Here is a 57,311-nt window from a genome sequence, read left to right as displayed (position 1 = left end):
CGGCTGCGGGCCGTCGTGGTGGCGGGCGCCCCCGTGCCGCCCTCGCTGATCCAGCAGTACGCCGACCGCGGCCTGCTGCTCCAGCAGGCGTGGGGCCTGACGGAGACCGCGCCGTTCGCCACACATCTCCCGGTCGAACGCACCCTCGACAAGATCGGCTCGGCAGGCATCCCCATGCCCTACACACAGGTGCGCGTCGTCGATGTTCTCACCAAGGAACCCGTGGAGGCCGGAATCCGGGGCGAGATCGTCGTCCGCGGACCGAACGTGGCCGCCGGCTACTGGGACAACGCCGAAGCCACCGCGGCCGCGTACGACGACGAGGGATGGTTCCACTCCGGGGACATCGGCTACCTCGACGACGAAGGCTACCTGTATGTCGTCGACCGCCTCAAAGACATGATCATCACCGGTGGGGAGAACGTATACCCCGCCGAGGTCGAGCACGCCCTCGCCACCATGCCGGGCGTCCTGGACGTCGCTGTGGTGGGCGTCCCCGACCCGCAGTGGGGCGAGACCGTGGCCGCGGTGATCTCCGTGGCACAAGATGTCCGGATCACCCTGGACGACGTGCGCGACCACGCGGCACAGTACCTGGCCCGCTACAAGCTGCCGCGGCGCCTGAAGGTCGTCGAGGCCGTGCCGCGCAACGGCTCCGGCAAGCTGAACAAACCCGCCATCCGGCAGGTCGCGGCCGAGGAGCAGTGACATGATTGCGGTCCCGGAACTTCCCGAGGTGTGTCTGCCCGCGCAGTGGAACGCCACGCCGGTGCGTCGCGGCCGCCACGCGCAGGAACTGCGGGGGGCGAAAGAGACCCGTGCTGCCGGCATCCGCCTGGAGCGCTGTGCGGCCGGGCGCCTGCGCGACGCCTACCCCGTGGGACGGCACGACATCGAGGTCCAGGCGGACGAATGCGCCGACGAGGCGCTCCCGCAGCTGCTGACCGCACTCACCGATGCGGTCGGCAGGGCCGACCCCAGGTGTCGGCGCCTTGTTCTGGCAACGTCCGCGGCCGATGGCACGCGTATCGCCGCGGCGGAATCCGCAGGCTTCCGGTACGTCGTCGACGTGGATCTCGGCTCCGCCGAATGCTCCCTGCTGGCCTGGGAGCCGTCCTGGGCGGCCCTGACCGATCCCGATCTGGACCGGGTTCCCGGGGCGTGAAGACCGCGCCAGGCGTCCGCCGAGGAGGCGTCCTGGCACGGGCCCCTTCTGCCGAAAGGACGTCCCATGCACCAGCACATCGCGCCCCTCGCCACACCGAAGCACCATGTCTCCTTGAGGAGGCCGACAGGAGACATGCGTCCATCGAACACCCTTCGTTTCCCGAAGGCTCGTTCAGCCGGTGTGCTCACGGTGGCCACCGGTCCCCATGCGGTGTCCGCTCCGAAACCGGAGCCGGGCCCTGGCCGAGACCGCTCGCAGCTCTGCGTGGCTGCGGCTGCTCGCCCGCCTCGGTCCGGGTTTCGCCTCTTGAGCGCGCGACGGGCGTCCCGCCTGACGGAACATCCGGTCGCGTTCGCGGTCGCACCCTTGCAGACTCGTCGGAACACGCCGCAAGACATCCCCATGGAGCAGTTACCCCTGCTCATGGACCGTCCCTGGGGCGTGTTCCGAAAGTAGCGTCGTCCGCCCGGAGGGCGGGGCCCGCGGTGTCTGGTGCGGTGCATCGCAAGGCGGAGGGTCGTCCGCGTACTGGACGTACGCGGACGATCCCGACAACGCGGCGTGGGGGCACCTCCCGGCCGAAGGCTGGGGGAGTGCCGTGCCAGGCGTCGCGGGCCAGACGGGACTTTCGAAACACGCCCTAGTTCTGCCGCTCCCCGAACGCGCTCAACCCTCCGCGCACGTGCGGCAGTTGAAGAACCCGGCCGTGAACACCCGACGACCTCAGGAGCCCTTATCAGCACCAGTTCCGTTGCCGTCTCGTCGGACCGCGGGGCGCGACTCGAGTTCGAGCGACAGGACCATCCCCAGCGCCAGGTTCCTCATGCCCGCTTGCCGAGAGGCCGGAAACGGCAAGCCGGTCAGGGACGAGTGCCCGAATGCCATACAGATGAGGGCATAGGCGAGTTGCAGGCTCTCGGCCGAGCCGTAGCCGGGAACGGAGTCGCGGACGACCTTGGCGATCTCGCGTTCCAGGCGGCTGTAACTGTCATAGATGCGGCCCCGCAGCCGAACGTCCGTCATCGAGCCGCTGATCAGCGCCTCGATCACGGCATCGTCCTCGCCGCGGGCCATCTGTGGCCCGAAGAGGAAGTCCACCAGCGCGGGCAACGCCGTACCGGGTTCCCGATCCGCCAGGACCTCGTGCATGGAGGTGAAGTACGGCGTCATGATGTGTTCCCACAGGGCGTCGATGAGCTGGTCGCGGTTGCCCACGTAGTGCCGGATATGTGAACGACTCATCCCGGCCACGGCCGCGATCCGCTCCAGCGTGGTCGCCGCCAGACCGTATGTGGCCACCGACTGAGCGGCGGCCTTCAAGATCTCTGCCCGCCGCTGGCCGGCCAGGCTGGGCCTTCCCACATGACCCCCTCAGGTCGTTTCTTTTTCACTATAGACAAAGAAACGAGGAACGGTCAGGGTAGGGAGACTGAGGCGTTTTTCCGGTGCCAGCACGGCCGAAGTGGGGCGGCTACAGAGCAATCGGTAGCCGCGCCTCCTCCTCTGCAACGCACTGAAACACCATTTTTTGTCGTCACCATTGACAAAGAATCAAGCCAGCACAGACGCTGGCACCCCGCACGTACGACCGCCCGTAACGAACATTTCGGCCAACCGCCACTTCACCGGGCGGTCAGCCCTCTGGCGCCTCATCGCCCTCCCGGCACCCGCATCCCCCGGCCCGCATCAGCGCATCGAAGGGTCCCCCTCATGAAAACGTCCTACAAGGCCTCAGTGGCCGCCACCCTCGTCGGTGCATGCGTCCTCACCGGGTGCGTAGGCAAGAACAACTCGGCCGCCCAGCAGACGCAGCTTCAAGCCGTCACCACATCCGTCCCGGCCGCGACCAAGAACGTCGACACCGTCAACTGGAACCTCGGCACCGGCGAACCCTCGACACTCGACCCCGCGCTGTCGGCCACCGAGGAGGTCAGCACCGTGGTCGGCAACATGTGTGAGTCCCTGTTCACCTTCGGCAAGGACTCCCAGCTCCAACCGGCGCTGGCCGAGAAGATCGACCACCCGGACTCCCTGACCTACGTGATCCACCTGCGCAACGGCGTCACATTCTGGGACGGCAAGCCGGTCACCGCCGAAGACGTCCTCTACAGCATCAATCGAGTGCTCGACCCCAAGACCGGCTCGTCGTGGATCACCTGGGCACCCAACCTGGACACCATCAAGATCACCGGCGGCAAAGAGATCACGATCAAGCTGAAGAAGGCCGACGCCCTCGCGTCCGACTACTTCGCCACGCCCGCCTTCGCGGTCGTGGAGAAGGCGTTCGCCGAGGCGGCCGGCAAGGATTTCGGAACGGCCAAGGGCGGGGTCATGTGCACCGGCCCCTACAAGCTGACCCGCTGGTCCCAAGGCCGCAACATTGTCCTGACGCGCAACGACGCATGGTGGAACACCTCGGTCGAACCGAAGGTGAAGACCCTGCGCTTCAAATTCATCTCCAGTTCCTCCGCCCAGGCCGCCGCCCTGGCCAGCGGCGACATCGACGGTGAGTACGCGGTACCGCGCGCCGCCCAGCACCAGTTGGCGAGCAAGGGCACCATGCTGTACGGCAAGAGCCTTTCCCCCACGTTCCTGTCGGTGCTCAACTCCAAGGGGGCCCTCTCCGACCCGGCCACCCGCCAGGCACTGCAGAACCTGATCGACTACCAGGGCATCGTCAGGTCCGTCTACGGGGGAACCGCACAGGCGCTGCGCGCCCTGGTCCCGCCGGCGGCATGGGGGTACGGCAAGGACGTCTACAAGACTGCCTATGACAAGCTGCCCGCGCCTGCCCAGAACCTGAAGAAGGCCAAGTCGCTGGTCAGTGGATCGGTCAAGGCCAAGCAGAAGATCGTCCTGGCGTATACGTCGGCGAGCGAGGAGGAGACCAAGATCGCCACGGCGATAGCCGACGCCGCCACGCAGGTGGGCATGAAGATCGAGCTGAAGCCGCTCACGGCCGAGCAGTACAGCGGCATCTTCTCCTCGGCCGAGGCGCGGGCCGGCTTGGACATCTTCCTGGTGACCGGCTACCTGGAATTCGCTGAGCCCGTGACGTACTACGCGTTCTTCACGACAGGGAACTTCTACAACTTCGTCGGCTACAAGAACGAGGGGTACGACGCCGCCATCAAGGCCGCGCGGTCGACCGAGGACGACACCCAGCGTGCCCAGCTGGTGAGCAAGGCGCAGGCGATCATGGCAAAGGACCTGATCAACGTTCCGATCGTCACGCAGTACGTAAACGTCTACTACCGCAAGGGCCTCGGTGGGCTGGTGCCGCGGCAGAGCTACTACTACACCCCGTGGGCCACCAGCCTGGGCGGTGTGTGAGTCATGCTGCGCGACATCGCTCCCTGGGTCGGCCGACGCGTCCTCGGCGCCGTGCTGACCCTGCTGGTCGCATCGGTGCTCATCTACAGCACGCTGCGGCTCGTCCCCGGTGACCCGGTACTGGCGCTGGCCGGTGGCCGCCGCCTGAACGAGGCGCAGATCGCGGCCCTGCGGCACGGCTACGGCCTCGACCAGGGATTCGCCCAGGGCTATCTGGCCTGGATGGCGGACGCGTTTCATTTCGACTTCGGCAGGTCGCTGGTCTACCAGACCTCCGTCACCTCGCTGATCACCAGCAGGCTCAGCGTGTCCGGCCTGCTCATCCTGTACGCAGCCCTCCTGGCCACCGTGTTCGGGCTCGGAGTGGGACTGTTGTCGGCGGTCAAGGGGGGAGTGGTGAACCGCGCCGCGTCCGTGCTGGCCTCCGTCACCACGGCGACGCCGACCTTCCTCGCGGCCATCGGGCTGCTGACGCTGTTCTCCGTCAACCTGGGCTGGTTCCCGGCGACCGGTGCGGGCACCGGCCTCAGCGACCGGTTGTGGCATCTGACCCTGCCCGCCGTCGCCATGGCGGTCGCGGTCTTCGGTGTCCTTGCCAGGCTGGCCAACGTGGCGTTCGCGGAGGAACTGTCCCGCGAACACGTCGAGGTGGCACGCAGCCGTGGGATCGGCGGGGGCGCGGTGATCGCACGCCACGTGGTGCGCAACGCCCTGCCTCCCCTCCTCACCGTCATCGGCCTGCTCGTGGCGACCCTCTTCGTCGGCACCGCCGTCGTCGAGACCGCGTTCGGGCTGGACGGGGTCGGTTCCCTGCTCGTCAAGGCGGTGAACCGGCGGGACTTCCCCGTGGTGCAGGGCATCGCCCTCATCGCGGTCGGTCTGTTCGTCGTCGTCAACACCCTGGTGGATCTGGTGACGCCCTTCGTCGATCCGCGTGTGACGAGCGGAGGTCCGCTCCGATGACGTTCACCGTCCCCGCTCTGCGAGCCAAGGCCGCACGCAAGCGTGCCCGTCAGCCGCTCAGCCTCGTTCTGGCGGCCGGCTTCCTCGTCCTCGCAGCCTTGACCGGCCTGCTCGCACCCGTGCTGGCGCCGCACTCACCCGATGCCACAAGCCTGCTGGACTCCCTGCTGCCACCGGGTAGCCCAGGCCATCTGCTCGGCACCGACTCCACCGGACGGGACGTGCTGTCCCGGCTCATGTACGGGGCCCGGCTGTCGCTGCTCGCACCGCTGGGCGTGGTGCTGCTGTCCATGCTGCTCGGCACCACGATCGGCCTGCTGGCCGCGCGGGCCGGCGGATGGGCCGACGCCGTGCTGTCGCGCGGTATGGACATCGTCTTCGCCTTCCCCAGCCTGCTGCTGGCCATGCTGGTCGTCGCGGTCTTCGGGCCAGGAGTCCTGGCGCCGGTCTGCGCCCTTGCCATCAGCTACACGCCCTTCATCGGGCGCATCGTACGCAGTGTGGCGCTTCAGGAGAGCGCCAAGCCGTACCTGGAGAGCTACCGCGTCATGGGCTTCGGGAAGATGTGGGTGACCCTGCGTCATCTGCTGCCCAACGTAATGCCCGTGGTGATCGCGCAGAGCGCCCTGTCCTTCGGGTACGCGCTGGTGGACCTCGCGTCGCTGTCGTACCTGGGCCTGGGCGTGCGCCCGCCGGCCTCGGACTGGGGCTCCATGATCAACGAGGCACAGAGCGCCATCCTGCAAGGCTCGGCCTGGGCCGGGTTGGTGCCCGGGGTGGCGGTACTCCTGACCGTGGTCAGTGTGAACGTCATCGGTGAGCACATCGGCGCCTCCATCGGCCGCAAAAGGAGTGAAGAGGCATGACGGTGCTCACCGAGGAGAAGGACACGGCACGGGAGACCGCACTCGACATCACGGGACTGAACCTGTCCCTCGGCACGACGCCCTTGCTGGCCGACGTCAGCGTGCGTGTGGCACGCGGCGAGACGGTGGGTCTGGTCGGCGAGTCCGGCTCGGGCAAGTCCCTCACCTCAAGGACAGCGCTGGGCATGCTGCCCCGTGGAGCGACCGCCACCGGTGACGTCAGGGTGGCCGGCCTCAACGTGCTCACGGCAAACCGAGGGGCACTTCGGGAACTCCGGCGCACCCGGGTGTCGATGATCTTCCAGGACCCGCGGTCCTCCATCAATCCCGTCCGCCGGGTCGGCGACTACCTCACCGAGGCTCTTCGCGCCCGCGGCACGTCCGCGGTCAAGGCGACCGACCGGGTACTGGAGTTGCTGGATCAGGTGGGTATCCGCGATCCGAAGGGGGCGATGCGGCGTTATCCGCACGAGTTCTCGGGCGGCATGCTACAGCGAGTCATGATCGCGGGCGCCCTGTCGGTCGAACCGCAGATGCTGCTGGCCGACGAGCCGACCACGGCACTCGACGTCACCACCCAGGCGGAGGTCGTCACACTGCTCAAACGCATGCAGCGGACGCACGGCACCGGGATGCTGTTCGTGACCCACGACCTCGATCTGGCCGCCGCCATCTGCGATCGCATCTATGTCATGTACGCGGGCCGCATCGTCGAAGAAGCCGCCAGCGACCGTCTATTCGAAGCAGCTTCACACCCGTACACAAAGGCTCTGCTGGAGGCGAGCCCCTCGGTGCACGGCGAGAAGGCCACGATCAAGGCCATCAAGGGACACCCGCGTGCACTGGCGGAAGTCCCGCGGGGCTGCGCCTTCCGCGATCGATGTCCCCTGGCGGACGACGACTGCGTCACGCAGGTTCCCGCTCTTCGCTCTCATGGGACGTCGCTCGCGGCGTGTCTGCGCCCGGAACAGGTGACACCATGACCACACCCGTACTGAGTGTGATGAACCTGGTGAAGAGGTTCAAGGACTTCACCGCCGTTCAGGACGTGAGCTTCGAGCTGGATCCCGGCGCCTCGCTCGGCATCGTCGGCGAGTCCGGCTCTGGCAAGACCACCACCGCCCGCATCCTCGCGGGTCTGGAGCAGGCCACCTCGGGGGCCGTCATGTTCGACGGGGAGAAGGTCGCGGCCCGGTCCCGCCAGGACCGGCTGAAGCACGCCCGCAGGCTTCAGATGATCTTCCAAGATCCGTACGCCTCCTTCGATCCCCGTCTGACCATCGCCGAGTCGATCACAGAACCGCTGCACCTGCACAAGACGGGCTCCGACCGCCCACAGGAGCGGGTCGCGGAGCTCTTGGACCAGGTCGGCCTGAGTACCCGGGCGGGGCAGTCCCGGCCACGGGACCTGTCGGGCGGTCAGCGACAGCGGGCCGCGATCGCACGTGCGCTGGCCGTCGAACCGCGTGTCCTGGTGCTCGACGAGGCCGTGGCCGCGCTCGACGTGTCGATCCAGGCCCAGATCCTGACCCTGCTCGACGAGCTGCGCCGCGAGACCGGCATCTCCTATGTGTTCGTCAGCCACGATCTGGCGGTGGTCCGCTACATCACCGACTCGGCCATCGTCATGCGCCACGGCCGCGTCGTCGAACACGGCCCGACGGAGCAACTGCTGCGAAGCCCCCAACACCCCTACACACGACTGCTGTTGGACTCCATACCGTCTCCCGGATGGGACCTCGACCGGGTGGCGGAAGATCGCCGTGCCCTGGACAGTTACGGAGAAAATGCATGTTGAGCGTCACCCACGTCGGCCCCGGCCCCGTGCCTCTCGACGCCGACCAGGTCAGGATCCCCATGCGGGACGGCGTCAGGCTGGCCGCCGACCTGTACCTGGCTGCCCCCGACCGCCCCGGGGCTGTCATCCTCGTACGGCTGCCGTACGACAAAGACGGCTCCTACTGCTTCATGCCAACCGTCAGCCGCTACTTCACTGCTCACGGGTACCACATCCTGGTGCAGGACGTGCGCGGCAAGTACCGGTCCGAGGGCGAGCCCGAGTTCGGTGTCAACGAGCCCGACGACGGCTATGACACCATCCAGTGGATCACCGAGCAGCCATGGTGCGACGGCAACGTGGTGATGTGGGGCGACTCCTACTACGGCTACACCGCGATCGCCGCCGCCATCAGCGGCCACCCCGCGCTCAAGGCGATCTCGCCGCGCGTCACCGGCTCGCAGCTCTCGATGACACTCCGGCACGGTGACGGCACCCGCGAGGTCGAACAGACCTCACGAAAGCACTACTTCACCACCCACTACGTGGACGCCGACCGCTACGAATGGCAGCCGGACTGGAGCGTCCGCCCGCTGCGCGACGCCCTTGAGCCCCTCTTCGACCAACTGGGCAAGCGCTCGGCGAACTTCGACGCCGAATTCACCGGCGACTCACGCTTCGTCCCGCCGCCGGTGAAGACTCTGGCCGACAGCACGCCCGTACCCGCCCTCTACACGATCGGCTGGTTCGACAACTGCGCCGTCTGGTCGTGGACTGATGTGCGCGCCCTGCGTCGTGAGCCGGCCTGGGCCGACCACCTCTACCTGCGCCTGGAAGCCATCGACCACGAGAACTACTGGCTCGGCCACGCGCCTGTCGGTCCTGAAAACGATCACGGCATCCAGGCGGCCGCCCTGGAACGCATGCTGCCCCGCTACCTGGATCCCTCGATCGAGTTCTTCGACGCCGTCCTGGGCCGGTCCGGCGATATGCCCCCGCAGGTGTGCTACGAGGTGTGCCACGGCGAGTGGCACACCAGCACGGCCTGGCCGCCGCCCCACGCCACGGACCTTCAGTACCACCTCGCACCGGGCGCCCTCGCCGAGGAGCCGGTGGTCGAGCAGAGCCGGCTGGTCTGGACGCACGACCCGTCCCGCCTCATTCCCTCCGCCGGCGCCAACCCGTTCGCCATGCTGCTCGACCGCGCCGATCTGGCCCCGATCGGGAAGCGGGACGACGTCCTGCGCTTCACCGGCCCGGTCGCCGACCAGGACACCGACCTGATCGGCGCCGTGACACTGACGCTACGGCTGAAAGCTCCCGCGGGTGCGACCATCCACACCCGCCTGCTGGATGTGGCCCCCGGCGGACAGGCGTACCTCATCGCCTACGGACAGGTGCGTCTCGACACCGAGGTGAACGGCGAGCTCGTCCCCATCGATCTGCAGAGCGTCGCCTACCGCCTGCGCGAGGGACACCGCATGGCCCTGGACATCATGAGCAGCAACTTCCCCGAATATGTCCCCGAAGCAGCCGCCGACGCCGACCCGTGGACGGCACTGCCGGGACAACCCGTCACACGAGAACTGTTCACCGGGGGGCCCGGCGCAGCCTCGTGCCTGCGGATCGGCAGCAGCGACATCGACGAACTGCGCCGTGACGCCGCCACCGCCCCCTGAACCTCACCACACGGAGAACCATGGACAGCGAGAAAAGCGGCGCCGCCCGCCGGGTCGGCTTCGTCAGCCATGAGCAGTACTACTGGCACCAATCCATCGTCGCCGTGGGCGGCGACATCGAGCCGGGGGCCGAACTGGAGACCCCTACGCCCCGCCGTCGTCTGCTGAACCTGCTGACGAAATCGGGCCTGTTGTCCCTGACACATCCCCTCCAGCCCCTCATGCTGGAGCGTGAGGATCTCCTCCGCGCGCACGGCGCCGACTACATCGATGCCTTCGAACGGCTCTCCGCGGCCGCGGGCGGCGAACTCGGGGACTTCGCCGGGTTCGGCCCCGGCTCCTTCGACATCGCCGTGCTGAGCGCGGGCGGAGCAGCCGAAGCGGTTCGCGCCGTCACGGCTGGGGAGGTGGACACCGCGTACGCCCTCGTACGGCCGCCGGGACACCACGCGGAGCGGGACCGCGCCCGTGGCTACTGCCTGCTCGCGAACCTGCCCATCGCCATCCTCAAGGCCCGCGCCGATCAGGGACTGGGGCGGGTTGCCGTGGTGGACTGGGACGTCCACCACGGCAACGGCACACAGAGCATCTTCTACGATGATCCCGACGTGCTCGCGGTGTCATTGCACCAGGAGCGGCTCTACCCGCACGACTCCGGCATGATCACGGAGACCGGCACCGGTGACGCCGTCGGTACGACGGTGAACCTGCCGCTCCCGGCCGGGAGCGGCCTGGGCGCATATGAGTATGCTTTTGCCAAGGTTGTGGAGCCGGCTCTGCGAGCCTTCCGACCGGACCTCATCGCGGTCGCCTGCGGCTTCGATGCCGGTGGTCTTGACCCGAACGGCCGCATGGCCTTGCCGGCCAAGGCGTTCGGCACACTGACCGGGCGTCTGCTGCAACTGGCCGACGAATTGTGCGACGGTCGGCTCGTCCTCGCACAGGAGGGGGGATACTCCGCGTTGCATGTGCCGTTCTGTGGTGCTCAGACCTTGAGTGCCCTGCTCGGTGTGAGCGATCTGGTCACCGACCCCTTCGCCGAAATGGAGAACTCACCGGAGCAACCACTCGCGGTCCACCAGAAGGCCGCTGTGGACGCCGCACGGCAAGCGGCATGCGACAGCGGCGCCGTAACAGAGGGCCGCTCGTAGCTCCTTCGTCACAGAAGCACATCCAGCCACCGCCCTGCGTCTGCCTTCGCCAGGAACTCTCCGGCCAGGAGGGTTGCGGGGGCTGGTGGCTGGGTCAGTTCGGCACACTCCCCGGCAAGGCGGTGCAGGACATCGTCGATCGTCATGCTTTACGGCGCGAGGAGGTCGAGATGGCCGCGCTGTGCCTGCGGTTCCTCCGGGCGTCCCTGGTGTTCATCTCGGCGCCGAGCTGCGCGAGCGGGGCATCGGGCTGCACGTCATCGAGCAGAGCATCGGCACCTGCACCATGGAAGGGCGGGCCATGTTCGGGATGCTGTTCGTACTGGCAGAGCTCCAGTGCGAGCTGATCGTGGCGAACACGGGCACCTCGACAAGACCCAAGACCGTCCCCCGCCGGCCCAAGAAGACCACGGTCGCGAAGTCCTGACCGCTACCTTGCGGCTGGTGTCTGAGCCAGGGCTCCAGGGCCGGACCCGCTGTCGCTTGGGGAGCGGACCCCGCTCACGTCGCCGAACTCGATCCAGTGTCACGTCAGATGGGTGTCCTGTACTCGGCTCACCGCGGTGACCAGCGCGGTTCACGGCCTCGTGCCGTCATCGTCGCCCTTCGCCGCGCCGCCCGTGCCGCAGCCGCTCGCGCTGATGCCCGTGTCCGGTGTTCGGTCAGCCGTCGTGGAAGGGCCGCCGACCATCGGGGTCCTGGTGTGCAAAGGGGGAGAAAGGCTCGGACAGTGCCGCATGGCGGAGGTGTTCGGCCAGCGCCGCGGTGGCCGGCGAGGTGCGGTCCTTGACGCCCCAGGCCAGCAGATGGTGGCGGCGGGCCCAGGGGTCCTGCAGTTCGCACACGTCGAGCGGCTGGTGGGGGTCGACGGCGCGACGCGGTACGACGGCGAGCCCGGCGCCGGCGGCGGCGAGGGTGACGAGGACGCCGAGGTTGGCGACGGTGGTGCGGTAGCGCACCACCGGAGCGTGGGGCCCGAGGTGCTTCTCGATCCAGCGGCGCAGCGAGGAATGGGCGTCGAGCCCGACGAGAGGGTGTTCGGCGACCTCGCTGTAGGTCAGCGCGGTCCGTCCGGCGAGGATCCCTCCGGCCTGGCCGATCACGACGAGGGAGTCGTCACCTAGAGGCTCCATGCGCAGGCCGCAGTCGCGGGCCTCGTCGTCAAGGACGACTCCCAGGTCCGCCTCGCCGTCGGCGAGCATCCGCACGGTCCAAGGAGTGCGGCTCTCGGACACCGTCACGTCGACGTCCGGGTGCACGCGGAGGAACGAGACCAGGGCCCGTGGCACGAGCCGGTGCATCGCGGAGCCGCCGCCCAGCAGGGTCAGCGGAGCGGTCGGGGGCCGGGTGTAGCTCGCGACGGCGTTTTCGAGCCGCGCGGTCCTGTCGAGCACGTCGCGTGCGTGGCGGGCCAGGGTCGTCCCCGCAGGCGTGGGCCGCACGCCCCGGCGGCCGCGGATCAGCAGCGTCACGCCGGCATGGTGCTCCAGCGAGCGCACCCTGGCGCTGGCCGAGGGCAGACTCAGGTGCATCCGGTGAGCGCCCGCCGTGATCGACCCCTCCGTCACGATGTGGAGAAAGAGCCGCAGGTCGTCCAAGTCATAGCGCACCCTCGCAGCCTAAGGTCCAGCCTTAGGCTGAGTACACCGATTACGCATTGTGGACCCGCCGGCCACGGAGCGATGCTCGGCGTGTGTCCGAGCTATTGCTTGTCCTGCTGGCCGGTGTTGCCGCCGGAGTACTGAACGCCATGGGCGGTGGGGGCACGTTCGTGGCGCTGCCCGCACTCGTCGCGTTCGGCCTGTCACCGGTGACGGCGAACACATTGTCGCGGATCGCCCTCGTGCCCGGGGCCGTGACCAGCGCGTGGGTGTGCCGACGTGAACTCGCCCCGGTCGGGGCGACGTCCACGAAGGCGCTGACCGCGATCAGTGTGATCGGTGGCGGAGTCGGTGCCGGCCTGCTGCTGGCGCTGCCGGCATCGTCGTTCGACGCCGCGGCGCCGTGGCTGCTCGCCTTTGCCACGGTGATCCTCGCCTGCGGACGCCGCCTGTCCCAGCTGTTGAGCAGTGCGCTGGGCCGCTCGGTCCACATGAGTCCCCGAGCTGTCCTGGTCGGACAGTTCTTCCTCGCCGTGTACGGTGGATACTTCGGTGGCGCCGTAGGCATCATGATGCTGGCCCTGTGGAGCATCGGCCTCGGCCTCGACGCGGCGGTCACCAACCCGATGCGGATCGCGCAGCTCGCGGCCGTCTATCTCAGCGCGACCGCTCTGTTCCTGGTCGCCTCGGACGCACTGAGCGCTCCGCCTCTTCTCACGACCATGCTGATCGGAGCCGTGGTCGGCGGCTTCGCGGGCGCCCATCTCACCCGCCGTCTTCCTGCCCGGCTGCTGCGGGGCGTCATCCTGACCACCGCCGCGGCCATGACCGTCCTGTATTTCCTGCGCGGCTGACCCTGCGGGGAAGTCGTGCTCGATCATCCCCATCGTCGGGAGCTGAGGCTGACTGATATGACCGAAGGTGACACGGGAGCCGACGCACCGTACACGGATGCGGCCCGAGCGAGGCTGGTGATGGCCTACGAGGCAAGCGAACTGGCCGAACTCGCACGTGCGGCCGTCCCGATCGGTGAGCAGGAGCTGAACCCCGACGGCACCAGCCGTTCGCCGGGCACCGTGCTGGCCGACGCCGCCCGAGTGCTCGCGGCCGCACAGCGGTTCTTCGAGGCCGCGGCCGTGTTCGAGCGGATGGGCGGTGCCGACTGGCAGCTCATCGGCGACGTCCTGCGGGTGTCTGCGCGTACCGCGCGGGTGCGCTTCGCGATGGCCGAGGCCGTCTTCCGGGAACTGCTCTGCCCCGAAGGGGCCGAAGCCGCCGGTGAGGTGCGTCGGTTGCGCGCCTATATGGCCAGGGAACCGCTGGAAGTGGCCCTCGACCTCGACGACTGGGTACTGCGCCATGAGGACGGCGACAGCGGCCTGGGCACCACGCCCGTCTCCGGCGGTCTGGTCCGAACGGACCGACGATGACGGATCGAGAAGCACTCCTCCTGACTCACCGGGAGGAAGGACGAGACGTGGACACCTCGTCATCCGAGGCGGCTCGGCTGCTCCGATTGCTCGCTGTGCGCGCCTCGGCTCTCGCACTTCTCGCCGGTATCACGGGCGAAACACTGCTGACGCTGATCTCCGCGCTCACCGGTCTCGGGCTGCTCCTGGTACCGGTCGGCTCGACGGCGGACCGCCGAGCGGACCAGAGCGCAGCGACGTGAGAGTGCCTTTCGCCTCAGAGCACCATTTCCTCCACCTCGGCCGGGACCGGTTCGAAACGCACCGGCAGGCTGCTGATCCCGGTGAGGAGGTTGGAGTAGATCCGGCGGACGGGCCCGGCCGTCTCGAACCCGGCGGTGAAGTCGCGGAGCGCCAGCAGCACTTCGGAGATCTCCAGCCGCGCGAGGTACGCGCCGATGCAGTAGTGCGGACCGTGCCCGAACGCGATGTGTTTGTTCGGCGACCGATCGATGAGGAACCGTTCCGGGTCGGCGAAGACGGTCTCGTCACGGTTTCCCGAGACGTTCCACACGGTCACCACATCGCCCCGCTTGATCGGGGTGCCGTGAATCTCCGTGTCCCGTACCGCGGTACGGCCGAAGTGCATGGTCGGTGAGGCCCAGCGCAGTACCTCTTCTGTCGCCAGCTTGACGGACACGTCACCGCGCTTGAACGCCGCCCACTGGTCCGGATGGGCGCTGAAGCTGTGCACGGAGTCGATCATCGTGAGACGGGCGGTCGCGTCCCCGCCGAGGATCAGGCTGTAGCAGTTGAGGACGATCTCGTCCTCACTGAGGAACTCGCCGTCGATCGTGCTGCCGGCCAGCACGCTGACCACGTCTTCCCGTGGCGCGGCACGGCGCTCTTCGACCATACCGAGGAAGTACTGCAGGATGTTGTTGCGGGCGGCGTCGGCCGCGGCGGAGTACTCCGGCCGGTCGTCCGAGCTGATCGCGGACTTGGTCAGGCTGAGCATGTACTCCCGGTCCTGGCTCGGAACGCCCAGCAGGTCGCAGATCGTGAACATGGGGATCTTGCTTGCGATGTCCAGCGCGAAATCGCATTCACCGCGGTCCACCGCTGCGGCCAACAGCGTTCGGGTGGTCCGGCGGACGTGCTCGCCGATCCGGCTCAGCACGCGCGGCGAGAACGCCTTCAGCAGCACATTGCGCAGTTCCTTGTGACGGTGCCCGTCGGTCACCGGGACCATCAGGCCGGCCGCCGAGTCACCTTCGCCCAGCAGCGTGATCAGGACATTGCCGCGCTCCGAGGTGAAGGCGGTGTTGTCCCGGTAGAGGGCGACGATGTCGTCGTACCGGCTGAGTACCCAGAAGCCGGGGCTGTCCCCGACTGCCGGATGCCGGTAGAGCGGCTGGGTCGCCCGCAACGTGCGCCAGTAGTCGCTCAGGTCGTAATCCGCGAACGTCTGGGGGTCACCCAGGTTCACACGGGTCAGGTCCTCCGGCGTCGCACGGATGGGCAGGGCTTCCACGGGGTTGACCTCCAGTTCGGACCGGTGAGACGGATCAGAGGGTGAAGGACCGGGTTCTCGACAGCCGGGGATCGCCCGGCCGCAGGTGCAGCGTTCCGTTCTCGGTATCGAGGACGACTGCGGCCACGGTGCGCTCCCGGCGGATGTCACCGTTGTCGGCGACGCAGATCGGCGGCTTGGACAGCACCGCGAAATGCTCATCGGGCGCCGCGTCCGCGGGCAGGGCCCGCAGAGCGGACTCGGCCGTCCGGAGCCGATGCAGCGAGGAGTTGCGCGCGAAGACGTTCAGCTCGTCCCGGCTGATGAAGTCCGGGGCGAGGAAATGGTTGGTGTGCACCGATTCACGCGCCGCCATCACCCGGTACTGGTCGCCGATGACCTCCACGCAGGCGGTTTCGGCGGCGTCGGCGAGCACGATCGTGCGGGAGCTGGCGAAGGGCAGCGACCGCAGCGCGGAGACCGCCGATTCCACCGAGGTCGCGGTGTCGAGGAGGTGGCGAATGACCAGATACGGCGGTACGCCCGGACCCCAGTGCCCGCCGAGGACCAGGTTCAGACCGACCGCGAGGCCGCGGGAGTTGACGCCGAGATAGCCGAGCAGTCCGGCGAAGCTCAGCACGAGGGCCCTGTGGTCGCCGTGGCCGACTTCGAGGACCGCGATCTGGTCGTCCAGATTCCCGTTGAGGTCCACGGTCTGGGCCAGCATGCCCGGCCGGGCGTAGACGGTGCAGTCTCCTCGGTTGGGGATCCGCTGGTATCCCGCGATCTCGCGGCGCAATTGCAGCAGGGTGGCCTCGTCCAGGGTCAGCTCGGCGCCGGCCGCCAGTCCGGCGATCTCGTCGGCCAGCCGGGGCGTCGACCGGGTGATCTCCGCCCGGTGAGCGGCGATGTCGCCGGACAGGCCGACGATCGACACGGCGGCGGGCAGCAGGTGGTTGAGGCGCGCGACGCCGTCGTCGAGGAAGGCGCGTAGCCGCTCCCTCAGGGCGGTGCCGTGCGCGAAGCCGATGTCGTACGGTTCGCCGTGGGCGACGACGTGCGCCACCGCGAAGGGCGTTGTCACCGCGCGTCCACCATGGCCGTGAGCCGGTCGCGTACCGAGGGCCATTCGGGCTTGAGGATGCTGTAGTAGACGGCGTCGCGGCGAGTGCCGTCCGGCATCGGGTTGAAGCTGCGCAGGATGCCTTCCTCGGTTGCGCCGATGTTGCGCAGGGCGCGGCGGGCCTGCTCGTTGCGCCGGTCGGTCTTGAACTCCACGCGCTCGGCGCCGAGCCGCTCAAAGGCGTTGTGCAGCAGCAGCAGCTTGGCGTGGCGGTTGACTCCTGCGCCGCGGAAGTCCTGGCCGAGCCAGGACCAGCCGATCTCCAGCCGCCGGTCCGGTTCGGACAGGTTTCCGTAGCTCATCGACCCGGCGGTGCGGCCGGTGGCGAGGTCGGTGATGTGGAAGACGACCCGTCGGCCGGATGCCTGATCGGCGATCATCGTGTCGAAGAAGACCTTGAAGGACGCTTCGTCGGTGACCAGCGCCACGAAGTAGCGCCAGATGGCCGGGTCCATGGCCACCGAGCGGATCCCCTCCCGGTCGGACTCGGTGATCGGCCGCAAGCGGACGACGTCGTCGTCCAGGACAGTCGCGGCGTGCTCGTGCCAGCTCATCTCAGCTCACCTCGGCATGCCGGGAGAGCGCGCTGACGACCTGCCCGAGCGTGCGCATCGCGGCGAGGTCGTGTTCGGTGAAGTGGTGCAGTCCGACCTGGACCCGGTCGCACACCGATGTCAGGAACAGCACCTTGTTCAGCGAGGTGAGGCCGAGGTGGTCGAGGTCCGCGTCGGAATCGATGGCCTCCGGCGGCAGGTCCTGCGGCAGGACCTCGGCCAGTGCAGCGCGGGCCGCCCGTTCGATGGCGTCAGGCACGGATTCCCTCCTCGGGGTCGATGACGAGGCTGCGGTAGCGTGCCTCGATCTGCTTGCGACGGGGTTTGAACTGGGAGCTGAGCAGCCCGTTGTCGACGCTGAACCGGTCCGCCAGGACGGCCTTGGCGATCTTCTCGTCGTTCTCGAGGGCGGCGTTGGCCTGCCGCAGCGCCGCCGCGACCAGCTCGGGGTCCGCCGGGTGCACGGCGGGCGAGACGATGGCGACGAGCTGCCGCTGCGACGGGTTGGTCACCACGCAGTCCTCGATCGCCGGACAGACTTTGAGACGTTCCTCGATCCGCCGTACGGCGATCTTCTTGCCGTTCTCCAGCACGATCACGTCGTCGGCCCGGCCGTGCACGAACAGATAGCCGTCTTCGTCGAGATCGCCGAGGTCACCCGTGCGCACGATACCGCCGGGCCGGAACATCTTCTCCGAGTCGCCCGGCTCCGCGTGCTCGTAACGGGTGGCCACCGGCAGCTCGCTGCGGACGTTGATCACTCCGTCGGAGTCGATGAGTACCTCCTTTCCCGGCAGCACCCGGCCGACGCTGCCGGGCCGGTACGCACCGGGGTGGTTCTTGGCCACGATGCAGGTTTCGTTGAGCCCGTAGCCTTCGAAGACCGGCAGGCCGGCGTCGGCGAAGTACCGCAGCGTGGCCGGGTTCGCGGGCGCGGAGCCTGTCCACAGGTAGCGGATCCGGCCTCCGAAGACCTCGGCGGCCGCCTCGGCCGGCAAGGTCCCGGTCCGTGCGGCCCTGGCCTCCAGGTGAGCGCGCGTCGTCTCGTAGAAGCCGGGCACGCCCATCACCACCGTCGGCCGCGCCGTGCGCAAAGCGGCGAACGCGGCTTCGTAGGTGCTGATCGTGACGTCGTGGCCGAACACGAGCGCCGAGTACACCCAGTACCGCTGCTGGAGCAGGGACAGCGGCAGGAAGACGAAGAGGTCGTCGCCGGGACCGTGCGCGAACATGTCCTGCACCGCGGCGAGCGAGCTGTCGATGCTTCCCGCACTGGCCAGCAGCGACTTGGCCGGGCCGCTGCTGCCCGAGGTGAACTTCAGCGCGGGTGCCTCGCCGGGTTTCCACGACATCGTCGGCAGGTCGGTGTCCGAGGGCGGGAGCCCGCGCAGGGCGGTGATCGGGCGTACTCGTTCGGCCGTCTCGTCCTGGTCGGTGAACAGAACCGTGAGGCCGTAGCGGGCCATGAGGTCAGCCCCGGTCGCATCGAACTTGCCGGGGTCGAATCCCGCGGTCACCGCCTTGATCCGCAGCGCCGCCAGATCGAGCAGCACCCACTCCAGCGAGTTCGCCGCGACTATGCCGATCCGGTCACCTGGCCGGACGCCGAGACCGAGCAGGTACTCGGCGACCCGGCCCGACATCTCCCAGACTTCGGTGAGATCCCACGCCTCGGTCGCGCCGAGCCGGGCCACGGCCAAGCGGTTGCCCGGCCGCGGCGGACCACTGATGACCCGGTTGATCACGCTCATGCGGCCCGTCCGATCCGCTCGGCCATCGCCCGCACCGTGTTCACCCGGACCAGTTCCGACAACGGGATGGTGACCTTGTACCGCTTGCGCACGCCGACCAGGATGCGCGCCGCGGCGAGCGAGTCGGCGCCGAGGTCGGTCAGCGGGGTCAGCGCGTCCACGTCGGGCAGCTTGAGCACACTCGCCCACAGCTCTGCCAGCTCCCGCTCGATGCCTTCTGCCAGTGCGGCACCGCCGGACGCGATGGGCTCGGCCCGAGGCATGTCGTCCGCGGCCAGCCCCGACCGGTCGATCTTGCCGTTGGCGGTCAGCGGCAGGCTGTCGTGCCACACCACGGCGGACGGAACCATGTACTCCGGCAGCTGCTCGCGCAGCGCCGAGCGCAGTTCCTCCGCCAGGCGCCTCCGCTCGCCGTCAGGCACCGGCTGGTCCCGTTCGCCCGGCACCAGGTGCGCGACCAGCAGGTCGCCTCGGCCACCCGGTCGGCGGACCACCACCGCCTGCCGTACGCCAGGCAGCGTGACCAGGCGTGTCTCCACCTCTTCCGGTTCGATGCGGTAGCCGTTGAGCTTGATCTGGAAGTCCGTCCGGCCCAGGATGTCGATCTCCCCGGACGGCAGGTAGCGCCCGCGGTCGCCGGTGCGGTACAGCCGTACGCCTCGTCGTCGGTCGTAGCAGAACTTCTCGCCGGTCGCCTGCTCGTCCTTCCAGTACCCGCGGGCCAGGCCGGTCCCCGAGGCGAAGATCTCGCCGGGCACCCAGTCCGGCAGGTCCACGCCGTCCTCGTCGAGCACATACGCCTTGTTGTTGTCGTTGGGCCGCCCGTACGGGATCCGCTGCGCGCCGTCGTCGTCCGGACCGATCGGGTGGACGACGTTCCAGACCGTCGTCTCGGTGGGACCGCCGAGCGAGACCACTTCGAGCCCGGGCAGGCTCGCTCGCAGCGCCGCCGGGAGTTGCGGAGGGATCCGGTCGCCACTCATCATCACCAGCCGCAGGCCGGCCAGCGGCAAGAAGCCTTCCGCGCGTGCCTGGTCGTGCAACAGCGCCACGATCTGTGGCACCGAGTTCCACACCGTGACCCCACCGCGCTCGCACATTTCGAGCCAGTGCGCCGGGTCGGCGGCCTTGTCGTGGTCGGGCAGCACCAGCGCGGCACCGACGGACAGCGCGCCGAACACGTCGTAGACCGACAGATCGAAGCTGAACGCGCTGATCGCGAACAACCGGTCGCGTGGACCGATGCCGAAGCGGCGGGTGCAGTCCGCGACGACGTTGGCCACGCTGCGGTGGCTGACCATGACGCCCTTCGGCGTGCCGGCCGTGCCCGAGGTGGGCAGCACGTAGGCAAGGTCGTCGGGATGCGCCCCGGCGACCGGGGGCAGCTCAGGCCCGCCGTCGGCTGCGGCGTCGCTGTCCAGCGCCAGCACCTTGCGTGGGCCCGCAGGGACGCTCCAGCCGGAGTCGGTGAGCACGCACCGTACTGCGCCGTGGTCGAGTAATTCCTGCTGTCGGCGGGCGGGCAGGTCCGCGTCGACCGGCAGATAGGCCGCACCCGCCAGCAGCGTGGCCATGATCCCGACGATCTGCTCGGGTCCCCGGGTCATGACCAGGCCGACGAGTTCATCGCGTTCGGCCCCGTTGGCGCGCAGCCAGGCCGCGGCAGCGCGGGCCCTGCGGTACAGCTCGGCGTAGCTCAGCTCACCGGCCGAGGTGATCACCGCGGGCGCCTGCGCAGAGCGGCGCACCTGGGTCTCGAACAGCTGGTGAAGCAGCTGCTGCGGCAGCGGCCGGTCGGTGTCGTTGGCGGCGTGCCTGCGTTCGCGCTGCTCGTCGGGCAGCAGGTCGAACCAGTGGTTGTTCCACTCACCGTCGTCGGCAAGCAGGTCGAGCAGACGCTGGTACCCCTGTCCCATGTCGTCCAGCAGGCCGGGCGGGAACAGTTCGTCGACGCCGTCGAGCTGGACGACGACGCCGCCGTGCTGTTCCATGGCGAACACGTTGAGCCAGGTCTGCGGCGTCTGGGAGACGGTGTGCACCTCGGGTCCGAACAGTTCGAGCGCGGAGCCGTCCGCCTCCGCGAGCGGATAGCCGATGGCGCTGTTGAAGGTGTAGGGCATGCGCGGCTGCCCGCCGCTGCGCCGGCCGAGTTCCCGCAGCACCTCGATGCCGGAGAAGTGCCGGTTGTCGAGGTCGGTGCGCAGCCGCTCCTGCACCGCTTTGGCCCGCTCGGTGAAGGTCACACCGCGGTCCAGCTCGACCGAGACGAGAATCGGATCGCTGTACTGCCCGATCGACTGCAGGATGCGGGGGTGCACCGGCGGCCGGTTGGCCACCGTGGTGGTCAGGGTGAACCGGGGGCCGGCACCCCAGCACGCGAGGGTCTCGGCGTAGGCAGCGAACAACAGTCCGGACGGGGTGACGCCGACCGCGGCGGCGTGCTCCTTCAGCACCGCCCACCGCGACGCCGGCACCCGGACGACGCGCTGGGTGAAGCGCGGCGTCGCGATCGCGGAGGGACTCTTGGCCAGCGGCAGCTCCGGGTGGCCCCACAGGGTGCCGCCGTCCAGCCGCTTCAGCCAGTACGCCTTGGCGCGGGCGTAGGGCTTGCGGCTGCGGGCGGCCTCCAGCGCGGCCACATAGGACTCGAAGGAGGCTTCCTCACCCGCCGGTGGCTGCTCCCGCTCGTAATGCGCCCACCACTCGCGGAAGAACAGGAACATGCTGATGCCGTCCATGACCAGGCCGTCGTGACCGACGTGCAGCACCATCCGGTCCCCGGCCAGCAGCGAGACCTCGGCCGCCAGCAACGGCGGATGGGCGGTCGGCAGCATCCGGTGCGTCCAGCGCGCGCGTTGCGCGGCCAGCCCGGTGCCGTCGTCGTCCCGCAGGTCGGCCCGGTCGATCCGGACGTGCACCTGCGGATGCCGGACCTGGGACTGCGTCGGCGTGAACCGGGAACGCAGGCAGTCGTGCCGGGCGACCACAGCGTTGAGCGCGGCCTGGAGCCGGTCGACGTCCCAGTGGCCCTCGATCTCGTGGTAGACGTAGCTGGCCACGTTGCCCAGCTCGAACACCTCGTCCCGGCCCACGAGATAGCTTCGCTGCAACGGGGTCAGCGCGAACCCGGGGTCCGCGCTGAGATGGGCGAGCAGTTCGGACTTGACGGCCTTGATCCGGCCGACGAGGTCGGCGTCCACGCGCTCGCGCGGTCCCTGCAGCCGCAGGTCCGTACCGACGGCGACGATGCTCAGACCGCGGGCGCCGATCTCCTCCAGTACCGACAGGTAGCTGGTCATCGGGCCACCGCCTCGGCCAGCTCCCGGCTCAGCGCGGCGATGTTCCGCCCGGAGAGCAGCTCCGCCATCGGTACGTCGAGATCCAGCCGCTCCAGAATCTGGTACTGCACCGCGACCGCCTGCAAGGACGACGCGCCCAGCTCCCGCAGCGTCTTGTCGGCCACCACCGCCCCCGCCGGCAGGCCGAGCGTGCTCCGGACCAGGTCGGCGAGCCAGGGCAGGGGGTCGGGTGCGGCGTCCGGCGGTGCGGCAGGTGCCGGCTCGGCGATGAAGAACACCTGCCCAATCAGGTCCAGCCCGGCCCCGGCCGGCACCAGGTCCACGGTGGACGGCCAGGCCGGCTCGCTCTCGCCGAGCAGCGCGGCAAGACGCGCGGCGAAGCGCGGCATGACCGGTGTGGCGACCCGGGACAGCAACCGAGCCGCCGCCAGTTCCAGCGCCATCGCGGTGCGATGCTCCGACTGCCACCCGGACGCGTCGGCAAGTACCTCCTCGCGCGCGGCGAAGGCGCGTGCGTCGGCGACGATGCCCTCCAGTTCGGCGGTGGCCGCCCGCAGCGAGAACCCGTCCTGTCCGAGGTGCGCGGTCACGGCCGCCAGCCGCCTGCCGAGCCGGGCATGGAACGCGGTGTGCTCGGGGGTCCAGACTCCGGCGTCCGGCACCACGCCGCCGTACCGGGTGTTCAGTCGGTGGCCGAGATCGTCGAGCCAGCCCTGCCAGCCGTCGATCAGCACCTCGCGCACGGTCGCGGTGTAGGCCTCCCGCTCGAAGTTGGTGCGTTCGCCCTCCGGGCGGGTGCGGGACAGGTAGAACCGCACCGCGTCCACCGTCTGCGGGGACAGGATGTCCTTGCCCCACACCGCGTGCTGTCGGCTGGTGGAGAACTTCTGGTTGTCCAGCAGATAGAACTCGTTGACGTGGTAGTCGATGTCGGGCTCCCAGTGCGGGAACGCCAGCCGATACAGCACCGGGTAGAGGATCGCGTGGTAGAAGCTGTTGTCGTAGCCGAAGAAGTGGACGATCTTCCAGTCCTGCTCCGGCTTGTCCGCCTGCCACATCTCGCCGATCCGGGCGCCGAGCCGCGCGATGCCGTGCAGGAAGCCGTACGACATCTCCGGCCACACCCAGATCACCTGGTCGTCGGCTCCGCGGGGCGCAACGCCCCACTGCGCGGGGTGACTCAGCGGCAGGTCGAAGGTCTCCCGCGCACACACCCGCTCGGCCAGTTCGCGCAGCCGGGCGGGCACCCGGCCGAGCCGGTGATGCCGGGTGACGGTTTCGCGGAACTCGTGCAGCGGCAGGGCGTGCCGGACCAGGCCGCCCGCCCGCACCGAGCCGGAGATCCGGCTGCGCGCATCGCCGAGGTCGGCGACGACATTGGGCTCGCCGCACTCCTCGCAGATGTTGCCGTTGGTGGCGGCCGCGCACGACGGGCAGATGCCGGACACATCGACCTCGTAGAGGTACCGGCCGGTCTCCTCGTCGAACAGCGCGGGCAGTTCGCGCCGGGCCACCTTGCCGGACGCCTCCACCGCGGCGAAGAAGTCGCGCAGGCCCTCGCGATATCCGGCGTCCGCACTTGTCAGCGTGAACTGGTCGGGCCGGATGTCCATCAGCTCCAGCGTCCTGGTGATCTCGGCGCCGTAGTGCGAGGCGATCTGCTCCGGTGTGCTCTGCTCCTGCGCCGCCTTGGCGACCACGTAGCTCTGGTGGTCGTCGCTGCCGGTCAGGTGCCAGGCCCGCGCCCCGTTCATCCGCTGGAACCGGACGAAAGCGTCCGCGCCGAGGTACGGCCCGGACAGGTGCCCGAGGTGCAGGTCTCCGTTGGGGGTGGGCGGGGTGGAGAAGACGAACACCGGCCGCTCCGCGAAGCGCCGTCGGCCGGGACGCGCGGCCGCCTCCTCAGCGTGCCGGGGCTCACGCCAGTAACACGTCACGAAGACGACATCGGTGTCACCGGTGTTGTCGATCACGTGCGTCTCGAACGGGTCGAACTTGACGACCGTGCCCGGTCCGACCGGATGCCGCGCGCCGTCCACCACGACCTCGCCGCTGCCCGACACGATGACGAACATCTCGATCTCGTCGTGCTGGTGCGGGTCGGAGCGCCTGCCCGGCGCCACCCGGCCCCAGCCTGCGCCCAGCCCGACGACCCCGGGCAGGTCGATCGTGCTCATGTCGATTCCGAAGGCATCGCTGAGCGTCGCGGGGTCGAAGGTGTCGATTCTCATCGCGGGTTCCCTTTCGCGCTCGAGTCCAACAGGTGGACTGCCTCAGCCGCGATGGCCGGGGCGAGGCGGTAGCCGGATCCGTTGGCCGCCCCTGCGAACACGACCCGGCCGTCCGGGTCGAGTCGGCACAGCAACGGTTGCCGGGAAACGCTGTAGGCATCGCAGAAGACGCGCCCGGCCGTGCAGCGTGACGCGAGCAAGGGCGCGTAACGGCTCAGGGACGTGCGGGCCTGCTCCACGTCGTGCGCGTCGAGATCGGCGCCGACTCGGTCGGGGTCGACGTCCCAGTCCTGGCAGGTGTAGCTGAACAGCCAATGCCCCCGGTAGGCCAGGGGAAGCAGGAAGGCGTCCTCGTCGTGGAAGACGACCGCCCGGTCGGCCCCGTCCGCGGGGTGGTCGATGTGCAGGGCGACGATCTTCTTGACGCGTGCTCCCAGCGGCGCGACCGGATCGGCCCATGCGGGCTCGCTCAGCCACGGTCCCGGCGCAAGCACCACTCGGTCGACGGTGAGCCGCTCGCCCGTGCCGAGCGAAAGCCGCACACCGAGGCCGTCCGGCTCCAGCCCGGTGACCCGGACTCCCTCACGCACGTGGACGCGCGGGCGCAGCTCGGTGACCAGCTCCTGGACCAGACGGTGCACATCGGCGTAGTGCGCGCTCCTGACGTCCCACACCGACGCGCGCGGCGGCACGCGGACCTCGGCACCGCAGGCGTCCAGCACGGCGGGGGCGTCGTCACGGCGGACCGGATCGATGTAGAGCTTCTCCAGCTCGGCTCTGTCGCTCTGCGAGAGCATCGACATGCCGACCGGATGGATCGGCACGGTGGGCCGGTCGGCCTTGAGCTTCTCGTAGAACTCCTGGCTGTAGGCCGACATCCGGCGCACCCGCTCGCTCGCACCACGCGGGAAGTGCAGTCCGGCCGAGCGTCTGCTGGCGCCGCAGCCGACCGCGTCCCGGTCAAGGAGCAGCACCGTGCTCGCCGGATGCTCGTGGACGATCCGCCGGGCCACCAGGCAGCCGATGATGCCGCCGCCGATCACCGCGACCGTGTCCAGGCCCATGTCACACCCTCCCTCTCGGCTCGCCGTCCTCGATGTCCTCGTCCGCCCACTCGACGAACGACGAAAGCTGCTCCTCCCGCTGTACGCCGCGCAGGCGGTCGACGATGCGCTGGCTGCGCCACGCCAGCAGGCTCAAGTTCTTGTCTGCGAGGCCACGCTGGGCGGGAGTCCCGTTCTGGATGAAGACGTTGTGGTTTGCCGGTCCGTCCCAGCGCACCGCAAAGTCCCGGTCCACCCGGTACTCGCCGCCATCGCAGTCGAGCCGGTCCGCCAGGGGGGCGAGCAGATCCAGCAAGCCGGTGCGGAAGCCGGTCGACCAGATGATCACGTCGGTCGTCACACGCTGGGGCTCGTCGGGCCGGTCGTTGTTGACCACGGTCAACTCCCACCCCGTACCGGCCTTGGCCACGCCCGTGATCTCCCGGTTCGGGTACAGCCTGATCAGTCCGGGCGAGCGCGCGATGAACCGGTGGTGATAGGTCCGCTGATAGATCGCACGCAGCGTCGGCTCAGAGATGCCGTCGCTGGACAGGACGTTCTCCTGGTTGAGCCGCTCACGGGTCGCTCGCTCCAGGCCGTAGAAGTACTCCGAATAGCACGGCATGTAGAAGTCGTTGGTGAACGGTGAGTCGTCGATCGGCAGGAAGTTGCGTCGCCGGGAGAACCACGACACCCGGCTGGGCAGTTTGCTGCCTTCACGGGAGATGAGGTCGAGGAACGCCTCGGCGCCCGACTGCCCGCCCCCCACCACCACGACGCGTTTGCCCTCAAGGTGGACGGCCTTGTCGACGAAGTCGCACACATGGAACTGGCTATTCGAATGCCAGCCCCGTCCGGCCGGCGGAATCCACGGCCGGCGGCCGACGCCTACGGCGATGTTGTCCGCGGTGAGCACCCGCTCATCGGTGCGCACCTTGAACACACCGTCGAAATCGACCGAGCGCACTTCCTCGCCGAACACGACGTTCTTCATGCGCCAGCTCGCCCATTCCAGGTAGTTGCGGAACTCCTGCCGCGGCACGGCGTCGAACCGGGCGTTGATGAAGTGATAGATGCGCCCCTGGTCGTACAGGTAATTCAGGAACGAGAACTTGCTGGTCGGATCGGCCAGGCTGACCAGGTCCTTCAACGTCGACACCTGCAGTGTGGTGCCGGGGATCTGCTGGCCGTCGTGCCAGCCGAAGGCTTCCTTGCGATCGAGGAACAGGCTGGGCAGATCCCGGTGTGGATACAGCAGCGCGGCCAGGCTGAGATTGGCCGGGCCGACACCGATACCGAGCACACCGAAGTGGTTCTCGCCGGTCATTTCTCGACGCCCCTATGTCCGGTCGCGGACTCCGTGAACTCGGCGGTGATCCTGCTGGAGCGCAGGGAGTCCAGCCAGCGGCGGGCCGCATACGCGTCCTCGGCCCCGCGGTGCAGCCCGGCGGGCAGGCGCCCGGAGAGGATCTCCCCGACACCGACCGCCAGCGGCGTCGACACGAGCCGGGCCATCGCACTGTCCTCCTCGTCGCCGGTGACGTCGATCACGTACTCCCCGGACCACGCCGTGGCGTCCTCCCCCTCGACGGCGAGTGCGACGGCCAGCACCACCCGGTCCCGGTCGGCGCCGGTGGTCGGGTACCGCTGCGCGAGGTCCTCGGCCAACTCGGTGATCCGGTCGGAGTCACCGGTGCGCAACTCGGCGAACACCGGTTGCCATGCGGCCTGCCAGCCGTGGAGCCGGAGGGTGCCGCGGATGAAGGTGTCCAGCGACCACAGCCCCGGTACGCCGTACCGGGCGATGAAGGGGATGCTGTCGCGGTTCGGGTACGCCTCGAACTCCTCGCCGCGCACCAGGTGCGGGCGGGTCGCCTCCCAAGGACGGACCGCAGTCGACTCGGCGCCGCCCTCGATATAGCGCGCCGGTGAGAGCAACGCGGTCAGCACGCCGCGCGGCGCCCAGCTGAACCGGTAACGAAAGTCGTTGGGCACGGCCGGAATCCCGCCGCAGTAGGAGGTGAACCTCGCTCTCGCCGGCCCGCTGACTGCGGCCCGTCCGCGGGCCACCAGATCGTGTGCGAGCAGGTGGTCGATGCCGGGATCCAGGCCCGCTTCGGTCAGCACGACGACGTCCGCGCCCTCGGCCAGCTCGGCGATCTCAGCGTCGGCATAGCTGGTGTCCGCGAAATGGGCCCCCGCGGCGATGCTGAGCTTGAGCAGCCAGGCGTGTTCGGTCGCCGGCAGCATCGACACGACCACGTCACCGCGCGCCGGGGCCAGCGTGTCGAGTGCCGCGGCAGTCGCCTTGCTGGCCAGCCCGAGCCGGCCCACGACGGCCTCGGCCTTGGCCTTGGTCCGCCCGTAGAGCGCGACATCGGCCTGTTCAGCGAGCAGCCGGACGCCGCCGCCGGTGGACAGTCCGGTACCGACCCAGTGCACCCTAGGCATGGGCATTCTCCTTCACCGCTGTACGGAACCGCCGGGCCGCTCGCTGCCACGGCGCCGAGTCCAGGTCGAGCAGGTGCCTGCCGAGTTCGGCCGAGAACGCCGCACTGGCTTCCCACGGCAGCAGCGACGGCAGGTTGTCGATGGCGATGATGTGCACCGGGCGCTCACCCCGGCGCAGCGCGCGGGCCGGCTCCTGCCAGCTGGTGACGCGGTCGTACACCGGCAGGATGTTGCAGTCCGAGGTCACGTCACAGGTCACGTCGGAGATCACCCGTAGTTCGCCGGCCGGGTCGTCGAGGTCGGCTTCGGTGAGCAAGGGCGTGACCGGGCCGGTGCTGAAGACCGCGTTGACCAAAATGTCATGCGCCAGCAGCGCCGGCCGGTCGAGCCTGCTGGTCTCCGCGATGTCCCATGAGGTCGGCTGGATCCCGGCGACAGCGCAGGCGGCGCGGGCGCCCCGCCCGCCGCGGCCGAGCGCGCCGACCACCAGCACTCTTGGCCGCTCGCCGGGCGTGGCCAGTGCGATGTCGAGATCGGCGCGCGAGCCCGGCCGCAACGGAACCTCAAGGGTGCCGCGGAGGTGCAGGACGGCCAGCGCGGCACCGGTGTACCCGGCCCAGTAGCCGAACGCGACCAGCCGCCGGCCGTCCTCGCCGGTCAGGTGCTCGAGGTCGAGGAGCGTGCCACCGCCGGCGGTGAAGCGGCGCAGCAGGCCGGCGGCGCCGCGCTGACCCTTGTAGGCGTGAGCGAAGTACACATGCCGGTGCCGCAGCGCGGCCGGTTCGTCCGGCAGTTCCTTCAATCCGATGACGTAGGTGTCCGCGGGCGCGTCGACCCAGCTGCCCGCCGGCGCGATGGTGCAGCCGGCCGTCAGGTACTCCCCGGTCGGGAACACCCGCTGCGGTGACCGTTCGACCGTGACCTGGTGTCCGGCGGCCACCAGGCGCGCCGCGTCGGTCGGCACCACCGCCGCTCTCCGTTCGGTGCTGCGCACCTCGTGCCTGAGCCATAATCGGGTCATCCGAGCTGCCCTTTCAGGACGGGGATGCGGGCGTTGGGTGAGGGCCGGTAGCCCTCGTGCGAGGGCGCCCCGGTCACCGCGGCGACGGCGCCGATGGTGATCGCGGCGGCCATGGCCCGGCCGGGACACCGGTGGGCGCCCCGGCCGAAGGTGAACACCTGCGGGTCCGCCCGGCCGGGGCGGAACGCGTGCGGATCGGGGTTGGCCATCGGGTCGCGGTTGGCCGCGGCGAGCAGCAGCAAGATCGCTGAGCCCGCCGGGACTTCGTGGCCGGTGATGGTGGTCGCGGTCACCACGGATCGGCGGGTGTTCTGGATGGGCGCGTCGTGCCGGACCACCTCGGCGACGAAGGCCGCGAGATCGTCCGGCTGTCCGTGGCGAGCCAGTGCGAGCAGAGTGTTGCCGACCAGCCCCGCTGTGGCGTCGTAGGTCTGCGACAGCAAGCCGATCACATTGGCCAGCAGCGGAGCGGTCTTGGGCCGGTCGTCGCGGGCGGCCAGGCGGACCAGCTCACCCATCAGGCCGCCGCTCCCGGCGCGCAGGTACGGGCCGAGCAGGTCGAGCAGCCGCGCGGCCGCGGCGGCCGCGGCGGCCTGGTCCTCGGCGGTGGCCGATGGGGGAACGCACCGGACGAACTCGCCGATGAGCCGGGCTGCCTCGGCCGGGATGTTCCCGCCAAGGCCGAGCACCGTGGCCACCACTCGTACGGGCACCCCGAACTGGAGGTCCGTCCAGTCGGTCGCCTTGCCCGCCTGTTCTGCGGCCAGCGCGACGACCTGCTCCTCGGTGATTGTGCTCAGCGCCTGGAGCAGCACCTGTTTGCGCCGCACCTGCGGGGCGCCATCGGTCATCCGGACCAGCTCGCCGAACACGTCGCCGGCCGGGGTGCCGAGGATGCCGCGCGGCACCGGCTCGGTGCTCGGCCGGACTCGGCAGGCCGGATGGGCGAGCACCTCGGACACCGCCGCCGCGCCGGCCGCCACCCACAGCCCACTGCCGGTGTCGTAGCCGAACGGCTGGTTGGCCACCAGGTCGGCGTAGAACGGATACGGGTCGGGATGGGTGGCGGCCGTGCTCAACGTCGCGGAAAGCGGCTGCGTCATGACGCCCCTCGGTGTGTTCTGTCCGGGTCGATCGCCGCCGCGATGATCGCCTGCTGCACCTCAGAGGAGCCTTCGTAGATCCGCAGCGACCGGATCTGCCGGTACAGCCGCTCCAGCAGGCTGTCGCGGACCAGCCCGGCCGCACCGAAGATCTGCACCGCACTGTCCACGATCTGCTGCGCGGCCTCGGTGGCGTAGAGCTTGGCCACCGACGAGTGCCGGGCGTAGCGGGAGTCGCCCTGGTCGATCTCCCAGGCCGACCGGGCCACCAGCAGCGCGGCCGCGTCCAGCTTGACCTCCATGTCGGCGAAGGTGGCGCGCACGGTGGGCAGATCGAACAGTTTCCCGCCCAGCATGGGCCGCTCCCGTGCCCGGGACAGCGCCGCATCGGCGGCCCGACGGGCGAAGCCGAGCGCGGCGGCCCCTACGGTCATCCGGAACCGGTCCAGCACCTCCATCGCGATCGGGAACCCGGCGCCACGACTGCCGAGCAACGCCTCTCGCGGCAGCGCGCAGTCGTCGAACACCAGATGGCCGAGCGCCCGCGGGGCGATCATCGGCACCGGCTCGACGCGCAGGCCGGGTACGGCCGCCGGGACCAGAAAGGCGGTGAGCCCGAACGAGCCCGGTCCTGGGCCGGTGCGCGCGATCACCGTGTACACCTCGGCGATGCCCGCGTTGGCGATCCACGCCTTGCCGCCGTTGAGCACCCAGCCGGTCTCGGTCTCGCGCGCCTCCAACCCGATCGCGGCGACATCAGAACCCGCCGCCTCCTCCGATATCGCGAAGGCGCCGCACAGGGTGCCCGCGGCCAGTCCCGGCAGATACCGGCGGCGCTGGTCGTCGGTGCCGAAGCGGCGGATCGGGGTGGCTGCCAGGGCCTGAATGGAGAACGCGTAATCGGCGAGATCACCGGCGTACGCAAATGCCTCCCGCGCCAGGCACAGGGCGCGGTAATCGTCGGGGCCGCCATCGAGGAAAGCCAGCCAGCCCCCGTCGCCGAGCGCGCGGAGTATGCGCAGGCCAGCCGTTTCCGGCCGCTCCGAGCCGACGAGCGCATTGCGGTGCTCGTCGCACCAGGTCACCAGGCGCTCCGCCAGCTCGCGGTGGTGGTTCTCATACAGGGGCAGCGCCAGGATGCGGGTGTCGAAGGTGTTGGGGGACGTGGCCGTGGCCATCAGATGATCACATCCGCCGGCTCGTGCCGGGTGAGGCCGGCCACCAGCTCGTGCTCGATGAAGTAGGCGAAGGAGGCGTAGCCGCGCCAGATCCGTTCCCAGTGCGACGACACCGCGTCGGCGCCGGACAGCTTCGCCACGTCGTGCAGGTAGGCGATGATGATCTCGGCCGACTGGCGCGCATGGCCGGCGGAGAGGTTGTCGATCGTGAGGTGCGCCTCCTCGTAGGCGGCGTCGAAGCCGTAGCGGCGCAGCTTCTGCGTCTCGTGCATGCGCATGGTGCCGAGCCCGAACATCTCGATGCCCAGGTTGTAGCCGAGGATCTCGTCGTAGAGCGAGTCCGGGAACAGCGCGAGGCTGAGCTGGAACAGCGAGAAGCCGTAGAGGTGGTCGGGCAGCTCGTCCTGGTCGAGGAAGGCGGTATCGCGGATGTGCGGCACCTCGATGCCCATACTTGCGAGCACCTGGTAGATCAAGGTGATGTGGTTCTTGGTGACGTCACCGCGGCCCATCTCGTCGGCGTAGATCGAGTAGAGCATGCCGTCACTGCGGCGGGTGTAGCGGCCGGTCGCGCCGATGCGATGGGCCCACGCGCCGTCGATCATGCTGCCGAGCGCGAAGGTCTTCTGCCCGAAGATCACCTCGTCGCGGTCCGGGATCTCGGTGAGCGGCCGGTACGGATTGACCAGCTTGTCCCAGTAGATGCGGTCGACGCGCTCGTTCAGCGCCGAGGGCGAGTAGTCGAACCAGCTCGCGTCGGTAAGGACGCCGGCACCGCCGTGCTCGAAAAGGATCTCGGCCCGGGCGAGCCCCTCTTCGGCCCTCGCGCGCGCGAGTGCCAGGGTGTTGGGGAAGTTCTCGATGTTGACCAGCCGGTGGAGGAACTCGCGGTCGTCGCTCCGGCCGGCGGCCCTCAGTCGCACCTCGGGCGGGAGCGCGCCGATCGCCTCCGCGAGCGCGCGTGCCGTGTCGTCACCGGCCGTGTTCGGGGTGAGTTCAACGCCGGGCGGGTTTCCCGCGGCGATCGCCTCGGCCCACCGCTGGAAGGTCGCCGCTTCCTGCTCGTCGAAGATGCCGAACATGGGGCCGCCGAACTTGATGGCCCGCAGGAACCGACACCCGCCGTCACGCGGCTTCAACTGGGGTGACACACGCAGATCGCCGATGAACGCGGCCAAGTCGAAGTCGGGATCGGCAAACCGTTCGGTCAGCGGCCGACCGCCGACGCGAACGTTGCGGTGCTGCTTGCCCGCAAACGGGGCATGTCTGGCCACGATCCGCGCGACCTGCGCGTCCAGCGAAAGGCCCGCATGCCATTCGGCGACGTCGGCGAGCAGGCGCACGTGCTCCAGTTCCATCGCCAGCGTGCGCGTGACCGCGGCGTACAACCTGTTCCTGACCGAGTTCGGGGCCAGTGCGAGGTAGTCGGCGAGGGCGGCCCTCAAGTCGGCTTCGACGAGCATGGGCCGGGTGCCGAGCAGAAGTTCGTCGACGCCGAGCGCGGCCACGGCATAGTGCGTGCCGACCACCTCGGGCAGGAACGTCGTCGGCAGCCTGGCCAGGCTGAGGTGGTAGGCGCCGTGCCACGCGGTGAGCGGCCGGGCTTCCGCCCGCCGCAGGAAGTCCGGCGCCATGACGTCCGGCAGGAACACGCCCAGATCCTCCAGCGCACGCCAGCGCAGCTGCTGGAGCCCGCGCCGGGGGTTGCCCTCACCCCGCCAGACGAACTGGTGACGCACCAGGTGGTTCACCACGATCGAGGGCTGGGTGGCGGGCTGGGAGACCGAGTCCAGCCAGCAGCCCCCGATGAGCGCCAGCGGCGCGCGCTGAGCCAGCACAGCGGCGCGCACCCGGGGTTCGGCCTCGCGCAACGGCTGCAGCACCCCGCTGATCTGCCGATGCACCTGGGCTGTCCGCTCGGCGATGCCGTCGGCCTCCTGCGCACCGCAGGCTTGGTCGGTCGGCTCCCGCGCGCCGTCGAGGAAACCATTCAGCACATGCCGGGCGAGGAGGAACACGGCCTCGGACTCCTGATCACCGGCCAGCCGGTGGTAGACGGACTCCGGGCCTGCGGCGATCACCTCGTGGGTCACTGCGGCTGCGGACGGGTCGAACTCGGAAGCGGACAAAGGCGCTACGACGAACGTGTCGGGCAGGGCGAAAGCAGGCATCGAAACCTCCGGACAATGTCCTGGGGCCTGTTCGGATCAGGGCCGTGGTGGGGTCTTCCGCAGCAACATGGCGGTGCGGGAACCCGGCACGCTTGCGGCGAGCAGGTAGTACCCACCCGGTTCGGTGCGGCGATCGGCGAGATTGATCAGCGGGTCGGCGGCGAAGCAGTGGCCGATTCGGGCGGTGTTGGCGGTGTCGAGTTGCGCGGGTGAGAATCCGGCCAGACGTTCCTTCATCACGACGATCGGGATGTACAGGTTGCTGTGCAGCAGGCCGGCCAGGTCACCGGGGGCCAGCCCGCGCGGGGCCAGCAGGATGTCGTTGACCTCCCGCGACAGGTCCGCGCTGATTTCGTTGCCCCAGTCCAGCGCCTGGGCGTCCTGCGCGCTCGCCGAGCCGAGGATCTCGTAGTCACCCGGCCGCGCGGTGACCAGGCAGCCGGCTGCGCCATCACTGAACAGGGCGAAGTTTTCTATCCGGGCGGTCTCCGTGGTGCTGCGGTCCGCAGTGATCACCAGGACATTGCGGTACTTGCCCGTCCGGACGAAGGCCTCTGCTACGCCGAGCCCGCTCACCAGGTTGGTGCACCGGTTGAGGGTCAGGCCGAGGAACGCGCAGTCCAGACCGAGGCCGTTCATGATCGTCTCCATGAACTCGCCGTGGGTGTGGGCGTCGCCGGGGAACCGGGTCGAGCACAGCACCAGGAAATCGACATCCGCCGAGTCGATGATCGTTTTCCCGGTGTCGACGACCAGTTCCTCCAGTGACTTCTCGGTGCGGCGGACCTTGTCCCAGCCCCACAGCCGGGCGTCGGGCCGCATACCGTACTCCCGAGTGCGCGCAGCGAAACCGGGGATCTCGTAGTGGTCCTGTTCAATCTCGCCGAGCAGGTAGCCGGGGGAGGTGAGGTAGACGGAGGTCATGACCTGCCCAGCAGGGCGTGCGATCCGGCGTAGCCGAGCGCGGACTTGAGAAAGAGGCAGGCACTGGTCGTCGCGAGTGCAAAGAAGCCGTGACCGGACAGCATCCGCGCGCTTCCGGCGTCCCATGGATTCGGCGCTACGAAGGTGGCTGAGCGGTGCAGTTCGGCACACGTGATGGCCTTGCTGTGTTCGTCGGCCATGCTTCCCTTTCTCGTTCAATGCCGGAACCTAAAGAAGTTCGACCGGCAGCGCCTCCGCCGCTCGGCGGATCACTTCAGTGACCGCTTCCGGATGCTGCTCGAAATAGAAGTGGCCGCCTTCGGACCAGTAGGTATCGGGCTCGCCGATGCACTCACGCGACCAGTCCGTCAGATCTTCGCTGCGGACCAGCGGATCATCCATGCCGTTGACCAGAGAGACGCCGAACGGCAAGGCGGCGGCGGGGCGATAACGATACTCCGCGACCATTTTGAAATCAGCTCGGACGTCGGGAAGTATGAACTCCTGAAGCTCAGGATCGGCCAGAATCTCCGGCCGCAGTCCCCCGTAGACGGCCAGCGCTTCGGTGAGGCCCTGCCCGTCGAGGCCCGCCACCTCGACCATCCGCGGTGTCGGATGCAGACTCGGCGCGACACAGCCGGAAGCGATCAGGTGCGCGGGGCGGTTGTCGAGCCTGCGCCCCACCTCAAAGGCGATCAGCGCGCCGAGGCTGTGGCCGAACAGCAGAAATGGCCCGGTGCGCTGCGCCGCGATCAGCGCGGCGGCCTGGTCGCAGACCCTGTCGATCCCGGTGCGCTCGGGCGGAGTGACCGCGACCAGCGCGGTCACTTCGGCCAATGCCTCCTGCCACTCCACGAACGCCTGTGCCCTGCCGCCCGCATGCGCAAAGCAGTAGGTACGGGGCCGTCCTGATGGCACGGCGCGCGCCGTGTCGAACCATGCTTCCATCGGCTTTCATCCTTCTGTCACAAAACAGGGTCGTGATCAGAGCGGCCAAGCTGAGCGAAGCGCCGAAGACAATCAACAGAACACGGACTCCATTCTTGGCTGGAGTGTGAACTTGTCAAGACCAAGTGACCCTGATTCAAAGTTCAAAGAATTAGGGATCATAGAGTTCCAGTCACGGTCGAAGATGCTCACTAAGGCACTGGGAGTGGAAATCAAGCCATGGTCAAAGATTTCCGAAAGGGAACGGGGCCGCGTGATTTCGGCCGCCGGTCGACCTAATTCCCGCGCACCGGGGCCGACGGACGACCGCCACACGACTTCCTTGAGGTCTTCGGTCGCCTCGTGAGTCGTGTTCTGTTTCAGATCACGGGATACATCCGAGGCTGAGGGGCTGACGGTGCAGAACTGGGCCACACGGCGTCCACGGTCCATGGTCTGGCGAAAGGGGCGCGGATTGTGCGGGCTTTCGCTGCGGGCGGGAACAACACGGCCGTTGCCGCCGGGCCGGAACGGACCGTAGGACGGTGGCACGGTGGCGGACCAGGTTCCTGCGGGATCGGCTGGATGGTGTGTCCGACGAACCGCGTCCGGGGTGCCGCGCACCCTCACCGACTATGAAAAATCGCAGATCCAGGCCTTGGAGCGGACCGCTCCCGTCCTGCCGGTGGTCCCGGACGCTGCTGAGCGCCGCAGTTTCGACCACGTCCGGCACGGCACCGTGGACCTTCTCGCTGCCCTGAACACCGCAACCGGCAAGGTGATCGGGGAAGCTGTCCGCGCAGCACCAGGCGGTGGGAACGGCGCTGCCTCGAACGCGGCATGTTCTGCTCGCTCGACGACCTGAAGGCCACGCTCCAGGACAGCTGCCGCTCCTGCGACAGGATCTCCGGGCCGGCACACCGACGGTGGTATGTCAAAGCGAGCAGCAGGGATCAAGGTGTCCGCCGCTGCCGACGGTGCTGACCGGCGCACGCCTCCAGCGGGCCTGGCGCGGGCGGACAGGGCAGCCGTTTCGTCATCTCGGTTCCGCCAGGCCTTAGTTGACGTACTTATGTCACGGCCTGCTCCCGCACGAACCCGCCGTCAACGAACCACCGCTAGCGCCAGAACTCGGCTGTCGCCGACGCCGCACGCAGCCCTTGGCCGTGACCGGCGCGGGCCGCTGATCCCCGCACCGCAGGATCGAGCAGGTCTGGGCCGATCGACGATGCCGCGGTGTCGTCCGGGCGGAGCACCGTGACCCGCGCGCCACTCTCGCGCAGTTCGGCGACCTGGTGGTCGAGGTCGGTGTTGCCCAGAACCGCCATTACCTGAAGCACGAGGACCCGGTCGCACCCGGCGGCGAGGTCGGCGTTCTCCGCCGTGCGCGTACCGCCGTCGATGTAGCGGCGCCCGCCGATCGTGACCGGCGGCCAGGCTCCGGGCACGGCACAACTCGCTGCCACGGCGTCCACGAGGTCGACACCCGATGCCGGGTCGAACACCCGCTCCGCACCGCTCTCCGCGTCCACGGCCACGATCTTCAACTCCGACCGCGGCCAACGGTGCGAGGGCAGCCGGGCCTCGATCACCGCGCGTCGCTCGGCCTCCGCGACCGTCGGTGCCGCCAGCGCCATGGCGCCGATCCGGCGCCGCACGTCGAGGGCGTCCGTGGGGCCGTCACGGGCATCGAGAAACAGCGTCATCAGGTCCTCGGCGCCGAGAACGGGCGACAGTTCAGGCGCCTGGAGCGCCGGATCGACCTGACGGTCGAGCAGTTCCCCGAGCGGAGTCCCGCTGGTGATCTGCGCAGCCACCGTTGCCCCCGCAGACGTACCGATGATCACATCCGCCTCCAGGACGTCGGCGCCTCCTTCGAGCAGCCCGGCCAGCACACCCGTCTGCCACGCGACTCCTGCCACGCCACCGCCGCCGAGTACCAACCCACGTCGAGTCATCTGCCGATGATATGCCGCGGGCCGCGGGCGCCGGTGACGATGACGATGACGTCAACTGCATACGGTGGCTGCAGATCGGTGAGCCTGCGGCGCGGGGAACAGGTCGCGGTCACGCCGCACTTGTTCGGTGCATCGCTGCGGTCGAGAAGGGTTCGGTCAGCGGATCACGGTGCCTGACTCCGGCCCCGTCCGCGGGGATGCAGTCGCTGTCGCGCGGCGGGCCCGGGCGGCGGCGCTGGAGCGGGCCCGCTCAAGTGCCTGCGCCGTGTCGGCCGCGCAACCCACGCCCCACACCGTACGAGCCGCGGCCGGCACCGAGCACTCGGCGTAGACGACGACTTGGGAGGTGCCGTCCTGCGCGGGCCGGGTGTGCTTCACGTGGGAGAGGACCCGGACGTCGGCCCGGGGCCCTTCCTCCGCCCCGTCCGCCGCGTCCAGGTACTCGGTCCGAAACAGCGCTCCCAATTGCTCCGCGCTGATCTCGCCGCCGGCCTCGTCCATGTGCTCCTGCACGGTGCGGGCGAACTCGATCTGGAGGCGGCGGGGCAGGTCGAAGCCGTGCTCGTGCAGCATCAGATAGGCGACGCCGCCTTTGCCGGACTGGCTGTTGAGCCGGATGACGGCCTCGTACGAGCGGCCGACGTCAGCCGGGTCGATCGGCAGATAGGGAACCTCCCAGCGGGCGTGCTCCAACGGCACGCCGTCGCGCGCGGCCCGCTGCTCCAGCGCCGCGAAGCCCTTCTTGATCGCGTCCTGGTGGGAGCCGGAGAAAGAGGTGTGGACGAGGTCGCCGGCGTAGGGGTGGCGTGGGTGGACGGGCAGCCCGGTGCACTCCTCGACGGTGCGGCGGACGGCGTCGATGTCGGAGAAGTCGATGCCGGGGTCGATGCCCTGGGCGTGCAGATTGAGGCCGAGGGTGACCAGACAGACATTGCCGGTGCGCTCGCCGTTGCCGAACAGACAGCCCTCGATGCGGTCGGCACCGGCGAGGACGGCCAGTTCGGCGGCGGCCACAGCGGTGCCGCGGTCGTTGTGCGGGTGGACGGACAGGGCGATGTGGGCTCGGCGGGACAGCCCGCGGTTCATGCGCTCGACCTGGTCGGCGTAGACGTTGGGTGTGCTGCGCTCGACGGTCGCGGGCAGGTTGAGGACGATCTCACGGCCGGGGCCCGGCTGCCAGACATCCATGACCGCCTCGCAGACCTCCAGCGCGAAGTCGTCCTCGGTCTCGCTGAACATCTCGGGCGAGTAGGCGAAGCCGAGGTCGCAGTCCGCGAGGTGCGTTTCCGCGTATTTCAGGACGTGTTCGGTGCCGCGCACGGCGAGGCTCGTGCACTCCTCACGGGTGACGCCGAACACCACCCGGCGGAAGAAGGGAGACGTGGCGTTGTAGAGGTGGACGGTGGCGGCGGGGGCGCCGGCCAGGCAGCGCACGGTCTGTTCGATCAGCTCGTCGCGGGCCTGGGTGAGAACGCAGATACGGACGTCGTCGGGGATGCGATCCTCGGTGATCAGCCGTCGTACGAACGCGTGGTCGGCGCGGCTCGCGGCGGGGAACCCGACCTCGATCTCGCGGTAGCCCATGGCGATGAGCGTCTCGAACAGCCGCAGCTTGCGGTCGGGACTCATCGGTTCGATCAGCGCCTGGTTGCCGTCCCGCAGGTCCGTGGAGAGCCAGCGGGGCGCCGCGGTGAGGGTCTTGCCGGGCCAGATGCGGTCGGGCAGGTCCACGGGCCGCGGCCGTGTGTATCGGTGGGACGGCATGACTTTGGGGCGCCCGCCCACGGGCCCGCTGTCCTGGGGTGATCTCACGACTGGGTGCTCCTTGCGGATGTCACGGTCTCGGTGGCGGCAGGCGCGGCCGGTCCTGCGGGGGCTGCCGCCTCGCGTCGGACCATCGCGCAGGCGACGGCGCCGAGCGCGATGGCCCCGATGGGCAGCGCCATCGACGTACGCATCGCGGTAACGCCGTCTCCCCCTGCCGCGGTCTGGGTCTGCACCAGTGCGCCGACCGCGGAGCTGCCGACCACCGAGCCCAGTTGCCGTACGGTGTTGAGGACGCCGGAGGCCGCGCCGGCGACCGCCGGTTCGACACCCCGCATCGCCACGGCGGCCATGGGGGCGATCAGGCAGCCGTTGCCCGCGCCGACCACGACCATCGGGGCGACGAAGGCGGCCCACGCGGTGTGCGGGCCCATCACCAGCGCGTTCCACAGCATGCCGACGCCGGTCAGCAGCATGCCGGTGAGCAGTACGTACTTGCCGTCGACCTTGTCGGTGAGCCGCCCGGCGAATGGTGCGAGGGCCATGGACACCACGGAGGCGGGGGCGAGCGCGAGACCTGCCTTGAGCGCGCTGAAGTGCAGCACGTTCTGGAAGTAGAGGGAGAGCAGCAGCATCAGGCCGAGCACACCGACCGAGATCGTGGCCGAGACGATGTTCATCGCTGTGTAGTTCCGGTCGCCGAACAGCGCGAACGGCACCAGTGGCTCGCGGTCCTGGCGGCGCCGCTGCTGGACGACGAAGGCCGCGAAGAGGATGACGGCGGCGCCGAGGAGGGCCCAGACGACGCCGTTCCAGTGGTAACGCTGACCCTCCGTCAGGGCGAAGGTCAGGCAGAACACGGCGGCCGCCGACACCAGGACACCGGTGAGGTCGAGCCGGTGTGTGCTGCCCTGGCGGATGTCGGGGACGACGAGGAAGAGGACGGCCAGCACGAGCACGCCGACGGGGACGTTGACGAAGAAGATCCAGCGCCAGCCGGGGCCGCTGACCAGCAGGCCGCCCAGCGCCGGGCCGGCCACGGCGGCGACGCCCGCCACCGCGCCCCACACACCGAGCGCCGCACCGCGCCGCTCGGCCGGGAAGGCACCCACGATCAGGGTCATGGTCTGCGGGATGAGCAGCGCCGCGCCCAGGCCCTGCACCACGCGAGCGGCGATGAGCTGGCCGGGGCTGTCCACCAGGGCGCAGGCAAGGCTGGCGAGCGTGAACAGCGCCACGCCGACGGCGAAGAGCTGGCGCGGGCCGCGCAGATCACCCAGTCGGCCCGCCGTGATCAGCAGCGCCGCGAGCACCAGGATGTAGCCGTTCATCGACCACAGCACCTCGTCGAAGGAGGCGTGCAGGCTGTGGATCATGCTGGGGATGGCGATGTTGACGATCGTCAGGTCCAGCAGCGTCATGAAGAAGCCGAGGGACAGGACGACCAGGATCGCCCAGGGGTTACCGCGTACGGTGCTCATGCGGAATTCCCGCTCCTGCTGTACGCGCCGGTGCCGTCCGTGCCGTCGTGCTGTTCGTCGCTCTCCTGCCACAGCATCGCCGGGACCTTGTTGGTCCGCTCGATGCGGGCCAGCCGGTCCACCCGGCGGGCCCGCAGCGCGCCCGGGTACTGCCGTGCCACCGCGGCCAGATGGTAGAAATCGCCGGTCAGCCGGTCGCAGACGGCGTCAGGGTCGGCGGTGCCGGTGAAGTCCAGGGTCAGCGCGCTGGCCGCACGCGCTGAGTCGGTGGCACGGGTGAGCCGCAACTGCGCCTCTAGCACGCCCGGTTCGCGGCGTACGACGTCGATCAGCTCGCTCACCTTGAACAGCGCGCTGCGCAGGGTGAGCGCGTCGTCGGCCCGGCCGAGCACCGTCAGCCCGTCGGGGCGCCCGCAGCGGCAGTCGGCCGGGGCCACCCGGTCGCCGAGGCGGTAGCGCACGACGGGGATGGTCCAGCCGTCGCCGACCCGGCTCAGCAGGGCGCCGTCCTCGTCGGGTTCCATGAGCTGGTCGGGCAGCAGATGCAGGACCGTTTCGTCGCAGCCGGGCTGGTTCGCGGCCATGACCCAGGTCTCCACCGAGCCGTAGTTGCCCCATAGTCCGGCCTCGGGGAATGCCTCGCGGACCAGGTCGCGCTTGTTGCCGGTCCAGGGCTCGGCCATCCAGATGACGGTGCGCACGGGGAGGCTTCCGCCGGCGTCGAGGACGCCGCGTGCGAAGTCGGCGAGCCCGGTGGGGGTGCCCGCCAGGGCGTTGACGCCGACCTCGCCGAACATGGCCAGCCAGCGGCCGACCTCGTCGGGCTCGTAGGGGCCGGAGGGTACGACCGTGCAGCGGGACTTCTCGGCGAGGGTCTGCATGTAGTAGTGGGAGCCCCACATCCGGCCCGCGTTGAAGAGGTTGAGCAGCGTGTCGCCCGGTTGCAGGGGCCGCCAGAAGGCCAGCAGCCGCTCCAGGGCCATACCGTGCGGCACATGGGTCAGCTTCGGGGTGCCCGTGGTGCCGCCGCTGGACATCAGGACGCTGCCGGCGCTCCGGGCCGCCAGCCGGGTCTGGGCGTAGATCTCGGCGGGCCCGCTGACGGCGAGGTCGGTCACCTCCCGAGCGGTGTCCGGTACGGGTGGGCCGCCGGCGTCGGCCAGCTTCGCGGCGTGCGCCAGCAGGTCGTCGGTCGGTATGTGTCCGATCATCGTGCGCTCTTCTCCCCCTGGTCCGAGGGGTCGCTGGTGGGTGGGCCGCCGCGCAGGAACTCCCGGTGCGCGGCGCGGTAGGCGCCGAAGCGTGCCGCGATGATCTGCCGCTGCTCGCGCGCCGCCTGCGGCGAGCCGGGGAAGCCGACGGCGCCGTCGGGCTCCACCTCCGACAGCCAGAACCGCTCCCCGTCGTGCAGGAAGTCGACGGCGATGTACGGCATGGGCATGCGGGAGACGACGTAGTCGACGGTGTCGGCGAGTTCGGGCGGCAGCGGCACATGCTCCATCCCACCGCCGGCAGCGAGGTTGGCGGTCAGGGAGGCGCCCTGCGGGATGCGGCGCATCACCGTGTGGGGCTTGCCGTCGATGACGAAGACCCGGAAGTCGTTGATGCCCTCGCCGAGATACGGCTGGCAGACCAGAGCGGTCTCCGCGCCGGCGGCCAGCCCGACCACGCCCTTGAGTTCCTCGGCGCTGTGCACCAGGCACACGCCCTGGCCCATGCCCCAGTAGGCGGGTTTGACGATGAGCGGATAGCTCAGGCCGTCCAGGGCCGCCTCGTAGGTCAGGGCCGGCGAGTCCCGGCCGACCCCGATCCGTACGGTCGGCACCTGGGGCAGCGGGCTGTCCGCGAGATGCAGCATGGTGGCGGCCTTGTCGTTGGCGAGGAACGACAGCCGGGGCGGGATGGGCAGGAAGAAACCCGCCGCTTCGAGGATGGTGTAGAGGTAGAGCTGGTTGCAGACGTCCGTGGTGTGGTGCGCCAGGGACCACAGCGAGGTCACGAACACCGTGTCCCGCGGGGTGACTTCGGTACCGGCCAGGAACACGCGGGGCGCGCCCGTGCCCGTGGCGTCCACGGACACCTCTTCCGGCTTGTGCAGGGACATCGCCCAGCCGTGTTCCCGGGCCACCTCCTCGTAGACACCCCAGACATGCGTCCACTCCTTGGTGCGCATCCGCTCGGTGCCGCGGTCCGGGTAGATCCAGCACAGCCGGCGGCCTGCGGCCTGCTCAGCGGGTGCAGTGGTCATCGACGCTCCGCTTTCGTGAGTTCCGGGTCCGTTCGGTTTCCGTGAGTTCCGGGTCCGTTCGGTTTCCGTGAGTTCCGGGTCCGTGCGGTCCGCTTCCGTCCGTTCGCTCTCGTCCGTTCGTTCTCGTCATCGGGCCGTCCATGCGCGGATCGCGCGGTGGAAGCGCTCGGGCTCCTCCAGGAACGGGAGGTGTCCGCTGCGTTCGAAGAGTTCCAGGCGGGCCCCGGGGACGACGGCGGCCAGCCAGGCCCCGACGGCGCTGGGGTAGACCTGGCTCAGGGCGCCGTGCAGGAACAGCACCGGCACTCCGAGCGAAGGCAGGCGCCCACGCCAGTCCTGGCGCAGCACGTCCTGCCACAACTGCCGCTTGGCGCCGACCCGGCAGTCTGTCGCGGCAGAGGTCAGCTCATCGACCAACTCCTCGGCAGGAGTGGCCCCTTGGGCGAAGAAGCTGCGGACCAGGCCCTTGGTGGTGGCGCGGTCCGACGCGCTGAGCAGCCGGTCGACCTCCGCCGCTCCGGCGGCATCCAGCCCGCCGAAGGCCGCGTGCTCCCAGCCGTTCTCGGAAGGCAGGTAGGGGCTCTGCTCGACGGAGATCAGGCCGGTGACCCGGCCGGCGCCGTACCGGTCCAGGTAGCGGTAGGCGACGGTGGCGCCGAGGGACCAGCCGAGCAGCGTCAGCCCCCGTACGTCCAGCTTCTCGGCCAGGGTCCGCAGATCCGCCGCGCAGCGGTCCACGGTGACCGGCTCGGCGCCCTGAGGCGTGGCACCGTGGCCGCGTAGGTCCACGGTGATGACGCGGTGGTCATGGGCCAGTTCGGCGACGCTGCGGGCGAAGAAGGCCGAGGGCGCCCCGAGGCCGTGGACGAAAAGGAGCGGCGGACCGTTGCCGGTGTCCTCGAAGTGGACCGACTGGCCGTCGTCCAGCAACAGGTCAGGCATGCGACTCCTCCGTGCCGCTGCCGTGGGCGGCGTTCTCGCCGGGGGCGGCCTCGGCCTCCCAGCGCTTGCGCAGCAGCGGCTTGTCCGGCTTGCCGACCGGTGTGTGCGGGATGTCGTCGGTCAGCCGTACGGTGCCCGCCAGACCGTGGCCGCGCAGCACGGCCTCGACGGACTTGCGGACCTCGTTCCCGGACCGGGCGGGATCGGGATGCACCGCGAGCAGGACCTCGTTGCCGTACGCGCCGGGGCGCGCGGGCAGCGCCACCGACTCCAGGACCGGGCACTGCGCGGCGATCTCCTCGTCGAGCACCGGCGCGGGCAGGGGGCCGTCGGCGGCCGCCAGGATCTCGGTGACCCGGCCCAGGATGCGCAGTGATCCGTCCGGCTGCCGCTGCGCCACGTCGCCGGTCCAGAACCCGTCGCTGCGGAAGGTACGGGCGTTCGCCTCGTCGCTGCCGACGTAGCCCTCGCTCGTGCAGTCCGACGACAGCACCAGCTCGCCCAGGTCGGGCCGGTCCGGCGCCAGGGGTTCGAGCCGGGTGCCCACTCCTTCGACGGGGAACATCCCCAGGTCCGCCTGGAGTACGTCGGACATGTTGCCGAGAGCCAGGCCGAACTCGGTCGAGCCGTAGATCTGCCGGATGTGGATGCCCAGCACCTCGGCGGCGTCGTTCATCTGGGCGGCGCTGAGATAGGCGCCGCCGCACAGCGGCCGGCGCAGCCGCGACAGATCCGGTGCCGGGCCGTCGCCCGCCGCCCGCACATACTCCTCGTAGTGGCGCGGCAGCGCGCTCATCGCGGTCGCGCCGTGTTCCTCGATCTGCCGTAGCAGGACGTCGGGTCCCGCGTACGGGTCCGCGAGCACCAGTTCGGCGCCGGACAGCAGGGCGGCGAAGACATGCAGGTCGGTTGCGTGTGCCACGTCGAGGGTGTGGCGGCAGAAGAACACGTCGTTGGCGGTGATCTCGGTGTCCGCCAGCCAGCGCCGGCGCTCGCGCAGGAACCGGTCCTGCCGCCACACCATCTGCTTGGGAAAGCCCGTCGATCCGGACGTCCACAGGGCGCGGAAGATCCCGCTGTGCTGCTCACCGGGCGCACGAGGAGCGGGTGCGGCACAGGTGAGGTCATCGAGCGCGACCCGGGGCGGGGAGCCCTCGGGGAACGCGCGGTCGTGGTCGGCGACGATCAGACGGGGTTCGGTCAGGCGCAGCGCCGTGGCGGTGTCGGCCGCGTCGAAGTTGCTCATCAGGGGCACATACCGGGCGCCGGTCCGGGCGACGGCCAGGATGAGGGCCACGTAGCCGATGCTGTTGTGCAAGGAGCACGCCACGACGGCACCGGCGCCGATCCCGTGATCGCGCAGACCGGCAGTTGTGCGGTCGACCAGCTCGACCAGTTCCGTGTAGCTGACGGATGTGCCGTCGGTTGCGGTGACGGCCCGGGCGTGGGGCCGGCGCTCCGCGACGTCATGCAGGGCCTGGTAGAGCACGCTTCACCTCGATGCGTGTGTCGATCGCCGGCTCGGACGAGTACTGCCGGTGCGGAACGGGACGGGGTACGTACGTTTTTCGCCTCGTATGGGGTGTCCTGCTTCGCGCGGTGGCCCTTGCGCGCGGCGTCACGCCTCGTTCCAGCCCGCGTATGTGGCGAAACGCCAGTCCTTGGCGAGGCAGTCGACGGAGCTGAAGCCTGCCTCGCGCAGCCACCCGAGCTGGGCGTCGACGTCGATGGGGATGTCGTGCTTCATGCGCTCCCGGCCGGCGACCCATTCCTCGGCCGGAGTTCCGGAGGCGTGCACATGGGCCTCATGCTGCTCGTCGTACATCTTTTCGAGCGCACCCGTCGGTGCCAGGACCTGCTCGACGTTGACGAAAATCCCGCCGGGCCGAAGGATCTTACGTATTCGGACGAACAGATCCCGCTTTTGCTCGTGCTTCAGGTGATGGATGGAGAGCGCGGACACTACGGCGTCGAATGGGCCGGCGGGTAACGCGTCGAGGTGGTCGGCGACGCGCACCGACACCTGGTCGTCCGCGGCGAAGCGCTGCCGCGCCTGGGCGAGCATCGACTCCGAGCGGTCCTGGAGGACCAGGTCGGCCTTGGGGAGACGGTCGCGCAGCGCGGCGCTGAGCAGTCCGGTGCCCGCTCCCAGGTCCAGGATGCGCGGCGCCGCCCCCACTGACATGGCCACCGCGCTGACGGCGCTGTCATAGAGGAGATCGAAGGAGGGGATGAGCTGGCGACGCAGGGCGTCATAGGTTTCCGGATTCCACAGCTCGACGCCGGATGAATTATCGGCTGCTGTAGTTTGCGACATGATGGTGATTTCCCTCTGGAGACGTTCGGTGTTCTGTCTGATGACAAGACGACAACGGGCAGAACAGCGTGATATCGCGAGCATCTGTAAAAAGGTGCGCTACTCCAGCTCTTCCCCGAGAGGAGTCATTGTCTGGGCACGCATTGAATCGATTCCTGCCCGCTGCCATGAGACTAACTTCGATCACAGAGCCGGGCAAACTTCGATTTATTATCGCCCTGATCAGTAAGAGTTTTCACTCCTGGCGTGGAAGCCTTCACCCCTGTATCCGGGCGTCCGAACGCGGTTCGAGGGGACGGGACATCGCCGCCGCCCGACCGAGCCCGCACCGTCTCCCCGGTGGTCGCTTTTCGGTCAGTTTCGTATAACTTCATACGGGGCGTAACGACGCAATCAGGTCCTTCGTGCCGCCAGTGCCTGTAGTCTGCAATGGACGAAAAGCGGTCGACCGCCGGCAGGCAAATAAAGATTCGGCAAAAGAATTCCCCTATATGCGGGAGCGGGAATCGATGGGGACCGCCGTGGAAGCCGTGTGGTCGGGGACGTGATCGCCCCCGTGAGGGCGAAGACCGGTTGGACAAGAAGGGGTACCGGTGCATCGCAACCTGGACGTGGGGCAACTTCGCACGCTCGTCACCATCATGCGCACGGGCGGCTTCCGGCGGGCGGCGCAGGCCCTGTCCCTCACCCAGCCCGCCGTCAGCCAGCACATACGGCGCCTTGAGTCACTCTTGGGCGGCCCCGTGTTCGCCAGCACCGGTCGCCGCCTGGAACTCACGTCCAGGGGACGGGAGCTGTACCACTACGCCTGCCGTCTCATCGCCCTCAACGACGAGGCCACTGCACGGATCACCGCCGAGCGCCCGATCGGCGTCGGCATCGGCGTCTCCCCGTTCCTCGAAGAGGCCCTGCCGGAATTCCTCGCCGTCCTGATGAACCTGATGCCGTGGACTCGACCGACCGTCCACACCGGCCTGAGCGAACCGCTGGCGGCCCGCGTGACGGCCGGCGAACTCGATATCGCCCTGGTCCTGCGCCCCCCTCACGAGCCAGGATCCCGGTCGGTCGGCTCGCTGTCTCTCGCCTGGTACGGCAGCACCCCGTCACCCGCGTCCCGTTCCGTACCGATCGCGCTGTGCGGTGAGCCGTGCAGCCTGCGCCGGCACGTCCTTGCCGTCCTCACCGCCCAGGACCAGCCCTGGCACCTCGCCTATGAGGGCCCCGATCTCCCCGGGCTTCGGGCCGCGGTCGCCGCCGGGCTGGGCCTGACCTGTCTGCCCGCCCACAGTCCGGATACGCGGGCCCTGCCTCGGCTGCTCCCCGAGGCGCTGCCACCACTGCCCACCCCAGGCCCCCTGCCGGTGTCCCTCACCCTCGCACCGACCGCCGGCGCACCGCTGGCGGAGGCGGCCTTCTTCGCCGCCCGGCACGTGCTGCGCCCTTACCTCAGCACCGAACCCGCGCCCGCCCCGGTCTGCCCACCGTTGTTGGCGGCACCGTGAGACCTCTGGTGCGCCCCGGCAACCGTACTCCCGGCCGGACGGCCACCCGAAACACCGTTCCGCACAGCCAGACGGCCACTGGTGCGGCGTCGAGGGCGTGGGCGGTCATGTAACCAGGAGAGCGACGAATTGTCCCTCCTGCGTGGCGTCGGCAACGCAGCCGCGCATCTACGGGCTGGTGTCATGGCGGTCCGGGACCTCGGTTCCCGACGCGGCACCGCACTCCATCTCGCGGCCGCGGGGCGTCTGGGCATCATCCCCGCACCTGAAATCGTGGCCAGCGGCAATCTCATCGCGATGACCGGCGGCCACGCACACTATCTCGGTGTCCAGGCCGACGGCCCATGGGCGGTGACGAAAGCGGTCCGCACCGAACTCTCGGCCGGCGCGGGCGTCATCAAGATCATGGCGTCAGAGGGGCTGTTCGGGATGGACGAAGATCCTCGCGTCCCCCAGTTCGAGATCGAGGAACTGCGCGCAGGTGCGCAAGCAGCGCACCGCGCCGGGAAGACGATCGCCGCTCACGCCTACGGGGCCGCCGCCATCGCCAACGCGCTCGCCGCCGGCGTCGATACCGTCGAGCACGGCGCTCATCTCGAACCCGATCAAGCCGAGAAAATGGCCTTGAGCGGCACGATCTTCGTGCCCACCCTGTCGACCTACCACTCGTATACGGTCAAGGCCGACGAGCTGGGCTTCAGCAGCCGGATGCGTGCCACCGCACACGAGACCTACGACCGCGCCCGCCACGCCGTACACCTCGCACTGCAACACGATGTGGCCATCGCCGCCGGGACCGACGCCGGGGTCCCGGGGCAACCACACGGCGCCCTCGCCACCGAACTCAAACTCCTGGTCGACGCGGGCCTCTCCGCAGCCCAAGCGCTTCGGGCCGCCACCGTCACCGGAGCCCGCGCCCTCAACCTCACCACAACGCGCGGCCGCCTCAGCCCCGGCATGACAGCCGATCTCATTGCCCTCGACGGAAACCCACTCGAAGACATCACCGCCACCGGGCGAGTAAGAACGGTCATTCAGCACGGGCGGATCGCAACCAGCGAATGACGGCCCCGGCTCCACGGAATCACCGGGGCTGTCGCCTGCATCCACGGTCCGATGTACCTGCTCCAGGTACGAGTTGCCATGCGTGCACCGGCGCCTTCAACAGCGCCAGCGGGCCAACACGCTGAACTTGACAGGGAAGTCATCGCTCAGCCAGCCGCGCAGGGTGTCCGGCGAGATGACCTGGAAGGCGGGCCGGGTACGTCGTCTTCCCGGCTCCGGGAAGCGCCGATCAACGATCAGCGCCTCTTGGGCAACTGCGGGCACCGATGATCACGGTGACACCCGCCGACGTCCAGGCCCGCCGCCCGCGACGCGCTCTGGCGCCTGCGCCTCCCCCAGCCGCAGATCACCCGGGCAACAGTGTCAGAAGGTCAGAAGCCGGGTTCAGTTGACCGGAACGGTGTGCTGGGAGGCCCGCACGATATGGCGAAAGCTGCATTGTCTGAAGCCCGCTCTCCAGGAGATGCAAGCTCTCAGCTGCCTGACCTGGGCGCTCATCACCATGATGACCCGGCGCCTGACCCGTACAAGTCCCCGCACCGACAGCTGGTCGAGGAAGTCCCAGGCCTCAGGGGTGATTCCATACGAGCGTATAGCGCCAGAACAGCCGTCGGATCGCCAGCAGGGCCAACGGTATCGCCATCAAAGAAGCCGCCTGCGCCACCGACAGTCGCTTCATGTTTTCCTCCGTTGTGTAGTTACACGTGTATGTGGACAACTGGATTTGATCAGCAGCTGCCGGAAATCCGTACGGGCCGGTCGGCCTGCCGCCACACGAGATGCGATCATTGGTTACGAAGAGATCCGCTCCTGCGGCAGCCTCTTTGCATGTGCCGATCACGACGGACAGCTGAGGACCGCCATGACCACCGGAGTCACAGACAGCCCCGTCTCCCTGTATGGAAACGCTTCATTGGCGTTCGGGGTCCTGGGCCTGATCACCGCGGTGCTCGCCAGCTACGTCGGCATCGCCTTCCCGGTGCTGTTCGGCGCCCTCGGCGTCACCTTCGGCGTCCTCGGCCTGGCCAAGCGTGTCCACGGAGTCCGATGCACGGTCGGCCTGGCGACCGGCGCACTGGCGCTGCTCTACTTCGTCCTCCTTCTCGTCACCTTCGGCGGCTGACTCCGCTACCGGGATCCGGCACCCCGGGCCGGGCCATCAGACGAGATGCTGCCGACCCGGCTCAAGGCCTCATCTCCTTGGAAACCATGGCCGACGGCGTGCGCGTAAAGGCCGTCTGCGGAGCGTGGCTGACGCTCACGCGGTGCCATCCCACCGCCCAGTCACACGTCCGGAAAGGCGGATGGCGTCTGACACTGCATCGCCGCCATCAGATGAAGCCCCGCGGCAGCAGCGCCCGTTCGGCGCCTCTTGTCTCACGACCGGGCTGGTGCTGCCCTCAGCACCCCGCCAGTCGGGCCTGACACAGCGCATCACCGGACCGGCGCCAGCGGCTCCGACCGCCACCGGCTCCGGGCCGGGATGCCGCTGTGTGCGGCTGTGTGTCCCGCGGTGATCGGGGAGCGATGCGCGCCCGGTTCCGGTGGGTTCCGGGGCCGGGTGCGTGCGGGGCGGGGGTCCCGGGGTCCGGGCTCGCCGGCCCCGGGGCGTGCGCGGGATCGTGGGTCAGGGGTTCGGTGCCGGGAGGGGCTTGTCCAGCAGGAAGGCCTCAAGGAGCACGGTGTACAGGCGCGGCTGCGCACGTGCGATGGCGTGCCCCGCGCCCGGGATGTGGACCAGCCGGGAGTCGGGCAGGGTCTGGCGGTACTCCCGGGTGACCTCGGGTCTGACGAAGTCGCACTCGCCGCGCATGATCAGCGACGGGACGTGCACCGTGCGCAGCACGGGGCGCGGGTCGGGGAGCTGTTCGAAGTCCTTGACGGTCATCTGGTTGCTGTAGAAGCCCTGCGGGTTGTTGTGCGCCTCGGTGGGCGCCGCCCCCGCACACAACGTGGTGTCCTTGCCGACCAGAGCCACCTCGTGCATCCACTGGTCGAGTTCGCGGTCGCCGGCCAGGGCGTGCGCGGCGCGCGGGTTGACGCCGAGGAGCAGGCTCGCGGCGATCAGGCGGGGCCTGCTGTCCAGGTCGTCGCGCCGGGAACGCTGGGCCGGCGTCAGGTCGTCCCAGGGCTCGCCGACTTTGGACCCGGAATACTCCCGGCCCCACAGGGCGCCCGGCGATGTGAAGACCGCCTTCGCCACGTGCGAGGCGTGCGCCCGCAGGTACTGCGCGGTCAGGGAGCCGCCCCACGACTGGCCGACCAGGACGATCCGGTCCGCGCCGAGGAGCCGGCGGATCGCGTCGAGGTCGGCGACCTGGCGGGCGACGGTGTAGCCGGTGACGTCGGACAGCCGGCTGGAACGGCCCGCGCCGACCTGGTCGTAGGAGTAGACCGCGAAACCCTCCGCGGCCAGTTCCCGCCCGCCGGTGGGGATGCCCTCCGCCGGGGTGCCGGGGCCACCGTGCAGGAAGATGACGGGAGTCGGCCGCGGCGTGCCGACGGCGGGGGCGTGGACGTAGGCGATACGGGAACCGGTCGGCAGGTTCCAGAAACGGACGCCGGACGGGACCGGGCCCGCGGCCGGGGCGGGCATCGGCCGGAACACCGTGACGGCGGCCAGGGCGGTCACACCGAGGAGCAGCACGGCGGTGAGGGCGGCCGTGGCCCGCAGGCCGCCCCTGCCGAGCAGGCGGAACGCCGCACCGCCGAGCAGCACAGCGACCGCCGCGGCGACGGCGAGACCCGCGACCGCGAGCAGCCAGACGCTCGCGGTCGCGAACGCCGCCGCGACGAAGCCGGCCGCCGCGACGGCCGGTGTCAGCGCCACCGTGACGGCGAGCAGAAGGCCGCCGCATATGCGGCGGACGAGCGGGGGAAACGGACCGAACTGGGGGATCCTGAGTGCCATGACCGCGAGGCTAGGCGCGGGGGCGGGGCCCGGTCGTCAGGCCGCCGGACGACCGATCGGCAGCGAAACCCGCCGGTGGAAGGGGTGGTGGCCCCCGCCGTGCGGCGGGGGTCACCACCCCGCTCCCGGGGCGCGGCCCGGAGATTCCCCAGGTTCCGGCACCCGGCCCATACGTTCCGGCCCATACGTTCCAGCCCGTACCTTCCGTCCGTACCTTCCGTCCGTATCTTCGAGCGGACACGGCGGACACCGCGGTAGGCGACGGCCACGGCGGACACCCCGGTACGCGACGGCCACGCCGTAGTGCACCGCGCCCGCGCCCCGGCCGGTGCTTCAGCGGATCCCGGGGCGTACGAGACCGGTCTCGTACGCGGCGATCGTCGCCTGGACGCGGTCGCGGACGCCGAGTTTGGCGAGGACCACCGCGACATGGTCCTTGACGGTGGCCGGGCTGATGCCGAGTTCCGCGGCGATCTCGGCGTTGGCCAGCCCGCGGGCCACGTACCGCAGGACCTCCGTCTCGCGCGGGGTGAGCCGCCGCAGCCGGGTGGCGTCGGCGGGGACGTCACCGGTGGCATACCGCTCGACCAGCCGCCGCGTCACCATGGGGTCGAGCAGCGCGCCACCGCGGGCGGCGACGCGCACCGCGTCGACCACCCGCTCGGGCTCCGCGTCCTTGAGCAGGAAGCCGACCGCTCCGGCCCGCAGCGCGGCGAACACGTACTCGTCGAGGTCGAAGGTGGTCAGGACGACGACGCGGGTGCCGGGGGCGTCGGCGGTGATCCGGGCGGTGGCGGCCAGTCCCCCGCCGCCCGGCATCCTGATGTCCATCAAGGCGACGTCCGGCCGCAGTTCGAGCACACGCGCGACAGCGGACTCGCCGTCGGCCGCCTGCCCGACGACGGACAGACCGGGTTCGGCGTCGAGGATCGCCGCGATTCCGGCGCGTACGACCGCCTGGTCGTCGGCGACGGTCACCCTGATCGTGATGGGAACACCTCCGGCAGCCACACACGTACCACGTCGTCGGTCCGGGTGAGCGTACCGCCCATGGCGTCGGCCACCGCTCGTATGTGCCGCCGTGTGCCGGGCGCGGCCGGCAGCGGTCCCGACACCTCGACGCCCGCGGCGCCGCGCAGCACGGTGAGGGTGACCCCCTCGGCCAGCAGCAGCGCGGCGACCCGGTAGGCGGCCACGCCCACGACGACGGGTTCGGCGGTGCGCGGTCCCCGGTAGCTGACGGCGGCGCCGTAGCGGGCGGCCAACGCGGAGATGCCCGCGAGTGTGGGCGGCGGCACGGCGTGACCGTCGGTGTCGTCGTCGCGCAGGTCCGCGAGCAGTTCCCTGAGCGCGGCGAGGCCGGCCCGTGCCTCGGCGAGGACGGTGTCGAGCCGTCCGGCGTCGGCGGCGGCGACCACATCCGACGCGTGCCGGTGCGCGGTACGCAGCAGGCCCGCGGCGATCACCCGGCGCTGTTCGCGTACCGCGGCGTCGGCGTCCCGTTCGAGCGCCTCCCGGCTCCGGGCCGCGGCCAGCCTGCGGCGTTCACGCCGCAGAGCGGTGCCGACTCCCAGCCGCCACAGCGCGAAAGCGGGAACGGCGAGCAGGACGGCCAGCACTGCCCAGGCCGCGGCCCGGCTGCCGGTGATACCGCTGCCGCCGGCGAGTGCCAAGGCGCCCGTCGCGGCCACCGCGACAGGGGCCAGGACACCGCGCCGTACCGGCAGATACACGCCCGCGCTGTATACGAAGGTCAGCTCGACCCACCAGTACACGAGGAAGATGTCGCTGACCGGCGGCCGTGTCCAGCCCGCCCGGTCGCAACCCCACCACAGCACCAGCGCCGACAGCACCGCGGCCAGCCCCGCCCCGGGCGCACGCGACCGCCAGCCGAGCGGCACCGCGTGCAGGACGGACAGCACCACGAAGGGCAGCCCGGACAGCACACCGCGCAACGAGCCGGGCACATCGTCGGAGAGCAGGCCCGCACCGAGCGAGAGCCCGACGGCGAGCACGACCAGGGACCAGTCGAGAGCCGTGGGCCCCCGCCACAGCGGCCTGGCGGGACCCGCGCCCGCCCAACGGCGCGGACCGAAGGACTCGACAGAACAAGGCCGGGTCCACAGACGGAAGTTGAACCCCCCTGCACGGCTCACCCACGCCCTGGCGTGGAGGCCGAGACGGCGGGTGAGGCGCACACCCACCGCGCCGCCCGGGCCGCACGTCCCGGCGGGGCGAGGGCGCGGTGAACGGCGCGAGCACGCTCTGCCGCCTCGGGCCCGCGCGCCGTCGGACGCGGGCGCCGCCTCCCCTTCCGGGTCGTCTGGCGCCAAGCCCGCACCCGGCACGGCCCAGGGCCCCGGAACCGGCGGTCGGGGCACGGACATCGGCGGTGGGGGCACGGGTATCGGGCGTTTGCGCACCGTCGGCGGACGGGACCACCGCACTCGGCCGCGTGCGCCCCGCGCCGCCGCCCGGCCCCACGCAAGACCCAGGCCCCGCCGCCCGCCGGGCACCGGCTCGGACAACGGCTTTTCGGGCAGGGGGAGTTCGGCGTGGACGCTCCAGCCGCCGGACACCGGCCCGTAGGAGAGTGTGCCGCCCACCGCGCCGACCGTGCCGCGCAGTCCGGTCAGGCCGCGGCCGGTGCCGAGGCCCGGTTCCGCGGCGGTGCCCCCGTCGTCCGTCACGGTGACCGTGAGCAGTCCGGGACGGCTGCCGAGGGCGATGCGTACGGCCGCGCCGCGGGCGTAGCGGGCCGTGTTGGTCAACGACTCACGAACCACCCGGTACGCAACCTCACCCGTCGCGGCGGGAACGGCCGGCCCGGTGCCGGTGGTGTCATGCAGTTCGGCACCGCATTCGGCGGCCAGGGCGGCCACATCGGCGAGTGAGACACCCGCGGCGGGGCCGCCCGCGCCGTCGCCCCGCTCCGCCAGGCGCTCCAGCTCCGCCACGGCCTTGCGGCCCGCGTCCGCCGCATGACGCAGGGCGTCGGCGATCAGGGCCGGGTCGGTGAGATGCCGGGCCGCCGCGGCGGAGACGACGACCGCGGTGAGCCGGTGCGCGGCCACGTCGTGCAGTTCGACGGCCAGCCGGTCCCGCTCGGCGAGCGCGGCGAACCGCGCGATGGCCGCCGCGCCGGTGCGGTACGCGGCCAGCGCGGCCCGTTCGGCCCGCCGCCGCCGCTGCGACCTGCCCAGCACCCAGGCCACGGCCGCAACGCCGGCCGCGACCAGCGCCGTACCCAGGACATTCCACGGACGCAGTCCGGCAGCAGCACCCGCCAGGGCAGCCGCGGCGACAGCGACAGCCGAACCCGCGACGGCGAGCCCGGCGGTACGCCGTAACGCAAGGACATACAGAACCACGAACGCCACCACCGCAGCGGCGGCGACAGCGCCGGCCACGGGCGGGCTCACGGCCGCACTTCGCAGACGTACGGGCACACCCACCCGCCGGGCAGCCGCACCGCCTCCCGCAGCCCTCCGGGCAAAGCCCCCGGCGCCCGATCCCCCACATCCCACCGCATACCCGCAGAATAACGAAACCCGCCCGCAGTCCCCCGGCACGGCCGAACACCCGCCCGACCCACAACACACCACAGCCACAGCCACAGGCACAGGCACAGGCACGCGGAACCAATTGCCGGGGCCCCGCAGGACAAACCGTCACGGGAGAACGCAAAGACGAGAGGCACGCGATACGCCGTGAAGGGCCAACGGCACGGATACGCTCAGATCATGTCTGTGCCGATCCGCCTCAACTACCCCGCAGCGATACCCGTCGGCCACGTGATCGAGGTGACCGAGTTCCTCGACACCCGGCCGGAGAAGAAACGCCGGGCCTACACGCGTGGCGAGCCGTTCCACATCCCCGTCATCCTCGACCTGGACACCGGGATCCGCTACATGAACCACCGGCACGTCAGCCGCGGAGACAACGGCGGCAACGACTTCGTACCCAACAACTACTCGTCCGAGCCGCGTTCCGACCTCGTGGTCAGCCGCGTCTACCGGGCCGAGGTGGCAGCCTGCACACTGGTGATGGTGGAAGGCCTGGAAAACCAGCACACCACCCTCTTGGTCAATCCCGTCGAGGACACCCCCCAGGGCCCGTGAAACATGTCTCACACGTCATGTGACCTGCGCCAAAAGGATGGCGGTCACGCCAGTGCTGCGGCACCGGCTTCGGCGATCAGGTTGTCCTCGTTCGATGGCGAGGGTGTGGGCGAGGTGCGCCTGGTCGGGAGTGAAGCGTTCCGTGGGGGTCTGGGTGAGTTCGCGCATGCCGTGCCGGACGGTGATGCCGTACACGCCCAGTTCATGCAGGATGTGGGCCACTTGGGCAGGTGGGGTGAGGTCGAACAGCGCGTCGGCGGCGGTTCCGTCGCTGACACTGGTGCTGAGGTAGAGCAGGTCGTCGATGGCGATCCGGGCGGGGTGGCGGAACCGGGTGAGCCCGGTGGGGCCTGGCGTGGTGATACGTCCGGGCTGGACGTCGATCGCCGTTGCTCCGTCGAGCTCTCCACGGTGGATGCGCTCCGCTGTTGCCAGGGCGAGCGGAACCTTGACCAAGGAGGCGGAGGGCAGCTGGACATCGGGCTCGATGCCCAGCTCGGCTCCCGTGTGAAGGTCGCGGACCAGCAGGCAGCCGTGCAATCCGCCGTCGAGAAGCTGTTGGCGGATGTCGTGCAGCAGCGCTTCGGTGCTCATACTGCCGCCACTTTGTGAGGGGTGCTGGTCCGGGTAGCCGGGCCGAGGCAGCGGGTGATCGCGCTGTCCAGGCGTTCCCGGACATGCTCCAGATTGACGTCCGTGGCGGCTGCGAGGCTGTATCCACGGCTGAGTGTGATCTCACCGATGGGCCTCCAGTCGAGGCCGAACTCGTCGGCCTGCGCGGCGGAACACAGCAACAGGTCGGACGTGCAGAGAACTTCGGCTACGGCATTCGTCAGGTCGGCGGCGATGGCGAGCTGCACCGGCCGCAGACCCAGTGCGTCGCGCAGCCGTGTGAGCGGATCGCGGATGTGCGGCACGTCGTCCTCCGGCTGGATCCAGACCTTGCGGACAGGATCCGGGCAGGCCCGCCCGGCCCGCAGAGTCGCCAGATAGACGCGCCTGGCCCCGGCTGCCGCGGTGCCCGCGAGGCCGGCAAGGACGAACGCGCACAGCTCACGCAGTGGCTGCGGACCAACACCACCGGAGACGAACTCATCAGGGCCGGAGTACCCAAGGGATGGACGGTCGGGGACAAAACCGGCGGAGGCGGTGTCTACGCTGTCCGAAACGACATCGCCGTCGTGTGGCCCCCCAACGCCACACCCATCGTCATGGCGATCCTGTCCAACCGAGGCACCAAGGACGCCGACTACGACAACAAGCTGATTGCCGAAGCGGCATCCGTGGTCACCAAGACACTGTCGTAGCAGAACAACAGAACGGCACACGGACGGCACACGGCAAGCCCGACGGCTCCGGCGTCCTCGCCAAGGGCGAAGCGGGAGTTCATATCCAGCTCGAAGCGGCCGTAGGGGTTCTAGTGGGTCCACAACAGCGGGGGCAGAGCCCGCCGGACGGCGTCGGCGAGCCTGCCGTGCCACGTACGTCGGATGCATGACGTGTCGGCCGGAGCGGGCCGAAACGATCGGTCCCTCCCCGTGGTGCCGGGGAGGGACCGATCCGTCCATTGCAGAGAGGGTCGGGGAGTTGTTACATGGCGGCTCCGGTGGTGCGGCGGCGGCGGATGAGGAGGAAGCCGCCGAGGGCTGCGGCGGCTGCTGCGCCGCCGATGGCCGGGTTGATGACCGGGACCGCGGGGACCTCGGTGGGGACGCAGGAGTTGTTGTTGCCGGGGACGGGGTCGGGTTCGGTGCCCTCGACCTTGA

At 69.8% G+C, this 57,311-nt stretch carries 50 protein-coding genes and 2 pseudogenes (1 of these 52 running past the window's edge); 19 read left to right on the top strand and 33 right to left on the bottom strand.

Annotation, left to right across the window (positions count from 1 at the left end):
* Both ABT245_RS14195 and ABT245_RS14190 read left to right on the top strand, forming a co-directional pair.
* On the top strand, positions 1-708 hold the 3' portion of the coding sequence (locus ABT245_RS14195; RefSeq protein WP_351733077.1) for an acyl-CoA synthetase. The gene continues 879 nt to the left of window position 1, outside the view; 708 of the gene's 1,587 nt are visible here — the last part of the coding sequence; the start codon falls outside the window, past its left edge; the stop codon is at positions 706-708.
* A gap of 1 nt (position 709) precedes the next feature.
* Complete coding sequence (locus ABT245_RS14190; protein ID WP_351733075.1) at positions 710-1,165, top strand: hypothetical protein; 456 nt, start codon at positions 710-712, stop codon at positions 1,163-1,165.
* A 726-nt stretch (positions 1,166-1,891) separates the two neighbouring features.
* Here the strand turns inward: ABT245_RS14190 and ABT245_RS14185 are convergent.
* On the bottom strand, positions 1,892-2,488 hold the full coding sequence (locus tag ABT245_RS14185) for a TetR/AcrR family transcriptional regulator (RefSeq protein ID WP_351733073.1): 597 nt from the start codon (positions 2,486-2,488) through the stop codon (positions 1,892-1,894).
* A gap of 390 nt (positions 2,489-2,878) precedes the next feature.
* Here ABT245_RS14185 and ABT245_RS14180 point away from each other — a divergent pair, with 390 nt between their 5' ends.
* The 8 genes from ABT245_RS14180 to ABT245_RS14145 all read left to right on the top strand — a co-directional run bounded on the left by ABT245_RS14180 (position 2,879) and on the right by ABT245_RS14145 (position 11,364).
* Positions 2,879-4,501 carry an ABC transporter substrate-binding protein gene (locus ABT245_RS14180; RefSeq protein ID WP_351733070.1) on the top strand — a complete coding sequence of 541 codons (1,623 nt, stop codon included), beginning with the start codon at positions 2,879-2,881 and terminating at the stop codon, positions 4,499-4,501.
* Positions 4,502-4,504: 3 nt separating this feature from the next.
* The gene (locus ABT245_RS14175; RefSeq protein ID WP_351733068.1) at positions 4,505-5,464 is read left to right on the top strand and encodes an ABC transporter permease; all 960 of its coding nucleotides are present in this window, start codon (positions 4,505-4,507) and stop codon (positions 5,462-5,464) included.
* Entirely contained in the window at positions 5,461-6,330 is an 870-nt protein-coding gene (locus ABT245_RS14170) for an ABC transporter permease (RefSeq protein WP_351733066.1), read from the top strand. The genes ABT245_RS14175 and ABT245_RS14170 overlap by 4 nt, the downstream gene beginning before the upstream one ends.
* Positions 6,327-7,313 (top strand): ABC transporter ATP-binding protein, encoded by a 987-nt coding sequence (locus ABT245_RS14165; RefSeq protein WP_351733064.1) that lies wholly within the window; start codon positions 6,327-6,329, stop codon positions 7,311-7,313. The genes ABT245_RS14170 and ABT245_RS14165 overlap by 4 nt, the downstream gene beginning before the upstream one ends.
* Positions 7,310-8,128: an ABC transporter ATP-binding protein gene (locus tag ABT245_RS14160; RefSeq protein WP_351733062.1), complete on the top strand. Its 819-nt coding sequence runs from the start codon at positions 7,310-7,312 to the stop codon at positions 8,126-8,128. Before ABT245_RS14165 ends, ABT245_RS14160 begins: the two co-directional genes overlap by 4 nt.
* Positions 8,122-9,786 carry a CocE/NonD family hydrolase gene (locus ABT245_RS14155; protein ID WP_351733060.1) on the top strand — a complete coding sequence of 555 codons (1,665 nt, stop codon included), beginning with the start codon at positions 8,122-8,124 and terminating at the stop codon, positions 9,784-9,786. Before ABT245_RS14160 ends, ABT245_RS14155 begins: the two co-directional genes overlap by 7 nt.
* 20 nt (positions 9,787-9,806) lie before the next feature.
* Entirely contained in the window at positions 9,807-10,937 is a 1,131-nt protein-coding gene (locus ABT245_RS14150; RefSeq protein WP_351733058.1) for a histone deacetylase-like amidohydrolase, read from the top strand.
* A 181-nt stretch (positions 10,938-11,118) separates the two neighbouring features.
* Positions 11,119-11,364 (top strand): recombinase family protein, encoded by a 246-nt coding sequence (locus ABT245_RS14145; protein ID WP_351733056.1) that lies wholly within the window; start codon positions 11,119-11,121, stop codon positions 11,362-11,364.
* Between the two features lie 235 nt (positions 11,365-11,599).
* Here ABT245_RS14145 and ABT245_RS14140 read toward each other — a convergent pair whose 3' ends face one another.
* Complete coding sequence (locus tag ABT245_RS14140; RefSeq protein WP_351733053.1) at positions 11,600-12,547, bottom strand: LysR family transcriptional regulator; 948 nt, start codon at positions 12,545-12,547, stop codon at positions 11,600-11,602.
* Between the two features lie 83 nt (positions 12,548-12,630).
* On the opposite strand from ABT245_RS14140, the gene ABT245_RS14135 reads away from it, so the two are divergent.
* Genes ABT245_RS14135 through ABT245_RS14125 form a run of 3 tightly spaced genes read left to right on the top strand, consistent with a single transcriptional unit; the run spans position 12,631 to position 14,210 of the window.
* Entirely contained in the window at positions 12,631-13,392 is a 762-nt protein-coding gene (locus ABT245_RS14135) for a sulfite exporter TauE/SafE family protein (RefSeq protein WP_351733051.1), read from the top strand.
* Positions 13,393-13,449: 57 nt separating this feature from the next.
* A complete protein-coding gene (locus ABT245_RS14130; protein ID WP_351733049.1) occupies positions 13,450-13,968 on the top strand; it encodes a hypothetical protein in 519 nt (172 codons plus the stop codon).
* Between the two features lie 47 nt (positions 13,969-14,015).
* A complete protein-coding gene (locus ABT245_RS14125; RefSeq protein WP_351733047.1) occupies positions 14,016-14,210 on the top strand; it encodes a hypothetical protein in 195 nt (64 codons plus the stop codon).
* A gap of 14 nt (positions 14,211-14,224) precedes the next feature.
* On the opposite strand, the gene ABT245_RS14120 is transcribed toward ABT245_RS14125, so the two are convergent.
* Genes ABT245_RS14120 through ABT245_RS14040 form a run of 17 tightly spaced genes read right to left on the bottom strand, consistent with a single transcriptional unit; the run spans position 14,225 to position 35,257 of the window.
* The gene (locus ABT245_RS14120; RefSeq protein WP_351733045.1) at positions 14,225-15,481 is read right to left on the bottom strand and encodes a cytochrome P450; all 1,257 of its coding nucleotides are present in this window, start codon (positions 15,479-15,481) and stop codon (positions 14,225-14,227) included.
* A 34-nt stretch (positions 15,482-15,515) separates the two neighbouring features.
* Entirely contained in the window at positions 15,516-16,544 is a 1,029-nt protein-coding gene (locus ABT245_RS14115) for a C45 family autoproteolytic acyltransferase/hydrolase (RefSeq protein ID WP_351733043.1), read from the bottom strand.
* Entirely contained in the window at positions 16,541-17,137 is a 597-nt protein-coding gene (locus tag ABT245_RS14110; protein WP_351733041.1) for a GNAT family N-acetyltransferase, read from the bottom strand. The genes ABT245_RS14115 and ABT245_RS14110 overlap by 4 nt, the downstream gene beginning before the upstream one ends.
* Position 17,138: 1 nt before the next feature.
* Positions 17,139-17,396, bottom strand: a complete 258-nt coding sequence (locus ABT245_RS14105) for a phosphopantetheine-binding protein (protein ID WP_351733038.1) — start codon at positions 17,394-17,396, stop codon at positions 17,139-17,141.
* Positions 17,389-18,888: an AMP-binding protein gene (locus ABT245_RS14100; RefSeq protein ID WP_351733035.1), complete on the bottom strand. Its 1,500-nt coding sequence runs from the start codon at positions 18,886-18,888 to the stop codon at positions 17,389-17,391. The genes ABT245_RS14105 and ABT245_RS14100 overlap by 8 nt, the downstream gene beginning before the upstream one ends.
* Positions 18,885-22,187 (bottom strand): non-ribosomal peptide synthetase, encoded by a 3,303-nt coding sequence (locus tag ABT245_RS14095; RefSeq protein ID WP_351733033.1) that lies wholly within the window; start codon positions 22,185-22,187, stop codon positions 18,885-18,887. Before ABT245_RS14095 ends, ABT245_RS14100 begins: the two co-directional genes overlap by 4 nt.
* Positions 22,184-24,418: a class I tRNA ligase family protein gene (locus tag ABT245_RS14090; RefSeq protein WP_351733030.1), complete on the bottom strand. Its 2,235-nt coding sequence runs from the start codon at positions 24,416-24,418 to the stop codon at positions 22,184-22,186. The genes ABT245_RS14095 and ABT245_RS14090 overlap by 4 nt, the downstream gene beginning before the upstream one ends.
* Positions 24,415-25,482: an NAD(P)/FAD-dependent oxidoreductase gene (locus tag ABT245_RS14085; RefSeq protein ID WP_351733027.1), complete on the bottom strand. Its 1,068-nt coding sequence runs from the start codon at positions 25,480-25,482 to the stop codon at positions 24,415-24,417. Before ABT245_RS14085 ends, ABT245_RS14090 begins: the two co-directional genes overlap by 4 nt.
* A 1-nt stretch (position 25,483) precedes the next feature.
* Positions 25,484-26,788, bottom strand: coding sequence for a lysine N(6)-hydroxylase/L-ornithine N(5)-oxygenase family protein (locus tag ABT245_RS14080; RefSeq protein WP_351733025.1), 1,305 nt, complete (start codon positions 26,786-26,788; stop codon positions 25,484-25,486).
* Positions 26,785-27,912, bottom strand: a complete 1,128-nt coding sequence (locus ABT245_RS14075; protein ID WP_351733022.1) for a saccharopine dehydrogenase C-terminal domain-containing protein — start codon at positions 27,910-27,912, stop codon at positions 26,785-26,787. Before ABT245_RS14075 ends, ABT245_RS14080 begins: the two co-directional genes overlap by 4 nt.
* Positions 27,905-28,933: a saccharopine dehydrogenase gene (locus ABT245_RS14070; protein WP_351733019.1), complete on the bottom strand. Its 1,029-nt coding sequence runs from the start codon at positions 28,931-28,933 to the stop codon at positions 27,905-27,907. The genes ABT245_RS14075 and ABT245_RS14070 overlap by 8 nt, the downstream gene beginning before the upstream one ends.
* On the bottom strand, positions 28,930-30,036 hold the full coding sequence (locus tag ABT245_RS14065; RefSeq protein WP_351733016.1) for a cytochrome P450: 1,107 nt from the start codon (positions 30,034-30,036) through the stop codon (positions 28,930-28,932). Before ABT245_RS14065 ends, ABT245_RS14070 begins: the two co-directional genes overlap by 4 nt.
* On the bottom strand, positions 30,033-31,214 hold the full coding sequence (locus tag ABT245_RS14060) for an acyl-CoA dehydrogenase family protein (protein WP_351733013.1): 1,182 nt from the start codon (positions 31,212-31,214) through the stop codon (positions 30,033-30,035). The genes ABT245_RS14065 and ABT245_RS14060 overlap by 4 nt, the downstream gene beginning before the upstream one ends.
* Entirely contained in the window at positions 31,214-33,385 is a 2,172-nt protein-coding gene (locus ABT245_RS14055) for an iron-containing redox enzyme family protein (RefSeq protein WP_351733011.1), read from the bottom strand. The genes ABT245_RS14060 and ABT245_RS14055 overlap by 1 nt, the downstream gene beginning before the upstream one ends.
* Before the next feature lie 36 nt (positions 33,386-33,421).
* A complete protein-coding gene (locus ABT245_RS14050; RefSeq protein ID WP_351733008.1) occupies positions 33,422-34,309 on the bottom strand; it encodes a 3-oxoacyl-ACP synthase in 888 nt (295 codons plus the stop codon).
* Positions 34,306-34,509, bottom strand: coding sequence for an isocitrate lyase/phosphoenolpyruvate mutase family protein (locus ABT245_RS14045; protein ID WP_351733005.1), 204 nt, complete (start codon positions 34,507-34,509; stop codon positions 34,306-34,308). The genes ABT245_RS14050 and ABT245_RS14045 overlap by 4 nt, the downstream gene beginning before the upstream one ends.
* A gap of 28 nt (positions 34,510-34,537) precedes the next feature.
* Positions 34,538-35,257, bottom strand: coding sequence for a thioesterase II family protein (locus ABT245_RS14040; protein WP_351733002.1), 720 nt, complete (start codon positions 35,255-35,257; stop codon positions 34,538-34,540).
* A 592-nt stretch (positions 35,258-35,849) separates the two neighbouring features.
* On the opposite strand from ABT245_RS14040, the gene ABT245_RS14035 reads away from it, so the two are divergent.
* Positions 35,850-36,101, top strand: coding sequence for a hypothetical protein (locus ABT245_RS14035; RefSeq protein ID WP_351732999.1), 252 nt, complete (start codon positions 35,850-35,852; stop codon positions 36,099-36,101).
* Between the two features lie 253 nt (positions 36,102-36,354).
* Here the strand turns inward: ABT245_RS14035 and ABT245_RS14030 are convergent, their stop codons facing one another.
* From ABT245_RS14030 to ABT245_RS13995, 8 genes are all read right to left on the bottom strand, one after another.
* Positions 36,355-37,194 carry a patatin-like phospholipase family protein gene (locus tag ABT245_RS14030; RefSeq protein WP_351732996.1) on the bottom strand — a complete coding sequence of 280 codons (840 nt, stop codon included), beginning with the start codon at positions 37,192-37,194 and terminating at the stop codon, positions 36,355-36,357.
* A 156-nt stretch (positions 37,195-37,350) separates the two neighbouring features.
* Complete coding sequence (locus tag ABT245_RS14025) at positions 37,351-38,958, bottom strand: 2-isopropylmalate synthase (RefSeq protein WP_351733276.1); 1,608 nt, start codon at positions 38,956-38,958, stop codon at positions 37,351-37,353.
* 44 nt (positions 38,959-39,002) lie between these two features.
* Positions 39,003-40,439, bottom strand: a complete 1,437-nt coding sequence (locus ABT245_RS14020; protein WP_351732993.1) for a DHA2 family efflux MFS transporter permease subunit — start codon at positions 40,437-40,439, stop codon at positions 39,003-39,005.
* A complete protein-coding gene (locus tag ABT245_RS14015) occupies positions 40,436-41,650 on the bottom strand; it encodes an AMP-binding protein (protein ID WP_351732990.1) in 1,215 nt (404 codons plus the stop codon). Before ABT245_RS14015 ends, ABT245_RS14020 begins: the two co-directional genes overlap by 4 nt.
* Positions 41,647-42,687, bottom strand: a complete 1,041-nt coding sequence (locus tag ABT245_RS14010; protein WP_351732987.1) for an ATP-grasp domain-containing protein — start codon at positions 42,685-42,687, stop codon at positions 41,647-41,649. The genes ABT245_RS14015 and ABT245_RS14010 overlap by 4 nt, the downstream gene beginning before the upstream one ends.
* Positions 42,688-42,813: 126 nt before the next feature.
* The gene (locus ABT245_RS14005) at positions 42,814-43,629 is read right to left on the bottom strand and encodes an alpha/beta fold hydrolase (RefSeq protein WP_351732985.1); all 816 of its coding nucleotides are present in this window, start codon (positions 43,627-43,629) and stop codon (positions 42,814-42,816) included.
* Positions 43,622-45,118, bottom strand: a complete 1,497-nt coding sequence (locus ABT245_RS14000) for a class I adenylate-forming enzyme family protein (protein WP_351732982.1) — start codon at positions 45,116-45,118, stop codon at positions 43,622-43,624. Before ABT245_RS14000 ends, ABT245_RS14005 begins: the two co-directional genes overlap by 8 nt.
* A 129-nt stretch (positions 45,119-45,247) precedes the next feature.
* A complete protein-coding gene (locus ABT245_RS13995; RefSeq protein WP_351732979.1) occupies positions 45,248-45,946 on the bottom strand; it encodes a class I SAM-dependent methyltransferase in 699 nt (232 codons plus the stop codon).
* 593 nt (positions 45,947-46,539) lie between these two features.
* Between ABT245_RS13995 and ABT245_RS13990 the strand changes: the two genes are divergently transcribed.
* Together ABT245_RS13990 and ABT245_RS13985 are read left to right on the top strand one after the other, a co-directional pair.
* Positions 46,540-47,448, top strand: a complete 909-nt coding sequence (locus tag ABT245_RS13990) for a LysR family transcriptional regulator (protein WP_351732977.1) — start codon at positions 46,540-46,542, stop codon at positions 47,446-47,448.
* A gap of 81 nt (positions 47,449-47,529) precedes the next feature.
* Positions 47,530-48,513 carry an amidohydrolase family protein gene (locus tag ABT245_RS13985; protein WP_351732974.1) on the top strand — a complete coding sequence of 328 codons (984 nt, stop codon included), beginning with the start codon at positions 47,530-47,532 and terminating at the stop codon, positions 48,511-48,513.
* A 96-nt stretch (positions 48,514-48,609) separates the two neighbouring features.
* On the opposite strand, the gene ABT245_RS13980 is transcribed toward ABT245_RS13985, so the two are convergent.
* Positions 48,610-48,777, bottom strand: a complete 168-nt coding sequence (locus ABT245_RS13980; protein ID WP_351732971.1) for a hypothetical protein — start codon at positions 48,775-48,777, stop codon at positions 48,610-48,612.
* Between the two features lie 304 nt (positions 48,778-49,081).
* Positions 49,082-49,354: a hypothetical protein gene (locus ABT245_RS13975; RefSeq protein WP_351732968.1), complete on the bottom strand. Its 273-nt coding sequence runs from the start codon at positions 49,352-49,354 to the stop codon at positions 49,082-49,084.
* Between the two features lie 21 nt (positions 49,355-49,375).
* On the opposite strand from ABT245_RS13975, the gene ABT245_RS13970 reads away from it, so the two are divergent.
* Complete coding sequence (locus ABT245_RS13970) at positions 49,376-49,636, top strand: hypothetical protein (protein ID WP_351732965.1); 261 nt, start codon at positions 49,376-49,378, stop codon at positions 49,634-49,636.
* 504 nt (positions 49,637-50,140) lie between these two features.
* Here ABT245_RS13970 and ABT245_RS13965 read toward each other — a convergent pair.
* From ABT245_RS13965 to ABT245_RS13955, 3 genes are all read right to left on the bottom strand, one after another.
* Positions 50,141-51,424: an alpha/beta fold hydrolase gene (locus ABT245_RS13965; RefSeq protein ID WP_351732963.1), complete on the bottom strand. Its 1,284-nt coding sequence runs from the start codon at positions 51,422-51,424 to the stop codon at positions 50,141-50,143.
* Between the two features lie 333 nt (positions 51,425-51,757).
* Positions 51,758-52,408: a response regulator gene (locus ABT245_RS13960; RefSeq protein WP_502982122.1), complete on the bottom strand. Its 651-nt coding sequence runs from the start codon at positions 52,406-52,408 to the stop codon at positions 51,758-51,760.
* Entirely contained in the window at positions 52,399-54,846 is a 2,448-nt protein-coding gene (locus ABT245_RS13955; protein WP_351732957.1) for an ATP-binding protein, read from the bottom strand. The genes ABT245_RS13960 and ABT245_RS13955 overlap by 10 nt, the downstream gene beginning before the upstream one ends.
* A 321-nt stretch (positions 54,847-55,167) precedes the next feature.
* Here ABT245_RS13955 and ABT245_RS13950 point away from each other — a divergent pair, with 321 nt between their 5' ends.
* Positions 55,168-55,545 (top strand): hypothetical protein, encoded by a 378-nt coding sequence (locus ABT245_RS13950; RefSeq protein WP_351732954.1) that lies wholly within the window; start codon positions 55,168-55,170, stop codon positions 55,543-55,545.
* A 63-nt stretch (positions 55,546-55,608) separates the two neighbouring features.
* On the opposite strand, the pseudogene ABT245_RS13945 reads toward ABT245_RS13950, so the two are convergent.
* Positions 55,609-56,139 (bottom strand): annotated as a pseudogene (locus tag ABT245_RS13945) (serine hydrolase); the annotation flags it as partial.
* A gap of 440 nt (positions 56,140-56,579) precedes the next feature.
* Here ABT245_RS13945 and ABT245_RS13935 point away from each other — a divergent pair.
* Positions 56,580-56,852 (top strand): annotated as a pseudogene (locus ABT245_RS13935) (serine hydrolase); the annotation flags it as partial.
* Positions 56,853-57,311 lie beyond the last annotated feature (459 nt).

The sequence above is a fragment of the Streptomyces sp. NPDC001508 genome, from assembly GCF_040298665.1.
Classification (GTDB): Bacteria; Actinomycetota; Actinomycetes; order Streptomycetales; family Streptomycetaceae; genus Streptomyces.
This window is presented reverse-complemented; position numbering and strand designations above follow the sequence as displayed.

Bases quoted from the DNA above. Each gene is read 5' to 3' on its own strand.
- ABT245_RS14190 (WP_351733075.1), top strand. From the start codon at position 710: ATGATTGCGGTCCCGGAACTTCCCGAGGTGTGTCTGCCCGCGCAGTGG.
- ABT245_RS14180 (WP_351733070.1), top strand. From the start codon at position 2,879: ATGAAAACGTCCTACAAGGCCTCAGTGGCCGCCACCCTCGTCGGTGCA.
- ABT245_RS14175 (WP_351733068.1), top strand. From the start codon at position 4,505: ATGCTGCGCGACATCGCTCCCTGGGTCGGCCGACGCGTCCTCGGCGCC.
- ABT245_RS14170 (WP_351733066.1), top strand. From the start codon at position 5,461: ATGACGTTCACCGTCCCCGCTCTGCGAGCCAAGGCCGCACGCAAGCGT.
- ABT245_RS14165 (WP_351733064.1), top strand. From the start codon at position 6,327: ATGACGGTGCTCACCGAGGAGAAGGACACGGCACGGGAGACCGCACTC.
- ABT245_RS14160 (WP_351733062.1), top strand. From the start codon at position 7,310: ATGACCACACCCGTACTGAGTGTGATGAACCTGGTGAAGAGGTTCAAG.
- ABT245_RS14155 (WP_351733060.1), top strand. From the start codon at position 8,122: ATGTTGAGCGTCACCCACGTCGGCCCCGGCCCCGTGCCTCTCGACGCC.
- ABT245_RS14150 (WP_351733058.1), top strand. From the start codon at position 9,807: ATGGACAGCGAGAAAAGCGGCGCCGCCCGCCGGGTCGGCTTCGTCAGC.
- ABT245_RS14130 (WP_351733049.1), top strand. From the start codon at position 13,450: ATGACCGAAGGTGACACGGGAGCCGACGCACCGTACACGGATGCGGCC.
- ABT245_RS14110 (WP_351733041.1), bottom strand. From the start codon at position 17,137: ATGAGCTGGCACGAGCACGCCGCGACTGTCCTGGACGACGACGTCGTC.
- ABT245_RS14100 (WP_351733035.1), bottom strand. From the start codon at position 18,888: ATGAGCGTGATCAACCGGGTCATCAGTGGTCCGCCGCGGCCGGGCAAC.
- ABT245_RS14095 (WP_351733033.1), bottom strand. From the start codon at position 22,187: ATGACCAGCTACCTGTCGGTACTGGAGGAGATCGGCGCCCGCGGTCTG.
- ABT245_RS14090 (WP_351733030.1), bottom strand. From the start codon at position 24,418: ATGAGAATCGACACCTTCGACCCCGCGACGCTCAGCGATGCCTTCGGA.
- ABT245_RS14085 (WP_351733027.1), bottom strand. From the start codon at position 25,482: ATGGGCCTGGACACGGTCGCGGTGATCGGCGGCGGCATCATCGGCTGC.
- ABT245_RS14080 (WP_351733025.1), bottom strand. From the start codon at position 26,788: ATGACCGGCGAGAACCACTTCGGTGTGCTCGGTATCGGTGTCGGCCCG.
- ABT245_RS14075 (WP_351733022.1), bottom strand. From the start codon at position 27,912: ATGCCTAGGGTGCACTGGGTCGGTACCGGACTGTCCACCGGCGGCGGC.
- ABT245_RS14070 (WP_351733019.1), bottom strand. From the start codon at position 28,933: ATGACCCGATTATGGCTCAGGCACGAGGTGCGCAGCACCGAACGGAGA.
- ABT245_RS14065 (WP_351733016.1), bottom strand. From the start codon at position 30,036: ATGACGCAGCCGCTTTCCGCGACGTTGAGCACGGCCGCCACCCATCCC.
- ABT245_RS14060 (WP_351733013.1), bottom strand. From the start codon at position 31,214: ATGGCCACGGCCACGTCCCCCAACACCTTCGACACCCGCATCCTGGCG.
- ABT245_RS14055 (WP_351733011.1), bottom strand. From the start codon at position 33,385: ATGCCTGCTTTCGCCCTGCCCGACACGTTCGTCGTAGCGCCTTTGTCC.
- ABT245_RS14050 (WP_351733008.1), bottom strand. From the start codon at position 34,309: ATGACCTCCGTCTACCTCACCTCCCCCGGCTACCTGCTCGGCGAGATT.
- ABT245_RS14045 (WP_351733005.1), bottom strand. From the start codon at position 34,509: ATGGCCGACGAACACAGCAAGGCCATCACGTGTGCCGAACTGCACCGC.
- ABT245_RS14040 (WP_351733002.1), bottom strand. From the start codon at position 35,257: ATGGAAGCATGGTTCGACACGGCGCGCGCCGTGCCATCAGGACGGCCC.
- ABT245_RS14030 (WP_351732996.1), bottom strand. From the start codon at position 37,194: ATGACTCGACGTGGGTTGGTACTCGGCGGCGGTGGCGTGGCAGGAGTC.
- ABT245_RS14025 (WP_351733276.1), bottom strand. From the start codon at position 38,958: ATGCCGTCCCACCGATACACACGGCCGCGGCCCGTGGACCTGCCCGAC.
- ABT245_RS14020 (WP_351732993.1), bottom strand. From the start codon at position 40,439: ATGAGCACCGTACGCGGTAACCCCTGGGCGATCCTGGTCGTCCTGTCC.
- ABT245_RS14015 (WP_351732990.1), bottom strand. From the start codon at position 41,650: ATGATCGGACACATACCGACCGACGACCTGCTGGCGCACGCCGCGAAG.
- ABT245_RS14010 (WP_351732987.1), bottom strand. From the start codon at position 42,687: ATGACCACTGCACCCGCTGAGCAGGCCGCAGGCCGCCGGCTGTGCTGG.
- ABT245_RS14005 (WP_351732985.1), bottom strand. From the start codon at position 43,629: ATGCCTGACCTGTTGCTGGACGACGGCCAGTCGGTCCACTTCGAGGAC.
- ABT245_RS13995 (WP_351732979.1), bottom strand. From the start codon at position 45,946: ATGTCGCAAACTACAGCAGCCGATAATTCATCCGGCGTCGAGCTGTGG.
- ABT245_RS13970 (WP_351732965.1), top strand. From the start codon at position 49,376: ATGACCACCGGAGTCACAGACAGCCCCGTCTCCCTGTATGGAAACGCT.
- ABT245_RS13965 (WP_351732963.1), bottom strand. From the start codon at position 51,424: ATGGCACTCAGGATCCCCCAGTTCGGTCCGTTTCCCCCGCTCGTCCGC.
- ABT245_RS13950 (WP_351732954.1), top strand. From the start codon at position 55,168: ATGTCTGTGCCGATCCGCCTCAACTACCCCGCAGCGATACCCGTCGGC.